General features: G+C 60.6%; 49 protein-coding genes and 3 pseudogenes (2 of these 52 only partly in view). 22 read left to right on the top strand and 30 right to left on the bottom strand.

Features of this window, described 5'->3' with window-relative positions:
* The 6 genes from NKJ18_RS17010 to nanR form a co-directional block, all read right to left on the bottom strand.
* Window positions 1–226, bottom strand: partial view of a carbohydrate ABC transporter permease gene (locus NKJ18_RS17010; RefSeq protein WP_023669455.1) — the 5' end (the start) only. Its footprint begins 716 nt before the window's first position; only the first 226 of its 942 coding nucleotides appear in the window; the start codon lies at window positions 224–226; the stop codon falls past the left edge of the window.
* An 84-nt stretch (window positions 227–310) separates the two neighbouring features.
* Window positions 311–1,966 carry an extracellular solute-binding protein gene (locus NKJ18_RS17005; protein WP_352650121.1) on the bottom strand — a complete coding sequence of 552 codons (1,656 nt, stop codon included), beginning with the start codon at window positions 1,964–1,966 and terminating at the stop codon, window positions 311–313.
* A gap of 121 nt (window positions 1,967–2,087) precedes the next feature.
* The gene (locus NKJ18_RS17000; protein WP_352758943.1) at window positions 2,088–3,140 is read right to left on the bottom strand and encodes an NAD(P)-dependent oxidoreductase; all 1,053 of its coding nucleotides are present in this window, start codon (window positions 3,138–3,140) and stop codon (window positions 2,088–2,090) included.
* Window positions 3,141–3,154: 14 nt separating this feature from the next.
* The gene (locus NKJ18_RS16995) at window positions 3,155–3,931 is read right to left on the bottom strand and encodes an HpcH/HpaI aldolase family protein (RefSeq protein WP_023726880.1); all 777 of its coding nucleotides are present in this window, start codon (window positions 3,929–3,931) and stop codon (window positions 3,155–3,157) included.
* 47 nt (window positions 3,932–3,978) lie between these two features.
* A complete protein-coding gene (locus tag NKJ18_RS16990; protein WP_023669450.1) occupies window positions 3,979–4,284 on the bottom strand; it encodes a putative quinol monooxygenase in 306 nt (101 codons plus the stop codon).
* Window positions 4,284–4,991, bottom strand: coding sequence for a transcriptional regulator NanR (gene nanR / locus NKJ18_RS16985; protein ID WP_023689446.1), 708 nt, complete (start codon window positions 4,989–4,991; stop codon window positions 4,284–4,286). The genes NKJ18_RS16990 and nanR overlap by 1 nt, the downstream gene beginning before the upstream one ends.
* A 1,111-nt stretch (window positions 4,992–6,102) precedes the next feature.
* Between nanR and NKJ18_RS16980 the strand changes: the two genes are divergently transcribed.
* From NKJ18_RS16980 to NKJ18_RS16950, 7 genes are read left to right on the top strand one after another with little or no spacing between them, the layout of a single operon-like run.
* Window positions 6,103–7,740, top strand: a complete 1,638-nt coding sequence (locus NKJ18_RS16980) for a methyl-accepting chemotaxis protein (RefSeq protein WP_023689447.1) — start codon at window positions 6,103–6,105, stop codon at window positions 7,738–7,740.
* A gap of 23 nt (window positions 7,741–7,763) precedes the next feature.
* Window positions 7,764–8,231 carry a chemotaxis protein CheW gene (locus NKJ18_RS16975; protein WP_023700505.1) on the top strand — a complete coding sequence of 156 codons (468 nt, stop codon included), beginning with the start codon at window positions 7,764–7,766 and terminating at the stop codon, window positions 8,229–8,231.
* Window positions 8,228–9,469, top strand: a complete 1,242-nt coding sequence (locus tag NKJ18_RS16970; protein WP_023715426.1) for a CheR family methyltransferase — start codon at window positions 8,228–8,230, stop codon at window positions 9,467–9,469. The genes NKJ18_RS16975 and NKJ18_RS16970 overlap by 4 nt, the downstream gene beginning before the upstream one ends.
* A complete protein-coding gene (locus NKJ18_RS16965; RefSeq protein ID WP_081725531.1) occupies window positions 9,469–10,173 on the top strand; it encodes a chemotaxis protein CheW in 705 nt (234 codons plus the stop codon). Before NKJ18_RS16970 ends, NKJ18_RS16965 begins: the two co-directional genes overlap by 1 nt.
* Window positions 10,170–12,443, top strand: a complete 2,274-nt coding sequence (locus NKJ18_RS16960; RefSeq protein WP_352758940.1) for a hybrid sensor histidine kinase/response regulator — start codon at window positions 10,170–10,172, stop codon at window positions 12,441–12,443. The genes NKJ18_RS16965 and NKJ18_RS16960 overlap by 4 nt, the downstream gene beginning before the upstream one ends.
* Before the next feature lie 22 nt (window positions 12,444–12,465).
* Entirely contained in the window at window positions 12,466–13,503 is a 1,038-nt protein-coding gene (locus NKJ18_RS16955) for a chemotaxis response regulator protein-glutamate methylesterase (RefSeq protein WP_352758938.1), read from the top strand.
* A gap of 47 nt (window positions 13,504–13,550) precedes the next feature.
* The gene (locus NKJ18_RS16950) at window positions 13,551–14,504 is read left to right on the top strand and encodes a response regulator (protein WP_023669440.1); all 954 of its coding nucleotides are present in this window, start codon (window positions 13,551–13,553) and stop codon (window positions 14,502–14,504) included.
* 13 nt (window positions 14,505–14,517) lie between these two features.
* On the opposite strand, the gene NKJ18_RS16945 is transcribed toward NKJ18_RS16950, so the two are convergent.
* The 5 genes from NKJ18_RS16945 to NKJ18_RS16925 form a co-directional block, all read right to left on the bottom strand.
* Complete coding sequence (locus tag NKJ18_RS16945) at window positions 14,518–15,207, bottom strand: RraA family protein (protein WP_352758936.1); 690 nt, start codon at window positions 15,205–15,207, stop codon at window positions 14,518–14,520.
* Window positions 15,200–16,372 (bottom strand): alpha-hydroxy acid oxidase, encoded by a 1,173-nt coding sequence (locus NKJ18_RS16940; RefSeq protein ID WP_352758935.1) that lies wholly within the window; start codon window positions 16,370–16,372, stop codon window positions 15,200–15,202. Before NKJ18_RS16940 ends, NKJ18_RS16945 begins: the two co-directional genes overlap by 8 nt.
* Window positions 16,373–16,440: 68 nt before the next feature.
* Window positions 16,441–17,346, bottom strand: coding sequence for an SMP-30/gluconolactonase/LRE family protein (locus NKJ18_RS16935; RefSeq protein WP_352758932.1), 906 nt, complete (start codon window positions 17,344–17,346; stop codon window positions 16,441–16,443).
* Between the two features lie 648 nt (window positions 17,347–17,994).
* Window positions 17,995–18,399: an MAPEG family protein gene (locus NKJ18_RS16930; protein ID WP_023682292.1), complete on the bottom strand. Its 405-nt coding sequence runs from the start codon at window positions 18,397–18,399 to the stop codon at window positions 17,995–17,997.
* 194 nt (window positions 18,400–18,593) lie between these two features.
* Window positions 18,594–19,526, bottom strand: coding sequence for a LysR family transcriptional regulator (locus tag NKJ18_RS16925; protein WP_023689456.1), 933 nt, complete (start codon window positions 19,524–19,526; stop codon window positions 18,594–18,596).
* Between the two features lie 92 nt (window positions 19,527–19,618).
* Here NKJ18_RS16925 and NKJ18_RS16920 point away from each other — a divergent pair, with 92 nt between their 5' ends.
* Window positions 19,619–20,632, top strand: a complete 1,014-nt coding sequence (locus tag NKJ18_RS16920; RefSeq protein WP_023705026.1) for an NADP-dependent oxidoreductase — start codon at window positions 19,619–19,621, stop codon at window positions 20,630–20,632.
* 61 nt (window positions 20,633–20,693) lie between these two features.
* Here NKJ18_RS16920 and NKJ18_RS16915 read toward each other — a convergent pair whose 3' ends face one another.
* The 5 genes from NKJ18_RS16915 to NKJ18_RS16895 form a co-directional block, all read right to left on the bottom strand.
* Window positions 20,694–21,458 (bottom strand): SGNH/GDSL hydrolase family protein, encoded by a 765-nt coding sequence (locus NKJ18_RS16915; RefSeq protein WP_352758930.1) that lies wholly within the window; start codon window positions 21,456–21,458, stop codon window positions 20,694–20,696.
* A 1-nt stretch (window position 21,459) separates the two neighbouring features.
* On the bottom strand, window positions 21,460–22,317 hold the full coding sequence (locus NKJ18_RS16910; RefSeq protein ID WP_352758967.1) for an alpha/beta fold hydrolase: 858 nt from the start codon (window positions 22,315–22,317) through the stop codon (window positions 21,460–21,462).
* The gene (locus NKJ18_RS16905; RefSeq protein WP_280939975.1) at window positions 22,298–22,429 is read right to left on the bottom strand and encodes a hypothetical protein; all 132 of its coding nucleotides are present in this window, start codon (window positions 22,427–22,429) and stop codon (window positions 22,298–22,300) included. Before NKJ18_RS16905 ends, NKJ18_RS16910 begins: the two co-directional genes overlap by 20 nt.
* A 117-nt stretch (window positions 22,430–22,546) precedes the next feature.
* Complete coding sequence (locus NKJ18_RS16900) at window positions 22,547–23,173, bottom strand: MraY family glycosyltransferase (protein WP_352758927.1); 627 nt, start codon at window positions 23,171–23,173, stop codon at window positions 22,547–22,549.
* A gap of 158 nt (window positions 23,174–23,331) precedes the next feature.
* Window positions 23,332–24,345, bottom strand: a complete 1,014-nt coding sequence (locus NKJ18_RS16895) for an NAD-dependent epimerase/dehydratase family protein (protein ID WP_352758924.1) — start codon at window positions 24,343–24,345, stop codon at window positions 23,332–23,334.
* A gap of 357 nt (window positions 24,346–24,702) precedes the next feature.
* Between NKJ18_RS16895 and NKJ18_RS16890 the strand changes: the two genes are divergently transcribed.
* The 4 genes and pseudogenes from NKJ18_RS16890 to NKJ18_RS16875 all read left to right on the top strand — a co-directional run bounded on the left by NKJ18_RS16890 (window position 24,703) and on the right by NKJ18_RS16875 (window position 28,798).
* Complete coding sequence (locus tag NKJ18_RS16890) at window positions 24,703–26,718, top strand: acyltransferase family protein (protein WP_352758921.1); 2,016 nt, start codon at window positions 24,703–24,705, stop codon at window positions 26,716–26,718.
* Between the two features lie 5 nt (window positions 26,719–26,723).
* A pseudogene (locus tag NKJ18_RS16885) lies at window positions 26,724–27,095 on the top strand (acyltransferase family protein); the annotation flags it as partial.
* Window positions 27,096–27,238: 143 nt separating this feature from the next.
* Window positions 27,239–27,835: pseudogene (locus NKJ18_RS16880) on the top strand (acyltransferase family protein); the annotation flags it as partial.
* A gap of 3 nt (window positions 27,836–27,838) precedes the next feature.
* Window positions 27,839–28,798 (top strand): SGNH hydrolase domain-containing protein, encoded by a 960-nt coding sequence (locus NKJ18_RS16875; protein ID WP_352758965.1) that lies wholly within the window; start codon window positions 27,839–27,841, stop codon window positions 28,796–28,798.
* Here the strand turns inward: NKJ18_RS16875 and NKJ18_RS16870 are convergent.
* The 3 genes from NKJ18_RS16870 to NKJ18_RS16860 all read right to left on the bottom strand — a co-directional run bounded on the left by NKJ18_RS16870 (window position 28,728) and on the right by NKJ18_RS16860 (window position 33,041).
* A complete protein-coding gene (locus tag NKJ18_RS16870; protein WP_352758919.1) occupies window positions 28,728–30,752 on the bottom strand; it encodes a hypothetical protein in 2,025 nt (674 codons plus the stop codon). The genes NKJ18_RS16875 and NKJ18_RS16870 overlap by 71 nt on opposite strands.
* Complete coding sequence (locus tag NKJ18_RS16865) at window positions 30,753–32,015, bottom strand: glycosyltransferase (protein WP_352758917.1); 1,263 nt, start codon at window positions 32,013–32,015, stop codon at window positions 30,753–30,755. It lies immediately after the preceding gene.
* A 117-nt stretch (window positions 32,016–32,132) separates the two neighbouring features.
* The gene (locus NKJ18_RS16860; protein WP_352758914.1) at window positions 32,133–33,041 is read right to left on the bottom strand and encodes a hypothetical protein; all 909 of its coding nucleotides are present in this window, start codon (window positions 33,039–33,041) and stop codon (window positions 32,133–32,135) included.
* A gap of 141 nt (window positions 33,042–33,182) precedes the next feature.
* Between NKJ18_RS16860 and NKJ18_RS16855 the strand changes: the two genes are divergently transcribed.
* The gene (locus NKJ18_RS16855; protein WP_352758911.1) at window positions 33,183–34,991 is read left to right on the top strand and encodes an ABC transporter ATP-binding protein; all 1,809 of its coding nucleotides are present in this window, start codon (window positions 33,183–33,185) and stop codon (window positions 34,989–34,991) included.
* A gap of 71 nt (window positions 34,992–35,062) precedes the next feature.
* On the opposite strand, the gene NKJ18_RS16850 is transcribed toward NKJ18_RS16855, so the two are convergent.
* Window positions 35,063–35,902: a class I SAM-dependent methyltransferase gene (locus NKJ18_RS16850; RefSeq protein WP_023713500.1), complete on the bottom strand. Its 840-nt coding sequence runs from the start codon at window positions 35,900–35,902 to the stop codon at window positions 35,063–35,065.
* Window positions 35,899–37,029 (bottom strand): glycosyltransferase family 4 protein, encoded by a 1,131-nt coding sequence (locus tag NKJ18_RS16845; protein WP_023693306.1) that lies wholly within the window; start codon window positions 37,027–37,029, stop codon window positions 35,899–35,901. Before NKJ18_RS16845 ends, NKJ18_RS16850 begins: the two co-directional genes overlap by 4 nt.
* A gap of 262 nt (window positions 37,030–37,291) precedes the next feature.
* Here NKJ18_RS16845 and NKJ18_RS16840 point away from each other — a divergent pair, with 262 nt between their 5' ends.
* From NKJ18_RS16840 to NKJ18_RS16820, 5 genes and pseudogenes are all read left to right on the top strand, one after another.
* A complete protein-coding gene (locus NKJ18_RS16840) occupies window positions 37,292–37,951 on the top strand; it encodes an NAD-dependent epimerase/dehydratase family protein (RefSeq protein WP_352758909.1) in 660 nt (219 codons plus the stop codon).
* A 46-nt stretch (window positions 37,952–37,997) separates the two neighbouring features.
* Window positions 37,998–38,792, top strand: coding sequence for a class I SAM-dependent methyltransferase (locus NKJ18_RS16835; protein WP_352758907.1), 795 nt, complete (start codon window positions 37,998–38,000; stop codon window positions 38,790–38,792).
* Window positions 38,793–38,862: 70 nt separating this feature from the next.
* Window positions 38,863–40,833, top strand: coding sequence for an asparagine synthase (glutamine-hydrolyzing) (gene asnB / locus NKJ18_RS16830; RefSeq protein ID WP_352758904.1), 1,971 nt, complete (start codon window positions 38,863–38,865; stop codon window positions 40,831–40,833).
* Window positions 40,834–41,120: 287 nt separating this feature from the next.
* Window positions 41,121–42,341 (top strand): O-antigen ligase family protein, encoded by a 1,221-nt coding sequence (locus NKJ18_RS16825; RefSeq protein ID WP_245260010.1) that lies wholly within the window; start codon window positions 41,121–41,123, stop codon window positions 42,339–42,341.
* A 222-nt stretch (window positions 42,342–42,563) separates the two neighbouring features.
* Window positions 42,564–42,791: pseudogene (locus tag NKJ18_RS16820) on the top strand (DUF892 family protein); the annotation flags it as partial.
* A 677-nt stretch (window positions 42,792–43,468) separates the two neighbouring features.
* On the opposite strand, the gene rbsK reads toward NKJ18_RS16820, so the two are convergent.
* Genes rbsK through NKJ18_RS16805 form a run of 3 tightly spaced genes read right to left on the bottom strand, consistent with a single transcriptional unit; the run spans window position 43,469 to window position 45,953 of the window.
* On the bottom strand, window positions 43,469–44,398 hold the full coding sequence (gene rbsK, locus NKJ18_RS16815; RefSeq protein ID WP_023700517.1) for a ribokinase: 930 nt from the start codon (window positions 44,396–44,398) through the stop codon (window positions 43,469–43,471).
* Window positions 44,399–44,402: 4 nt separating this feature from the next.
* Window positions 44,403–44,855: an RbsD/FucU family protein gene (locus NKJ18_RS16810; RefSeq protein ID WP_023669431.1), complete on the bottom strand. Its 453-nt coding sequence runs from the start codon at window positions 44,853–44,855 to the stop codon at window positions 44,403–44,405.
* A gap of 42 nt (window positions 44,856–44,897) precedes the next feature.
* Window positions 44,898–45,953, bottom strand: a complete 1,056-nt coding sequence (locus tag NKJ18_RS16805) for an ABC transporter ATP-binding protein (RefSeq protein WP_023697414.1) — start codon at window positions 45,951–45,953, stop codon at window positions 44,898–44,900.
* Window positions 45,954–46,225: 272 nt separating this feature from the next.
* On the opposite strand from NKJ18_RS16805, the gene NKJ18_RS16800 reads away from it, so the two are divergent.
* The 3 genes from NKJ18_RS16800 to NKJ18_RS16790 all read left to right on the top strand — a co-directional run bounded on the left by NKJ18_RS16800 (window position 46,226) and on the right by NKJ18_RS16790 (window position 50,031).
* The gene (locus tag NKJ18_RS16800) at window positions 46,226–47,890 is read left to right on the top strand and encodes an ABC transporter substrate-binding protein (RefSeq protein ID WP_023669429.1); all 1,665 of its coding nucleotides are present in this window, start codon (window positions 46,226–46,228) and stop codon (window positions 47,888–47,890) included.
* 98 nt (window positions 47,891–47,988) lie between these two features.
* Entirely contained in the window at window positions 47,989–49,104 is a 1,116-nt protein-coding gene (locus NKJ18_RS16795) for a carbohydrate ABC transporter permease (RefSeq protein WP_023689462.1), read from the top strand.
* A gap of 9 nt (window positions 49,105–49,113) precedes the next feature.
* Window positions 49,114–50,031: a carbohydrate ABC transporter permease gene (locus NKJ18_RS16790; protein WP_023669427.1), complete on the top strand. Its 918-nt coding sequence runs from the start codon at window positions 49,114–49,116 to the stop codon at window positions 50,029–50,031.
* Between the two features lie 233 nt (window positions 50,032–50,264).
* On the opposite strand, the gene NKJ18_RS16785 is transcribed toward NKJ18_RS16790, so the two are convergent.
* On the bottom strand, window positions 50,265–51,008 hold the full coding sequence (locus NKJ18_RS16785; RefSeq protein ID WP_023689463.1) for a creatininase family protein: 744 nt from the start codon (window positions 51,006–51,008) through the stop codon (window positions 50,265–50,267).
* A 3-nt stretch (window positions 51,009–51,011) separates the two neighbouring features.
* On the bottom strand, window positions 51,012–51,578 hold the full coding sequence (locus NKJ18_RS16780) for an SIS domain-containing protein (protein ID WP_023689464.1): 567 nt from the start codon (window positions 51,576–51,578) through the stop codon (window positions 51,012–51,014).
* A gap of 184 nt (window positions 51,579–51,762) precedes the next feature.
* On the opposite strand from NKJ18_RS16780, the gene NKJ18_RS16775 reads away from it, so the two are divergent.
* Window positions 51,763–52,785, top strand: a complete 1,023-nt coding sequence (locus NKJ18_RS16775) for an aldo/keto reductase (protein ID WP_023669424.1) — start codon at window positions 51,763–51,765, stop codon at window positions 52,783–52,785.
* Window positions 52,786–52,875: 90 nt separating this feature from the next.
* Here NKJ18_RS16775 and NKJ18_RS16770 read toward each other — a convergent pair whose 3' ends face one another.
* The 4 genes from NKJ18_RS16770 to clpP form a co-directional block, all read right to left on the bottom strand.
* On the bottom strand, window positions 52,876–53,148 hold the full coding sequence (locus tag NKJ18_RS16770; RefSeq protein WP_023669423.1) for an HU family DNA-binding protein: 273 nt from the start codon (window positions 53,146–53,148) through the stop codon (window positions 52,876–52,878).
* A 196-nt stretch (window positions 53,149–53,344) separates the two neighbouring features.
* A complete protein-coding gene (gene lon, locus NKJ18_RS16765; protein ID WP_023682304.1) occupies window positions 53,345–55,756 on the bottom strand; it encodes an endopeptidase La in 2,412 nt (803 codons plus the stop codon).
* A 273-nt stretch (window positions 55,757–56,029) separates the two neighbouring features.
* On the bottom strand, window positions 56,030–57,304 hold the full coding sequence (clpX, locus tag NKJ18_RS16760) for an ATP-dependent Clp protease ATP-binding subunit ClpX (protein WP_023682305.1): 1,275 nt from the start codon (window positions 57,302–57,304) through the stop codon (window positions 56,030–56,032).
* Between the two features lie 295 nt (window positions 57,305–57,599).
* Window positions 57,600–57,671, bottom strand: partial view of an ATP-dependent Clp endopeptidase proteolytic subunit ClpP gene (gene clpP / locus NKJ18_RS16755; protein WP_023682306.1) — the final stretch only. It continues 558 nt past the right edge of the window; 72 of the gene's 630 nt are visible here — the last part of the coding sequence; the start codon falls outside the window, past its right edge — the gene reads right to left on this strand; the stop codon is at window positions 57,600–57,602.

Below are 57,671 nucleotides of genomic sequence, written 5' to 3'. Positions count from 1 at the left end.
AGTTTTTCAATCCGACAAAGGCGTGGCCCGGCACCTGGAAGTCGTAGTTGATGAAGGATACCACCAGCGAGAACAGAAGCGGATAGATCGACAGTGCCAATATCAGCAGCACAGCGGGGGCGACCAGCAGCCACTTGAAATGACGGTCTGCCCATTGGGCAAAGGCAGACAGCCGGGGCGGTGCGCCGGCGGCCTTCAAATGACGGATCGTGGCGGTGGGCTGCATAGGCGTATCCTATCGCCGCTTAGCGGGGAGGTGTTGCGAGCCAAGCGCCCGCAACACCAATTGCTCCAGAGAGTCCGCCTCCCTTCAGAGGGTGACCGCCATGCCAAGTTTTTCCACCGTGTTGTCGGCGGTGGCGCCAGGCAGTTTCAAGAACTCGGTGTAGAAGCCCTTCTGCGAATCCACACCCAGTCGGTCGGTCGTCTCGTTCCACTCGGCGGCCGCCGTTTCAAGCGACGCCTTCGGATCCGCACCAGCCCACACCGCCGTGCACATGCGATCGATGCTCAAGAAGTAGTCCTGCGCGCCTGGCATGATCGGGTCGAGCAGACCGACGTTTGCCGAGTTGTTGAGGTTGGCAAGGTACTCCTTGGCACTCGGGAAGAGCGCGCCGTAGAGCTCGGACTTGAAGTGCGAGATGCGGTACGGGTCGCGTAGCGCGTAGGGCAGCATGCAACGTGCCAGCGAGACGGGTGGCGAGCATACCCACTGCATGAACAGATACGCCGCCTCAGGGTTGGGCGAGTCGGCCGACAGTGCCTTGTTGTAGCCGGTGGCATGTTCCGGATTTCCCGGAACCACGGCATAGCCGACCTTGCCGGCGATTTGGGACTGCGGAATGAAGTTGATTGCCGTGGCCGACTGCGAATAGTTCGCTGCCATACGGCCGCTAGGAGGCCAGGAATAGATCATCGCGACTTTGCCGGTCAGGAAAGCCGCCCACAAGGAGACGGCGTCGAGCTCGTTGTTGCCGGGGATCGAGGCCTTGTTTGCGGCGAGCATGTTTGTGAGCGTCTTGACGCCGGCATCCGAAACCAAACCTGCCTTCATGTCGTCGCCGAAGAGTTTTCCGCCGTTGGCCCGGTACTGCTGCAGAAAATCGAACTGATTGCCGGGGCTGCCCGCCTTGCGGAAATGTCCCGCGCCATAGACCTTTGGCGCCATCTGGTCGGTGATGAACTGGGCGATCTGGGCATATTCTTCCCATGTCTTGGGCGGTCCAAGCTTGGCGTTGAACTTCGCCTGGTAAGCCTCCACCATTTTCGGATCCTCGAAGATGTCCTTGCGGTAGTAGAGAGCGAACATGTCGCCGTCGTCGAAGAACCCCCAGATCTTGCCCTTGTAGGTCGGCAGCGCCTTGTACAGGGGATGATAGTCCTCGAGGTCTGCCGGGTTCATGTATTTGGCGATGTAGTCGTCTAGCGGGGCGATGACGCCGCCATCGGCAAGCGACGGCGTCCAGGCCGGCGAGATGTCGAGGACGTCATAGGCACCCGAGCCGGCGATGTGCTCGGCGACTGCCTTGGAGTACTGGTCCGGGTTCGACAGCTCGACGACATTCGACTTCATCCCGGTAAGCTGCTCCCACATCGGCCCGCTGAAATTGCGCGGGTCGAGTGCCTGCAGGCCAGCCTCGTAGGTCATGTTGAGGGTGACGCCCGAATGCGCCTTGGCCGCCTCCGCCGCGCGAAAGGCGGAACCGTCCGCAGGCCCTTCCTTCGATGCTTTCAGGGCTGCCGCCTGCGCCTGGCCGAGCGGCGACGTGGCGTCCGCCAATTCCAATGTTTGCTGCGCCAGCGCCCAATCGGTCATCATCCCCAGCAGCGGGCCGGACACGGCCAGCATGCCGGTCATCTGACCGAAGCGGGTGATGAAAGTTCGGCGGGTGGTTTCGCCGCGCATGAAGGCGTCGACCTCTGCTTCGAGACCTGCCTGAAAGTCACGTTTTTCACGATCGTTCATAGTGCTTGGTCCTCCCATTTTCCTTTTGCTTCACTCGTCCGCCGGCGCAGCGGTCAAGCATTTCCTCCCGTAAAGGTCGCCGCAAACAGGCCGCGGCGGCGCGCCTAAAATCAGTGTCCTCCTAGGTTCCAAAGCGGGCGGCGAGCCCAGACAGCCTGGTCTTCCACAGCTCGCTCGAAAGCACCTCGCGATTGACCACGCCGCGCGGCTCGCGACCGCGCTGCACCTCCATTACCGCTTTGACGTCCGCGGCACCGTTGCCGGCAAAGCACTGGTCGGTCCAGCAAAGCGCGTGCGGCGCCAGGATGACATTGTCGAGTTTGAGGATCGCATCGTCTGCGTCGGGAGGCTCTTGTTCCAGCACGTCGAGACCGGCGCCGGCGATGCGGCGCTCCTGCAGTGCTTGCGTCAGCGCTTTCTGGTCGACGATCGGGCCGCGCGCGGTGTTGATCAGGTAAGCTGTCGGCTTCATCAGGGCGATCCGCTCGGCATTGACGATGTGGTGGGTCTGGGGCGACAGGGGGCAACTCACCGACAGCACGTCGGCGCGGCGAAACAGATCCTCCAGCCCTACCAGCTCGACGCCCAGGTCGGCAGCGACCCCCTTGTCGGCAAACGGGTCATGGGCGATGAATTGCATGTCAAAGGGCTTCGCCAAGCGGAAGACCTCGGCACCGATGTTGCCGATGCCCAGCGACCCAAGCGTACGCCCGACGAGGCCGACCCCCATATGTTCGGAGCGCTTCTCAAAACCAACAGACCCTTTGCGGGTGAGCGCGTCCTTTGTCAGCAGCTTGCCGGTCAGCGCCAGCATGAAGGTGATGACGGATACGGCGACGGGCCGTCGCACGCCATCGGGCGTGATGACCAAGGCAATACCGGCTGCGGTGCATGCCTCAACGTCGACAGTGTCGTAGCCGACCCCGAAGCGGGCAACGACGGCCAGGCGGCCGCTCCTGGGGACACTCGTGGCATCGAAACGATGGGCGAGGAGGATCAGCGCATCGAAATCCTCAACTTGGTCGGCGCGAAGCGGACTGTTTGACTCCAGGAACACCATCTCGACACCTGTCGCATTGCGCAGCGGCTCCAGATCGAAATCTGGGTAGGTCGGCGAGCCGTCCGGCCTGCGGAAATCACCGGAAAGCGCCACCCTGAATTTCACGCTGTCCATCGTCTCCTCCGCTCCTATTGGCACCCGGCCCGGATCTTGGAAACCGCGTCGGCGATCGCGTCGTGCAGGACCCAAACGTCGCCTGAATAACAAATGAAATCGAAGCCCTGTGCGTAGAACTCGTGTCCCTGGGCGACGTTGGGCACCAAGCGTCCAAGCGATTTGTTGTGCTTCTTGGCGGCGGCAACGATTTTGGCCATTGCAGCAGTGAAAGTGGGGTGGGCGAAGTCGCCAGGAATGCCGAGCGAGACGGACAGATCGAAATGTCCGACCCACAGACAATCGACCCCGTCCAGTCCCGCGATGCCGTCAATGTTCTTGACGCCGTCGGCAGTCTCGATCAGGCAGATGAACGTCGAGCGCTTGTTGGCGGCCTCGAATTTGTCAGCGACCGAGCCCGGACGGTAACGGTCATGAGCGATCTGCAGCGCCACGCCGCGGGCGCCGGCAGGGTGGTATTTCATGGAGTTGATGATGTGCTGCGCCTGTTCGACGCTGCTCACCATCGGCGCGATCAGGCCTTCGGCGCCCATGTCCATGGCGCGGGCGAGGAAATGGTAGTCCTGCGACGGCACACGCACCATGACCGGCAGATCGGCCGCCTCGAAATAACGGATCGCACTCTTCAGCGTTTCCAAGCTAAATCCCGAATGCTCCATGTCGAAAAAGACGAAATCGCAGCCAGCGGACTTCAGGATGTGACCGATTCCCGGCGTGGCGAACTCGGCGACGAGCGTACCGAGCTTGACCCGCCTGTGAGAAGCTAACGCCCTGAGACTTGGCTCCGACATGCACTTCCTCCCGTTCGCCCCAATGGGCCAATCCGCCTATGTTCGCTTCAATGCGTGGCTTCAAGAACGAGGTCGCAGGTCGTCACCAACTTGGTCACGACGAGCGGCGCGCTCTGCGTATTGAATTCGTCGAAATGAGCGGTGCGGCAGTGGTCCTCGAATGCGGCCTCGCTATCGTAAATCTCATAGAGCAGGACCCGATCCAGTTCGCCGCGCGCCTCCGTCACGTCAAAGCGGCGACAGCCGGCCTCGGTGCGCATCGAGGCGGTCGCATTGGCGTCGACAAGTTCTCGGAATCTGTCCCGGGCACCAGGCCTCAGGCGGAAATCGACCCAGACGACAAATCCGGTCATCACTTGGGCCTCGCAAGTTGCAGATACCGCTTGGCCACATATTCGAGATGGCTGCGCATGGCCGTCTCTGACGCGTCTGGATCGCGCGCGGCGACGGCCTCGAAGATTTCGCGATGAGCCTGGTAAGCCTTGCGGTCTTCACCCTTGGCCAATGTGGTGCGACGCTGTTCGAGCAACCATTCAGCCAAGGCCGCGTGAATAGCTGTAAAGATCCGATTGCGGGTGATTACCGCCAGCACGTAATGGAAGTCTACGTCCGTGCGCTCGAAGCGCGCCAGATCGCCGATCGACTGCCGGTTGAGTTCGAGCGCCTCCTTGAGGCTCTCAATGTCTTCCGGGGTAGCATGCACAGCGGCGTTGCGGGCAAGACCGACCTCGAAAAACAAGCGCGCGCTCTGGAAGTCGTGAACCCCTCCCGGCGCCGAAATCATGTGCCGAGCCGGCCCTGAAAGGGCGTCAATCACGAATTGAGGAGTGGGTCGAGTGACGCGGGCACGCTCCCCCGATTTTACCTCGACAAGGCCCATTTTGCTCAGATGCAGCAGCGCCTCACGGATGGAAGGCCGCCCTACCCCGAACTGCCGCATGAGTTCCCGTTCAGATGGGAGACGGTCGGCTTCGGCCAACTCTCCCTCTCGGATCATCCGTTCGAGGTGCGCTGCCACCTCGTCCGAAAGCTTCCGCTGCTTGATCAGAACTCCGATCATGTGGCATACCTGTTATACCAGTCAGGTACGTTATGATCCCATAGCACCCTTGTCAACAATGTCTAAGCATCCGGTAGCCGAGCCGTTTAATCACTCCGCCGATGTCGAGGCGTCCTTTGCACACGCCTTCAACGTCTTCACCAAGGATATCGGTGACTTGAGGAGCGCGAGCACACTCTGCTCGGTGTTCCGATCGGGGACCGTCTTCGAACCCTGGGTCGGGTGGTCAGTTTCAACTGCGGTGTGGACCGCAGTGAGTGCCACCGGGCCGTGTGCTGGCCGAGACCTACCCAACCGCCTGCTTATGAGCCGCAACATGAGCCCTCGATGGCAAAGTAGACCTCGACCTGAGCAAGACCAGCGAATGGAAGTGGGGTTCACAGCCGAGGCGGAAAACGCGAACTCTCGCTGGTGGACCCATTTGGCAATACGCCTGCTCCATCTCGTAATCTTTTTGCGCCGCCGCAATGCCGCAAAGGAAGGTGGTGTCGGGTCAGTTCTCTCTAGGCTCCAGAGCGCTCGTCACATTGTGCCCATCCTCGTGCGGTGGGCGGCCGCCGCTTGAGGATGCGCATTTGAAACTGGTTTTCTCAAGATCTTTTAGTCCTGAGGGCCTCAGGCGGGGGCGCTTGCCATTTAGTTATCGTCACCTGCAAATGCCGAACCCGCACTCGACGCCAATCTACGCGTTGGCCAGTTTGCGACATCTGGTTTCGGCGATTCCGCTTTCAGTAGCGACGATCATGCTGGACGGCTGATATGAGGCGCGTTCCCGCCTGGCAGCTTAGGGGCAGCAAGCAGGACGTCGGCTTTCTTGCCTCGACCTGGCCTAAGCAGTCATTCAATTCGTGGCCTCAAGCAGCTCATCCACGCTCCTCCTGACGCGGCGTGCCATCCAGCCGATCTCGGGCTGATGTGCGTGGACGGCAGTCGTCCTTTGACCACCGCTTCTGGTGGCGCCGATTGGCGAGCCGCCTCGCCATCATTAGCTATGGAACGGAAAAGAAACCATTCAGCATCAGACTACCGCTTTTCGACGCACCTTTTCGAATATGTCGGAACGAGCGCTTGTCGCGCAGCCCACGATGCCCCCCATTGGTGAACCGGTTCCATGAAGAGTCTGACAATACGCCACCGCATCCTCGTCAGTTTCGCAGCCGTTCTGGTGGTCATGTCCGTGATAGCCCTCATCGCGTACGCCTGGTTTCTTCAGGCGGGGGAGGAGGCGACTGAGGTCGAGAAGGGCATCCTTCCGGACCTTTATCACAGTACCGAGATCATGACGGGCCAGATGGCGGCCCATAGTCTGCTTCAGGAATATGCCCTTCAGGACAACCCGTCAGACAGAAGCACGGTTGAAAACGCGATCACGACCAATCGCAACCAGGTGCAGCGGTCGATGGACGACTATGAGGCAACGATCGTCTCCGATATCGACAAGCAGAATTATGCAGCCGTCAAACAACTCGCCAACCAATTCCGTCTGGCTGAAACTGCTGTGCTGGAAACAAGCCGGGCTGCCTTGTCGAAAGGTGAAACTCCCAATGAAAGCCCAGCTATCAAGAACGAAGTAGAGCCGATCTTTGTAAAATTGCAGTCCGCTCTGCAGGCCATGGTTGAGGATCACAGAGGCGAGGCAAACAGCGCGACGCAGCGGATCAGCTCGATCGTCAGAACGGCCGAAGTCGGTTTGAGCGTTGGCTTGTTGATAGCCCTCGGGCTAGCCCTTCTTTTGGGTTACCAGCTGTTTCGCGCCATTACAGGTCCGCTCACCCGTTTGGTCGACGCGGTTCAATTGATGCGGCAAGGCGACTTCAGCGAACGGCTCGATCTGAGGCGCCGAGACGAATTCAGCGTGCTTGCCGACGGCTTCAACGCAATGGCGGACGATCTCACAACCCTCATTGGTCAGGTTCAAAGGTCCAGCATACAGGTCGGCACGTCGATAACTGAGATCGCCGCCACCTCCAAGCAACAGCAGGCAACTGCGACTGAAATCGCAGCGACCACAACAGAAATCCGAGCGACAGCCAAGGAAATCTCCGCCACATCAAACGAACTGGTCCGCACGATGAACGAGGTCTCCACAGTTGCCGAACAAACCGCTGCCGTGGCTGGCGGGGGGCAAGCGGGGCTGACCCGTATGGAAGAAACCATGCAGCAGGTCATGGAAGCGGCTGGCGCGATCAATTCCAAACTGGCGATCCTGAGCGAGAAAGCCGGCAGCATCAATCAGGTGGTGACGACCATCACCAAAGTGGCCGATCAGACGAACCTGTTGTCGCTCAACGCTTCCATTGAGGCGGAGAAGGCAGGCCAATATGGCCGGGGTTTTGCAGTGGTGGCGACGGAAATCCGAAGGCTCGCGGACCAGACAGCTGTCTCCACCTACGATATCGAGCAAATGGTCAAGGACATCCAGTCGGCAGTCGCGGCCGGGGTGATGGGCATGGACAAGTTTTCCGAGCAGGTCCGTCGGGGTATGCAGGACATCCAGCAGGTCGGCGGGCAACTCTTCGAGATCATTCAGCAGGTTCAGGGGCTGGTGCCACGTTTCGAAGTCGCCAATGAAGGCATGCAAGCACAGGCGACCGGCGCGGGGCAGATCAGCGACACGCTAACCCAGCTAAGCGAGGCAGCTCAGCAAACAGTCGAGTCCCTTCAGCAATCGACGCTCGCGATCGACGAGCTCAATCAAGTCTCAGGCGGCATGCGAAGTAGCATATCGAGGTTCAAGCTACGAGCATAGCGAGCCGGCAGTAGGAGGTGACAATGCTATTCCTCGCCTTCAGCATGGGTCCGGATCGCTACTTGATCGATGTCCACAAAATTGAAGAGGTGCTGCCCTATATCGACGTGAAAGTTCTTCCGGGTGCGCCAACTGGTGTGGTGGGTTTGGTCAGCTATAACGGAATACCCATCCCCCTGATCGATGTCACCCTTCTTGCGCTTGGCCGACCATCGGAGCGCCTGTTGAGCACCCGGATCGTTGTGACGCGCTATCCGGCGGATGATGGCGAGCGACGCCTGCTGGGGCTGATCGCGGAACGGGTGACGGATACGATCGAGCGAGACCCGGCCGATTTCGCGCCGTTCGGACTGGAACCAGGAACCCCGCCCTATCTTGGGCCGGTGGCTTCCGATGGTTTGGAGATCATTCAGTGGGTCAAAGTGGAAGCGCTGCTTTCGGAAGAGATTCGTACCGCTTTGCTCCGCCAGGCGGCAATAGGTGATCAATGACCGGAGCAATAGAAAAGCTCCTGACGGAAACCATTGGACTGGACAGTGCCAGCGTTGGTCCGACAGTGGTTCGTCAGGCGGTCAGAGAACGGATGGAAGCATGCCGGATAACCAACCCTCAGGCCTATAGGCAACACTTGGCCGGTTCCTCGCAGGAGCTGCAGGAGCTGATCAATGCGGTGGTGATCCCAGAGACCTGGTTCTTTCGCGACCGAGAAGCGTTCACGATGCTGGCGCGGCATGCGCGCGCGCACAAGCCTGCTCAGCCGATAAGAATCCTGAGCCTGCCATGTTCAACCGGCGAAGAGGCTTACTCGGTCGCCATGGCCATGTTCGATGCCGGCTTTGAGGCGCATGAGTTCAAGATCGATGGCGTGGACGTCAGCAGCCGCAATATCGCGACGGCTGAACACGCCATCTATGGCCGCAATTCGTTTCGCGGCAGCCATTTAGAATTCAAGGATCGCTATTTCGAAGCGGCCGAGGGCGGGTTGCGGCCTGTTGCTGGGGTGCTGAAACAGGTTCGGTTCATGGTAGGAAACCTGTTCGGTTCTCACGCGCCTTTCGGGCAAGAGGTCTATGACATCCTGCTTTGCCGCAATTTGCTGATCTATTTCAATCGAGAGCTGCAGGATCGCGCATTGATCTGCCTGAAGGACCTGCTGGCCAAAGACGGACTTCTTCTGGTCGGTCCGGCGGAAGCAGCTCTTCCAAGGGTGCATGGCTTTCTTTCCGCTGAATGGCCATTGGCCTTCGCCTTTCTGAAATCGGAGCCCGTCAAGACCACGGCGCCGAAGGTTTCGGCCGCCGTCCCGGTGCGGACGCCAAGCCCTAAGGTCAACAAGAGCGAGCCTCTTCGTCCGTTCCGACCGACAATTGGCAATGAAGGCCGCGGGCAGGCTCCGGCCAAGCCGCTTGCACACGCCTCGGAAAGCCTCATCGCGGTTGAACGGATCGCCAATGCAGGACGCGTAAAGGAGGCACAGGAGGTCGCCCTGGCGCATCTCAGGGAGTTCGGTCCTTCCGCAGAAATCTTCTACCTGCTAGGCCTCGTCCAGGATGCGGATGGTTCTGCACCCGAAGCCGCGCAAAGTTATCGCAAGGCGCTCTATCTCGCGCCAAATCATCGAGAAGCTCTTGTCCATCTGGCCTTGCTGCTTAGCAAGCAAGGCGACCATAACGGCGCCGAGGCGCTGGCCGGCCGGCTGGGTCGGGTCCAGAAAAGGAGCGGCAGTTGATGGCGGCTTCGACAAGGATCGCTCAGCCGGTGGAGCAGATCGAAATCAACGACTGCTGGCGGCAAATAGGCGTACGGGGTGACAAGTCATGTCCGCTACTAGAGCAGCATCTCCACTGCCGGAATTGCCCGACCTACAAGAAGATCGCACGACGCCTCCTCGACCGTGCAGCTCCCTCGGCATCTCGCGACGAATGGCCTGACAACGCTGGTCGTGCAGGGATCGATTCGGCAGACAACGACGCGCTGCAGACGGCCGTTCTCTTCCGTTTGGGGGAGGAATGGCTGGCACTTCCAGTCGGCATTTTTCATGAAGTGGCTGAATCTCGTCGCGTTCATTCACTTCCACATCGCAGGAACAGTGCACTGCTCGGCATTGCGAATGTCCGTGGTGAATTGCTCATTTGCCTGTCCCTGGCCGAATTGCTCGGGATAGACGAGCGCAAGGAAGGGGAACAAGGCACACGAACCAAGGTATTTCGCCGCCTTGTCGTGGTAGGCGAGCGCGACAAGCGGGTTGCTTTTATGGTTGATGAGATCCACGGCTTACATCGGTACCAGGAACGCGACACTCTCGCTGTTCCGGCCATGATTGGCAAGGCACTGTCGGCCGCTACGGTTGCCGTGCTGCCATGGCAAGGACGAGCCGTTGGCTGTCTCGATCCACGACAACTGCTCACGATGCTGGATCGGAGCATCGCATGACAGATGAAGACTTCAGCCAGGTTTCGATGCTCAGCCTCTTCCAGGCCGAACTGGAGACGCAGTCACGGGCTCTAACCTCTGGACTTCTGGCACTCGAACGCGATCCTATCGCCGCCGACGCCCTGGAAGCATGCATGCGTGCCGCGCATTCTCTGAAAGGAGCTGCCCGCATCATCGACCTGATGCCCGCAGTCAAAGTTGCAAATGCGATGGAAGACTGCCTGGTCGCAGCGCAACGCGGGCATCTGAGGGTGCGACGGGAGCATATAGATGCGCTTCTGCAAGGTTCTGACCTTTTGAAATTGATCGCATCGGGATCATCGAGCGAGAGCGCCAACTCAGAAGTCGAAACCTTTCTCGCGAAGTTCGAGGGGTTGTCCCTCCCCCAGGCAAAGCCCGGGCCCCAAGATTCTGCAGCTGATTTCGCAACTCCAGATCATGCCCAGGAGCAACTGGCGACGACCTCTTCAGCGAACCTCCTCGTTGGGGCGGTACCGCAAGCCCACGGCAGCATCGGCTCTGATAGAATGGTTCGGGTGACGGCAGACAGCCTGAACCGATTGCTCGGGCTGGCTGGCGAGTCGCTGATGGAAGCTCGGCGGCTCAGGCCATTCGCTGACGGGCTGCTACGGCTGAAGCGACTTCAATCGGACCTCGCAAGTGCGTTCGACAATCTTCATGCAGTGCTGCCGCCGGTTTCAAACGATGCGGCGGTGGTGGAGGCGCTGGCTGAAGCGCAGCGAAAGCTTCGGTTGAGCCAAGCGTTCCTGGCGGAGCGTTTCGATGAGTTGGATTCAGTGGATCGGAAAGCGACCGATCTTGCCAACAGATTGTACGACGAAACGTTGGCGAGCCGGATGCGGCCTTTTGAGGACGGCGTGCGACACTATGCGAGAATGATCCGCGACCTCGGTCGTACCCTTGGCAAGCGGGTGCGACTGGAGATCGTAGGCGGCTCGACCGGCATCGACCGCGATATCCTCGAGCAGCTCGATGCCCCTTTGGGGCACCTTCTGCGCAACGCTGTAGACCATGGGCTTGAACCGCCTGAGGAGCGCCTCGCGATGGGCAAACCCGAAGAGGGGCTCATCAGGCTCGAAGCGAGGCACAATGCCGGGCTGCTGCAGATAGCCGTGGTGGACGACGGCAGGGGGATAGAGCTCTCGAAGCTGCGCGAGACCGTCGTCGCCCGGCAACTTGCAACCAGGGAAAGTGCTGAAACACTCAGCGAAAGCGAATTGCTCGCGTTTCTGTTTCTGCCAGGCTTTTCCATGAAAGCGGGCCTTACCGACGTCTCAGGTCGCGGTGTGGGGCTCGATGCAGTGCAAGCCATGACGAAGGAAGTCCGGGGAGTCGCAAGCGTCTCCTCAGAATTTGGCCACGGAACCCGATTTCAACTGCAATTGCCGCTGACACTGTCGGTCCTGCGCACGCTGCTCGTCGATGTCGATGGAGAGCCCTATGCTTTTCCACTCGCTGCCATTTCCAAGACTTTGAAACTGCAGCGGACGGAGATCAACGTCCTGCAGGGCCGGCCGCATTTTCGATTGAACGATCGACAGATCGGGCTGGTCACCGCTCGCGAGGTGCTCGATCGAGGTGAGCCCGGATCGGAACCGAACGAACTATCGGTCGTCGTCGTAGATGCGGGTCGGGGCGATGCGTACGGCCTGATCGTTGACCGTTTTCTCGGGGAACGCGAGTTAGTGATCAGACCTCTCGATCCACGGTTTGCCAAGATCAAGGACATCAGCGCAGCGGCCCTGATGGAAGATGGTTCGCCCGTTCTGATCTTCGATGTCGACGATCTGATCCGATCGGTGGAAAAGCTTGCATCGTCCAGCGGATTTCGAGCTCTTCGGCGCGCCGCGGGCGGTCCCGAAGCGAAGAGGCGCAAGCGCGTGCTCGTGATTGACGATTCACTGACGGTTCGCGAACTCCAGCGCAAGATGCTCGGCAATTACGGTTATGAGGTCGAAGTGGCGGTAGACGGCATGGACGGGTGGAATGCCGTCCGGTCTGGTCCTTTCGATCTCGTCGTCACCGACATCGACATGCCTCGCATGGATGGCATCGAGCTGGTGAGTTTGATCAGAAAGGACGCTGATCTCAAGAACACACCCATTATGATCGTTTCATACAAGGATCGGGAAGAAGATCGCGCGCGCGGGCTCGACGCAGGTGCGGACTATTATCTGACCAAGAGTAGTTTTCAGGACGAGGCGCTGATCCATGCCGTCGTGGACATGATTGGCGAGGCGGCTGAATGAGATCGAGATTGGAAGCCAGCGAATGAGAATCGGCGTAGTCAACGACATGCCGATGGCGGTTGAACTTCTGCGTCGACTGGTCCTGTCGACCGGCGAACATCAGGTCGCGTGGATCGCGACTAATGGGCGTGAGGCGGTCGAGGTCTGCAGACGTGATCTGCCGGATCTGATACTCATGGATCTAGCGATGCCAGAGATGGACGGCGTGGAAGCGACCCGCAGAATCATGGCGGAAACCCCGTGCTCAATCTTGCTGGTGACCGCCAGTATCGAAGCCAACCTCGCCGGCGTCTACGAAGCAATGGGTCATGGCGCGCTTGACGCAGTCGATATTCCGTCGGTTGGCATCGAAGGCAACGCGTCCTCGCAATCCGCCCGGCTTTTGACGAACAAGATACGAACGATAGGCAAGTTGATCGGTGATGCGCCTACCCAGGCAAAAAGGCGGATGTCACGTGCGGCTGAGCCGTCAACTCGACACGTGATAGCAATCGGCGCCTCTGCGGGCGGGCCGGCTGCCGTTGCCGCAGTCCTGAGCGCGTTTCCCGTTGATTTTCGCGGCGCGATTGTGCTCGTCCAGCATCTCGATGCTCAGTTCGTTCCAGGCCTTGTTGATTGGCTAGGGCAGCATACGCGTCTCCCGATCCGTCCGGCGGGGGAAAGGGATAGTCCTCAAGCGGGCACCGTTCTCGTTGCCAGTTCTGCGGATCATCTGGTTTTCAAGTCAGCTCAGCAACTTGGCTATACGCCCAGTCCCAAGGACAATGTTTATCGGCCGTCCGTAGATGTGTTCTTCGAAAGTGCGGCGCAATGGTGGCCTGGCTCGGTGATTGGTGTTCTGCTCACAGGCATGGGCAGGGATGGTGCGCGCGGGCTGAGACAGCTCCGTGACAAGGGGCATCTCACAATCGCGCAGGATAGAGCAACCAGTGCCGTCTATGGCATGCCGAAGGCCGCCGCCGACATCGGCGCGGCTGTTGATATTCTTCCTTTGGGTGCGATCGGCTCACGTATAATCGAAGCCTGCGAGCGCCCCCACGTGAAAGGCCCCTTCCGATGACGCAAGAACCAGAGTTGGTCCCGCCACTCGCAGATAACTATTCATCCATGGTTCTGCTCATCGATGATCAGATCATGGTTTGCGAGGCGGTCAGGCGCGCTCTAGCCAACGAGCCCGATATATCCTTACACTTCTGCACCGACCCGTTGAGAGCGATGACGGTCGCGGATGAGGTAAAGCCAACCGTTATCCTGCAGGATCTCGTCATGCCCGGGGTGGATGGGCTACATCTGGTGCGAGAATACAGGAAGCATGCGTCGACACGCGCGGTTCCAGTCATTGTGCTGTCGAGCAAGGAAGATCCAGCCACCAAGGGCGAAGCCTTCGCCGCGGGCGCGAACGACTATCTCGTCAAACTGCCGGATCGTATCGAGTTGATTGCACGCATTCGATATCACACGCGGGCCTATCTGGATCACGTCCAGCGAGACTCGGCACACCGAGCGCTGAGGGAAAGCCAGCGACAGCTGATCAGTGCAAATCTAGAGCTTGAACGTCTGACGCGGATCGATGGCCTGACGGGTCTCGGTAACAGGCGCTATTTTGACGAATATCTGGCGGCTGAATGGAAACGCGCTTTTCGCGCACAGTCCCCACTGTCGCTGTTGATGATCGATGCCGACAACTTCAAACGATACAACGATACCTATGGCCATATGGCCGGCGACGATGTGCTCAAGCAAATCGCCCGCGTAATCCAGAGCGGTTCCGGCCGTTCCACCGATCTCGCTGCGCGGTACGGAGGCGAAGAGTTCGTCATCGTGCTGGTCGACACTATACTGGAACAATCCAGTGCGATCGCCGAGCGGCTCGTCCAGAGCGTGCGAGAGTTGAACATACCCCACGGCCCGGATCGCGTGACCATCAGCGTCGGCGTCGCAACAGCGGTGCCCACCGAGAACGAGACGCCAAACGATTTCGTCAATGCCGCCGATTTGGCTCTGTTTCGTGCCAAATCGGAAGGACGAAATCGTGTTGCGCTTCATATGTCCCGCAGCTAGAGAAGCTCACATCTCAGTCAACGAAGCGCGCCCTGTTCGATTTGAGGACGACCTTGGCGAAGTCGGGCATCTCGAGACCTTGCCGCACTAGGCCATCAAGAGTTTTCTCAGCCGCCCTGATGGCGGAGAGCCGGGCCAGCACCGTCTCAGCCTCCAGGCGAGGCACCACGGCGAGACCGTCGCGGTCGCCGACCAGTATGTCTCCCGGCGAGATAGTCACTCCTCCCACCACCACCGGGAATCCGACCGTGCCTGGACCATTGCGCGCAGGCGAGTTCGCAATGATCCCGGCACAGTAAACCGGCAACCCGACCGCCTCGATCCCGACAACGTCGCGCACGAGGCCGTCAGTGATGAAGCCGGCGACCCCCTTGTTGCGCGCTATGCCGAGCACGAGATCGCCAGTTACCGCCGTACCGGCAAAGCTGTCGGTGGCCGCGACGATGACATCGCCACTTGCTGCGGCATCCAGTGCTCCAAACAGGGCGAGGTTGTCGGCGGGACCGCAGTGACAGGTCACGGCGACGCCGACCATCGTCGCAGTAGCTGGCGACAGTGGCTTGATCGCATAATGCAAGGCGCCGCGTCCCCCCATCGCGTCTACGACCTGGCTAACCGGCACGCCCGCAAAAGCACTGATGATTTCTGCTGCGGGCCGTTCGAAACGGCGCTTGATGGTGAGCAGTGGTGGGTCTTCAATCATATAGCGGCCCCATTCCCTGAACGAACGAAATACAGTCCGGCCCGAGGTCGCGCAGGCTCCGCGCGCCCATCAGTCCCATGACGCGGTCGATTTCCTTGCGGTAAAGTTCGAGCACGTGGCGTACCCCCTCCTCGCCGGCGACCGCGAGCCCCCACAACTGCGGCCGCCCGATCAGACAGCACGAGGCGCCGAGCGCCAGGGCCTTGACGACGTCAGAGCCTCGCCTGATGCCGCCGTCGATAAGCACTGGTACGCGGCCGGCGACAGCCGCGACAACTGCCGTCAACGCGTCCAGGGATGCGGCGGCGCCGTCAAGCTGACGTCCCCCATGATTGGATACGATGATGCCGTCGATTCCTCGGGCTACAGCCTCGGCGGCTTCGCTGGGATGCAGGACGCCTTTCAGCAACAACGGTCCGGACCAGACAGTGCGCAGCCAGTCGACATCGGCCCAGGAGAGTCCGGGATCGAGCATTGCGGCCATCCGGCCCGCCAATGCACCGACCGTCGCCGCATCTCCGGGGCGCGCGTAGTTGCCGAAGGTCAGTTTCGGGAGTCGGGTGCGCATACGAAGAAGCCACGCCGCCTTGGTGGCGGCCGCGAGGGTTCCGGCCACACCGAAGCGCGGCGGGATGGCAAAACCGTTGCGGATGTCGCGTTCACGGTTGCCAAGCATCTGGTTATCAATGGTGAGCACCAGCGCGTCGTAGCTTGAGGCACGCGCCCGATCCACCATTTCTCGGGTGAAGCCGCGATCGGTATAGACGAACACCTGCATCCACCGTGGGCTACTTCCGGTGGCTGCTATATCCTCCAGCGTGCAGACCGATCCGTGGCTGGCGCAGTAGAATGTCCCTGCGGCCGCTGCGGCTCGGGCGGCTGCGCGCTCGCCGTCGGGCCAGAACAGCCCAGCCAGGCCGGTTGGCGCGATGCCCAGCGGGATGGCAAGTTTCGCGCCGAAGAGGTCAAGGGAAAGGTCTCGCGTCGTTGCACCGTTGAGTGGTCGCGGCAGAATGGCAACCTCGTTAAAAGCTTGCTCGTTCCGGCGCAGCGTTCGCTCATCCTCGGCACCGCCATCGGCGAAGTCGAACACCGGGCGTGGCAAAGTCCGCCGCGCGGCGACGCGGACCGCGGCCACGCTGTACAGGCACTTCAACGCCGCCATCGAAGCAGACGATGCCGCACCGCCGGCACCGCGGTCATCGCCTGTGTTTGAGGCGGACGAGGAGCTACTCACGGTTGCTTTCCGCCGATGCGACCATGATGCGTCGGTCCACCGCCTCCCGGAACACGCACGCAGGAGAGTGTTCCCTCAAAGGAGGGATCGCTGCCGGTCGCCAGCACGCCGGCATTTGTCACCCAAAGCATCTCGCCCGAGAAGACGCAGTTGGTCGTTGCCTTGCCACAGACGAAGAAACCCTCCGCTGTGCCGTTGGGCTTCAGAACGTGAATGCCGTTGGCGGCAATATCCGTGACATAAAGGCGGCCATCGGCTCCGACCTTCAGCCCGTCCGGGATCGGACTGGCCCCAGGCAAGCGGCCCAGGTCTTCGACGGAACCATCCGGACGCTGCCGCTTGACGCGCCCCGTATAGGACTCCCCCCAAATGATCGAGCCGTCGGCTTCGATCGCCACACCATTGGGGAAGGTCGGCTTGTCGAAACCGAGAGCAAGGTAAGCACTGCCATCGGGGTTGACGGCAAAAATGTAGCTTGGGTCCGGATTCCCCGGGTTGTATGTGCCGGGATCGCTGAAGATGAGCCGGCCGTCAGCAGCAAATACAAGATCGTTTGGCCCATTGAGCCGAATGCCCGCGACTTCGCTCAGCAGGATTTCCGGCTTTCCGCCTTCGGCAACCCGCTGGATCGATGGCGTCGTTATCTCCGCGGCCCGCCAAGGTCCGGTCGTGCCGCCGTTCTGGCAGACATAGAGCAGGTCATCCGATCCGAGAACGCAGGCGTTGGGCGCTCCGGCAACATACGCGAACTGGCGAGCACTTCCGTCGCGATCTATGGCCGTCAGCTGGCTGCGATAGCTTTCGACGATGACAATTCGGCCATCGGGCAGCACCGTCGGGCCCTCGGGCCAGCCAAGGCCGGTCGCGACAACCTCGACGGCCAGCTTTTCAACCTCGTTCATCGTGCGACCCCCAGAACGGCAGCCTAACAAGATTTGTCGGGTATAATCCAGCCTGGCGGTCTCCGGACCCGGCGACTCGAAAGATAGCCAGGCTGACGTGCGCGTTGCTGGGCCCCCCTAGGCCGCCCCCCCACCCCGGCGCCGGTGAACCCCGACGGGCGGAGGCCTATGGCTACAGCGCGAGCCGATCGGTGTCTACATAGCTCGGTAGCACTGGCTTGCTCCTCCAGGTTGGGTGGCAGGATTAGGTGCTGCTGAGGCCAGCGTGCAAGGAACAAGTGCAGGTGGAGAAGGTTGAATCTCAGTTCCTCTCCCTCTAACACTCACAAAGTCCAACAATTCTCTGCTCCGCTGCCAGGCGCTCTTGAGCCCGAGCGTTTGCAGGGCGTGCGTGTGGCCAAAAGCTGGGGAGCGCCGCAGCGCCCAGGCGTGCAAATTGCTCTCTGAACGCCGATCCTTCTCCGAAGCTGGGGAGTAGCCCCAAAATCCAACAGCAATATCATGCCTCAACGGCGGTTTTGCCACTGCCAGTTTTGCGGTTCGCTCGCCTGTCAAAAGGGACAGTCTTTCGGGTCACGATCCGGAGTGGGTTTGCCAAGGCTCCCGGAATCGAGGTGGCCCACTTTTGCGTCGGGGCTCCGCCACTCTTCAGATCAACAGCAACCAGCACCAATACGCACCAATCACCATTTGCACAGCGAACGCGGTGAACCTGAGACTGACCGCGAGTTGGCTGGTTGAGACGAGGTGGATCACCGACTGCACTATACGTGCGCCTAACATCGTGGAGGCCAAGGGATCCGTGACATCTGTCTTTGAAATGATGATCGCGACTCCGAGCAGACCTCCGAAGATTGGAAGCCCTTCAATGCAGTTGGCGTGGGCACGGGCTAACCTCCGCATAAACGGGGAGAGGGCTCCGTTATCTGGCGTAAAGCCGTTTGCCGGGACTTGCCCAGAGATCACCAGGTAGCTCCGGATAACTTCCATCACGATCAGCAGGGCCAGCGCCCACGAGATGAAGCCAGTCAATGCGTAAGCGCTCGCCGACATGTGCCCTCCCCGTTGCTAGCACTCTAGGTCGTTGTAGCCGATCAACTAGTCTAATGCTATTCGACGAGGAGGGGCGGCCTGTAGTGGGGCCGAAACGGAATAGCAGCTTTTGGACGTTGTGCCGGAATAGCTGCCGTTCAGCCAATCAGCAGTGATTGACCGCTTTCGCCCTTTAGCGACCCTTCCGCGCCAGATCAGTCGATGCTTGAAGCTGCCATTCGCAGAGTGAAAGCGGCGTCGAGCATGGTCAGAAAGGCGCGCACGGCGGGGTTGGCGCGTCGGCTTGCCGGCCAGAGCACGGTGACATTGTTTCGCTCGACCGCGAACGTGGACAGCACTGGGACCAGTTCGCCGCGCTTCACATAGGGAGCCGCCATGAAGGAGGCGCCTATGCCTATCCCACCGCCGGCTGCCAGCATGATGAGCACGGCATCGCTGGCATCGGCGACCACACCGGAATTGGGCACGATCTCGATTTCACGGTCGCCAATCCGGAAGGGCCAGCGAAAGGCCTGGCCTGTGCTCTGATATCGAAGGTTGACGGTGTCGTGCCCTTCCAGGTGATCGGGATGGGTCGGTGTGCCGCGTTCCTCGAGATAGGCTGGCGAGGCGAAGCAGCAAAGCCGATGGGGTGCGAGCTTGCGTGATAGTAGCCGGGTGTCAGCCAGATCACCGATGCGTATGGCGACATCGATCCCTTCCTCGATCATGTCCACCATCTGGTCACCCAGCCTGAGATCGACGATCAGGTTCGGATGGAGCCGACGGAAAGCCGGTAAAGCCGGAGCGATCAGATGCAGTCCGATCGGCAGCGACGCGGCCACGCGCAACGTGCCCGATGGTTCGGAGCGCGCGGTCATTGCCGCCTGCTCTATTTCCTCCGCCTCGCGTAGCAGACGCAGCGCGCGCTCATGCAGGTCGCGCCCTTCGGGCGTGAAGGTGAGCGAGCGCGTTGTACGGGTAAACAGCGACACTCCTAAATGCCGCTCGAGCCGCTGGACGCTCTTGCTGACCGCCGACGGGGAAATCGACAGCGCGCGCGCCGCTGCCGTGTAGCTGCCCAGCGATCCCGCACGCGCGAAGGCGATGATGCCAGTGAGCCGATCCAAAGTGATATGTTCCGCCATGGCATTACTTAACCGCCATCGGCACCGATTATCAACCGGCGGTCATGCCGCTAGATTCGCTCCAATGACATGGATGAGCGGAGATTTCACTAATGAGCGATAAGATGAAGGCAGTCCGTCTGCACGCATTCGGTGGTCCCGAGATGCTGGTGTACGAAGACGCGCCTAGGCCGGGTGTGAAGCCCGGCGAGGTGCTTGTCCGAGTCCAGGCGGCCGGGCTTAATCCGCCCGACTGGTATCTGCGGGATGGCTATCGCGCACTGCCGCCAGAATGGCGACCCAACGCGTCCTTCCCACTGATTCTCGGCACGGACGTGTCGGGCGTCATTGAAGCGGTTGGCGCTGACGCCGCTGAGTTCAGCATCGGTGACGAGGTCTACGCAATGGTTCGCTTCCCCGATAACTTGATGACGGGTAGCAATGCCTACGCGCATTATGTCAGTGTGCCGGCATCGCATGTTGCGTTGAAACCAGCCGGCATCGACCATATTCATGCGGCTGGTGCGCCGATGTCGCTTCTGACGGCATGGCAGTTCTTGATCGAACTTGGCCACGACGAGCCGAATCCGTTCCAGCCCTTACCGCATGAGCCGGTGCCCCTCGACGGCAAGACGGTGCTCATCAATGGTGCCGGAGGCGGTGTCGGGCATCTGGCCGTCCAGTTGGCGAAATGGCGGGGCGCGCGCGTCATCGCGGTGACATCGGCCAAGAACGAGGCGCTGATGCGCGATCTCGGCGTGGATCAATTCATCGACTACAAGACAACCGCGGCGGAAGATGTCGTTCGAGACGTCGACCTTGTCCTCGACGCGGTGGGCGGCGCGGACATGGAGCGCTTCTTCCATGTTCTGAAGCCGGGCGGCGCGCTGTTCCTGGTCAACCCACTGGGCTTCGCTGGTCACGAAGAGACAGAGAGGCTGGGGATCACGGTCTCATCCACACAGGTTCGATCCAATGGCGCGCAGTTGGCAAAAGCCGCCCGCCTGCTCGACGACGGCCTTGTGCGTGTCGTCATCGACAGCACATTCCCGCTGGCCGAGGCATCGCGCGCACATGAGCGCGCCGCCGACGGCAGTATTCAAGGCAAGATCGTGCTGGCCGTCTGAATTGTTGCTTTCAGTCCGAACGACCATCGGGAGTGCAGACGATCGGGCGCGATTACGCCGTTTAGCCGACGAAGACCACCGACCGACGTCCGGCTGAATCGTGCTCGACTACAAGTGCCGCGATGGCTGCCGCGATCTTCGCGCCGCCTTGCACTGACGGTTCGATAGGATTGGCGAAGTCCGCGTCCTCATTCGATACCAAGCGCAGGTCGACGAGCGGCAAACCGCGCGAGAACGCCGCCCGGGTGATGACGTCGTTGAGGACCGTCAGGGCAGTTGCGGCAAGTCTACGACGCTGTGGGTCGGGAAAGCGCGCCTCGTAGATCGTGCAGACAGCGGTGGGTAGGTTTTGGCCCAGCGCCCCCTCGAGCATCGTACAGTAGTCGTGCTCGAATGCCTCCCGGATATCGCTGATCCTGTCCAGAACCTCGGCCACCGAACAGGCCCCCTGCTCCAGAATCCCTGCATGACGAAGAGCATCATTGCCACCGACGCTGACGACAAGATGGCTAGCATCCTGGGGGAGCCGTTCAAGCTGCCGCTCGACGCCGCTTGTGACGGCGCCGTCGACGGCGTTTACCGTTGCACGCCACCCCTCCGGCAACCGCTCCCGCAGCTGCCGCACTACGTCGGGCCCGTGCGCGACATAGGCAGCGTTGTCAAAGATCGAATCCCCGAGAAGGACGACGTGTGGCATCGGATGCTCCGTTGAGGCCTCTGCCAATGCTGCATCAGCAGAGGAGGTAAGGTGGTGGGTTGTGACCGCGGCAGCGAGCACGGTCAGGAGATCACGGCGAGTCAGGCCACCTGCAGAACGGAACGGCATCTCAGCCGTCCAGGAACGCCAGAAGCGCGGCATTCACCGCGCTGGCCTCTTCGCGCTGTTCCCAATGCGTCGCCTTCTCGAACGTCTGCAGGCCCCGATCGTTGCAAAGGGCCAGACTGCGCTCGGCCAGGCCATATTCCAGAGCTTGGTCCTGCATCCCCCACAGTACAAGGGTCGGCGTCGTGATCCGCTCATTCAGGCTTGGGCGGAAGCGCAGCGCCCGATACCAGTTGAGCATGCCTGTCAGCGCCCCCGGCCGTTCCCAGGCCTGCCGATACTCTGCGATTTCCTCCGCCGTGAAGGCATCTGTTCGGCTGGATTTGATGAGCGCCCGTGCCAGCAGAGCCGAGCGCCCCGCCCCCAGAAAAGCCTCCGGCAGCAAGGGGAACTGGAAGAAGGCCGCATAGCTGCTCCGCAGGAACTGGGTCGGAGATCGCAAGGAATGGGCAAGCAGCACCTCGGGATGGGGCGCGTTCAGGATGACGAGCCTTTCCAGGCCGTGCGGCAGCTTTGCGCCTGCGGCCCAGGCGACGATACCGCCCCAGTCATGACCGACGAGGTGAAACCTTCCGATGCCGAGCGCGTCGGCGATGGCAACGACATCGCCGACGAGCTTGGGGAGCGTGTATTCACGGATGGCTTTCGGCTTGTCACTGGTGTTGTAGCCCCTCTGGTCGGGAACGATGACCCGGAATCCGGCGGTAGCGAGCGCATCGATCTGCCGTCTCCAGCCGATCCAGAAGTCGGGAAAGCCGTGCAGGAGCATGACCGGCCTGCCTTCGGCAGGCCCAACCTGGACGACGTGAAGCCCAATGCTCCCGGTGTTGACAAACCGATGTTCAGGCGCGTGTGAGACCATCGCCGGCAACGCGGTTGTCGCCAAAGCGATCCAGCGCACATATTTTTAAATCAACGCGCGCTACCCCGACAAGATAAAGCTCTGCCGTTGCATCTTCCGCCAGATGGGTCATAGCAACCCAAGAACAAGTTGGGGCCGCGAGCGGACTGTCAGCTTTTAGGCTGAAGTCACGGCAAGCCGACACGCCGCTGGCGTGTGTCCGAAGCTTCGACCCAACGCCTTCAAGTGCCTATGTGTTTGCCCAGACCGAGAACATAAGCCCGATCGTCAGTGCCGTCGCTGCATATAGGGCGGGCAAAACCCTGCGGTTCACGCCCAGGCGGAGCAAGGTGTGACCGAGATGATCTGTGCCGCCGATCCAAGGTTTTCGCCCCTGCAGCAAGCGGCGAGTGATTACGAAGACGGCGTCAATCAGCGGCACGGCAATCCACGCCAGGGAAGCGTCAAACCCTCTTTGCGACGCGAGTAGCACGATTGCCGCTCCGAGGAGAAGGCTGCCGCTATCGCCCATGAAAACGCGTGCCGGCGGATAGTTGAAGAATAGAAATCCCAGGCATGCTCCGACGCCCGCCATACCGAGAGCGCCGCCCAGCCCGAGGAAGGCGGCCGCGATTGCGCTCGCGGCAAGACCATCGGCATGGTCAAGCATATTGACGGCGTTGCAAGCGATCCAAATGATGATCGGAACCCACCACAGATGCGTAATGATACCGGCCAAAACAGCTGCGGCGGCCAACGCTGCTGCCTTGGCACCGGCAGAAAGAGATCGGAGGTCATCGAGCGCCCCTATCAAACAGAAGGCTGATAGCAGGAGAGTATGTTCAACGGGGAGCCATGGTGACATCGCGATCAGCATGGCGGGCCCCGCGAGCCGGGGAACCTCGCCTGATGTGTGCCATCGATCTTTCGTGACCTTGGAGACGGCTCCGATACGCCGCGCAAGACGCGCAAACAGCCAGACGCCGGGAACCGCGATGAGCAGGGCCCCGATGAACGGGACCAAGGAGCCAGACGTCAAGCAACCACTCGTTCGGTACGCATGTGCTCTATGCAGTCGAGGACCATCTGCCTCGTGCTTCGCACGGGTCGCCATCCGGTCATGGTTGTTAACAGGCTGGTGTCAGGTACTCGGTCGTATGTTACGGCGAACCGATCACCAAACACCGTGCTGGATGGTTTCATGATAATGGGCGCGGTCGTCGCGGTGGCCTCAACCACCATTCTTGCAAGATTTCCAATCTGAATCGCTTCGCTTCCGCCCAAGTTGACTGGCCGGCCACGCAATGACGGGCACTGCATTGCCAGCAGCAGACCTTCGGCGGCGTCGGCAACGTGCAGGAACGCCCGCCTTTGCTCTCCATCGTCATGGACTACGAGTGGTTCACCACGCAGCGCTGCATCGACGAACACCGGCAGGACGAGGCCGGTCGCCGAGCGCTGGCGCGGTCCGGCCATGTTGAATGGTCGAACGATCCAGGTCGGGATTCCGAATTCAAAATACAGTCCGGCCACTAAATGTTCGATCGCGGCCTTGGCAGCTGCGTAGCCCCATCTCGGTCGCAGGTCCGTCGTCACCGGATCGGATTCCGTGATTGGCCTGTCCCGGCCGGAGCCGTAGACTTCTGAACTCGACGTGTAAAGCAGCGGACGTCGGTGTACTCTGCACGCCTCCACGATCGCACAGCCTGATTCGAGAATGCGGCTGGTGACGGCAAAACGCTCCATGTGGGCAAGCTGAACGCCGATCGGACTCGCCAGGTGGAAGACTGCATCGGCCAACCCGACCTCATTGTGGACCGCCGCGCCGTATGCCGGATCGCCAACCCTGAAAGTGCGGATCGTCAGCCGGGAATTGCCGGTGGGCAGATTGGGCAGCAGCCCGTTCGAGAGATCGTCGATGACGGTTACGGTGCAATGGCGGGCGAGCAAAAGATCGACAAGCGCCGACCCTACGAAGCCTGCTCCGCCAGTAACCAGCACATGTGAGTGCTGGCCAAACTCGACCAAGTCCGCGCTATGGTTGTCCAAGGTTGCCACGTCCTCCCACGGGAGCGTCATCTATACAGTCGAGGATGGGGCAAACAACCACTTTCATATCAAGGCTGGCGAGTTTTCGTCGCCCTCGATATCATCAGCGAACAAACACCCACCCGAAATCCTGCCAGTTCTCCGTCCTTTGGTCACCAGACGATAGCTGATTCTGGCACATCCCCACCAATGTGGAGATTTCCGTCGTTCTGGCCGAAACAAATTGTGGGGGTATCTCCACGTTTCTCGCAATGCAACTTGAACCTCCAACAGCGAGTGCCGCCACTGCATAACTCAGGCCATCGACTCATATCGCGCAATTAGGCTAAGAGGCCAAGGGACTGTTCGGGGGGAGCTTTGAAGTCCGACTATCGCCCAGATATTGACGGGTTGCGCGCTATCGCAGTGGTCGCAGTGGTTTTTTTCCATTTTGACGTGCCCGGTTTTCGGGGCGGCTTTGCTGGCGTTGATGTCTTCCTTGTTATCTCCGGTTACCTGATCACGCGCCTTTTAATGGCTGAAGGCGGCGGACTGTCCCTTGTGGAATTCTACGGCAGACGCATGCGTCGAATATTGCCGGCGATGCTGGTGATGATCTGCTTCTCACTCGTTGCCGGCTGGTTTCTGTTGCTGCCGGGCGACTATGAAGGTCTGGGACGCAGTGCGGCATATTCCACGTTCGGATTGGGAAACTATTATTTCCTTTGGAATACCGGCTATTTCGATCGCGAGGCGGCGCTGCTGCCGCTGCTTCATCTCTGGTCGCTCGGCGTCGAAGAGCAGTTCTATCTCGTATGGCCGCTGTTGCTTCTGGTTGCCAACCGGCTGTCACGCGGCCGCCAGCTCCCCGTCGTCGCGCTGATCTGCATTGTTGCGCTGGTCAGCTTCTCGATCGCCCTCAATCTGGTGGAGGCCGATCCGAAGCAGGCATTCTATGTTCCCTTCAGCCGAGCCTGGGAGTTGACTATCGGCGGCCTGCTCGTCTTTGCGCCACCGAAAGGCCGCGGGCGTACGTCCAAATGGTTTGAGCTGAGCGGCCTTGGTCTTGTAGTCGCAAGCATCCTTTTTCTCTCGCCGAGCCAACCGTTTCCAGGCGTTTTCGCGCTCGGTCCTGTGATCGGGGCTGCTCTGGTCGTCTGGCCGCGGTCGCAGTCGACGATTTCGGCCGTGCTTGCGAGCGCGCCGTTGCGATCGACGGGCAGAATCTCCTACAGCCTGTATCTCTGGCATTGGCCGATCCTCGTGTTCTTCCGCCATTATATTGGCACCGCAATGCCCTCGGCGGTTGAATCGTGCGTGCTTTTAGCGGTTGCCTGGCTGGTGGCGTATCTGTCCTGGCGGTTCATCGAGGAACCCGTTCGCCGCCTGCGGGCGCCGCCATCCAGCGTGCTTCTCGCTGGTGCCGCCGCGGTGGCAATGGTTTGCCTGAGTGCCAATGCCGTGTTCGAAGCCCGTGGTTTCACCAGCAGGATCTCGAAGCAAGTCGAGGCAATGCGCAGCCTCGATGTGATGTGGGACTGGTCATGCCCGCAGATGGTCAGCATCGCTGAGTTGGGCAGTACCTTTTGCGCGTTCGGTGCGCCTTGGGACAAAGCGGCGCGCCACGCCGTGCTCTGGGGCGACAGCCATGCCGAGCATCTTGCGCCGCTGTTAGACAGCGCAGGTAAAAGAGAAAACACGGCTTTCTTTCTTTACCGCGCCTGTCCGGCCGCCTTTGGAGAAGGTGTCCACCGCGACTTTCCGGATTTGGCCGGATATCGGGAAAGCTGCTCATCGTCGCGAAAGGCCGCGGTCGCCATGCTGAAACAACGCAATGACATCTACCTCGTGGTGCTCTCCGCAGCCTGGACAAGCCTTGCCGACACCAATGTCCTTGCTGACAATGGTGAGAGGCAGACCAGCAAAGTCCTGTTGTTGCGCGATGGCCTGCGTAGCCTCATCCAGGAAGTCGAAAGGGCGGATCGGCGCGTCGCAATCATTGGCCAAGTGCCTGGTCCCGGCCTGGACCTGACTTCATGCGCAGCGATGCTCGAAAGCGGTATGCTAAGGCGTTGTTCGACCGAGATGAATAGCGAGCAAGTCTTCCGGATCTGGTCGCCTATGGTGTCCGCGCTCGCATCGCTCGTTCATGACAATAACGTCGTCTTCGTCGATCCGCTCAAAGGGATGTGTCCAGACAGACACTGCGCAACCTACGTCAATGGCGAGTTCATCTACCGAGATGGTTCGCATATACGCAGAAACCTGAAGCCCGAGACAGACGAAGCCGTCGCGCGAATGATGGGTCTCTATCCGGCCCTGAAAGGCCAGGAGCAAAACCGGTTGTCGGCTGCCAACACCACGCCGTCTCAAACGGCTGGCAAGAGCAATTGAACGGGATGCGAAGCGGCCAGGCTCCGCTCTCGACCACGGCTGGAATGGCCTGTTCGGAAGACAGCCGCGCGTTGCGGGTTGGAGAACAGTTCGGCAGCCCGTCATGTGCGGCAGCGGCTGGGGACGGTCACCGCACGGACATAGACGGGCTTAGAGCGGTCGCGGTGCTGGCTGTTTTGTTTTTCCACCTGAGATTCGCAGGTTTCTCCGGCGGCTTTGTCGGCGTCGATGTGTTTTTCGTAATCAGCGGCTTTTTGATCACCCGCATTGTGGCCACCGATGTGGAGGCAGGGCGTTTCAGTTTGGCGCATTTCTATTCGCGCCGGGCTCGCCGCCTGCTGCCGGCATTTTTCGCGACATTCTCCCTGTCATGCATCGCCGCGTTTCTTCTGCTTACGCCTCAACATCTGGAGACCTTCGCGAAATCGCTGATGGCATCGAGTTACGGCGTTTCGAACATCTTTTTCTGGCGCGAGTCCGGCTACTTTGATCTCGCCGCGCGGATGAACCGCTCCTTCATACATGGTCACTCAGTGTGGAGTGGCAGTTTTATCTCGTCTGGCCGATGCTGCTTTCAGTTTTGCTTGCCGCATTCCCAGGACGAATGGTTTGGTCGATCATCACGATTGCCATTCTCAGTTTCTGGCTCATTGTCGCATTCCAGGACGGATCGTTTTGGCCGTTTGCAGGGACCCCGGCGGCGGACTGGATCGCCGACGGCCGTGCCACCGTGTTTTACAACACGCCATTTCGCGTGTTCGAGTTCGCCTGTGGCGCGGCGCTGGTCTGGCTTCCCAAGCCGCGACCTGTCCTTGTCCACGAGCTGCTCGCCTGGCTGGGCTTGGCCCTCATAGCGTTTGCAGTGTTCTCTTTCGACAGCCGTTCGGGCGCGCCCGCCTGGAACGTGCTTGCCCCTGCCACCGGCGCCGCGATGGTGTTGTCTGCGAACCGTTCGCGATTGGGAGGTTTCGCCTTGCGCAATCGCGCAGTCGGCTATCTTGGTCGCATCAGCTACTCGCTCTACCTCGTTCATTGGCCCCTGATCGTGTTTTGCGAATACGGTTTGCTTCGCCCCCTGCTTCCGACCGAAGCGCTCTTCGTCGGGCTTCTGGCCCTCGTCATGGCCATGTCGATGTTTCATTTCGTCGAGCAGCCTTTTCGCGCTGGCCATGGCTTCCTCCCCTCTTTTGGACTTGCCTTGACTGGCCTGCTCTCATGTTCCGTGGTCAGTTACGCGATGTCGGGCGGAATGCCGTGGCGTCTTCATTCCGTCGCGGGGAACGAACTTGCCAACAGCGCAGCCCTGAAGGCGATCACCGGCTCGTTGGCCTGCTTGGATTTCTGCGAGTTCGGCAACCTTCAAAGTCCAAAGAAGATACTCGTGGTCGGCGATTCGCACATCGACCAATACACGCGGGCGCTTCAAGAACTCGGCGGTCAAGAATTCCATTTCCTGCTGGCCGATGCCGGCAATTGCTATTTCGGAGCAGAGTTCCAGACCAGAACAAACGGCGCGGTCACGCGGCACTGCCGGAATGCTACCGACCAGGCGGCTCGCTGGTTGAAGTCCGGTGACATTCTCGCCATTGTCCACGCGCAGCGCTGGCCCGGATATCGCACTCTTCTCGAACGGAAAGTGGATGGTGCGCCTGTCGAGATGCCCGACCTGGCAAAACTGTATGCGACCATGCTTGGGGACTTAGCGAAACTCTATGCCGCTTTTCGCGGTCCGGTGATCCTGATCGGGCACACGCCGGACGCCAATGTGGTCTGCCATTTGAGACCGACTTACCTTTCCTTGCCCTGCCCGGTTCCCACCCGGGTGGAGAACGTCGCCTTCGACCAGGCATTCATGGTTTTCGCCAGCCATTCCAGCTTTCACCTGCTTGATCCCGGCGAAACCATCTGTTCGGCAAATGGCTGTGATGTGACGGACGGCGCAGGGCATAGCCTCTACCTGGATGAGAACCACTTCTCCATCTACGGGGCACGCCTTGTTGTTCCGAAAGTCATAGAGAGGCTTCGCGACGACTTATCCGTGGCGTCAAGGCAGACGTCGACACAATCGACCAAGCGATGATTGTGCCCAGGAGAGCAAGGCACAGCGCGCTGACTGAGAGCGGAACGGCGACTGCGTAGGTTCGTCCGTTTTGGCGAGGGTCGCTCGAATCCGTGGCCGAAAACAGCACCGCGTCCCGCCGGCGAAAAGTATATTCGCCCGGGCCAACAGCCGGCCATGCGTTCGGCGCCCATTCAACTTGGTGGAGCGGGGTCCCTTCTTCACGCAGGTCTGAAGCCTTCAACAGGGGATCGAGGACAAGGTTGTCAAATTGGAAAAGGCCAGGAAATTGCGAGCGTGGTAGCAGCGTCTCGTACCCGCCTCTTGCGGTAAACATGGTCTCGTTCTGCAGCCGTCCGGTAACAAGCGACGGTGTGATGAGCAATATCGCAATGCAGCCAGCCGCAAAGGCCATCACGCCTGCATTAGCTCCAAAAGCAAAGCTGCGATGCTCGCCTTTTTTTGCTGAGGAATGTGTTTCAGTAAATCCCCGCCGCTCGGCAAGCATCCCACCAATTCCCAGCGCGACCGGAAGAAAGAGAGAGGGCGTCAGCAAGAGGTCATGCGATGTCAGCATGACCCCCACGAGTGCGACACCAAGGGCCAGATCGCCGGCGCTGCGGACATACCAGAAAGCGGAAGCGACCAGGCCGATCGGGATCAACCAGCCGATGTGCCCAAAAGCAATTGCGAAAAGGACAAGGGTGTTGTGAGGCGCGAGAGCCTGCGCCACCTCAAGGCCGCGACCGAAGAAGCCGCCTTCTCTGTACGCGAGCAGGCCTCGCTCCAGAAAGAGTGCTCTTGCCGAGATCGAATTTCTCTTGCCCTCGTCCACGAGACGTTCGCCTAGCGCCTGGATCTTGGCAGCGTTTGTGGATTGGCCTGTCGCGGACGAAGGCAGGCCGCTGAACGGAGGCGCAGATGAGGCAGTGGCTCGCGCAGGATCGGCTTGCGGAGGGTCTGATCTGATCGAAGGTTCTGCCGTCGGCTGGTCAATCGTCGCAGCCGAACTTGATTCAGCCAGAGCTTGTTGAGACGACGGCGCAACCGGGTCTAAGGCGGACGACGCAACCTCATCATGTGACGAATCGACAGCATCCGCCGCCTCATCGAGCGCCTTTCCAACCGAGATCATCCCGGCGAAGGAGTTGCCGACGGAAACGCGAAAATAAACATTTGTGGCGAGCGCGACACCGATTGTCCCCAGCAGTATTAATGCGACGGCGAGCGGGCGACCCCAGCCCCTTGGATCGAGCCTTAAACGACGGTGACCCCGAAATTGCTGCCAAATATCAACGGCAAACGGCACCGCCACGGTGCCACAGGCTGCAAGAATGTTCGAGCGGGAAAGCGTGACGAGCAGAGCGGCGCTTACGAGAACAAGGAAAGTGGCACGCCATTTTGGCGCGACGGCGCGATAGCTCGCCGCGGCGCCAAGAAGCAGGCCGGCGGCTGCCACATTCGGATTGATCGCCAGGCCGGCGGCTCTGCCAAGCGTACTGGTGAAGCCGTTGGCAAAAAGAAGGTCGAGGAAGCAGACCACCGCATTGAGCGCCGTCACCGACGCACATAGACGCAGCACCATTGCGGGCGATGAGGCGAGCATGAGGACAATCGCCCCGCCGCCAAGGAAAAGGGTAATAAGGTAACACTTTGCGACGATGCCAAGTGGATGAAGCGCAACCGGGGCAACCGCCATCGCCCCGGCGATCGCGAGCAGGAGGATCGCGCCACGCACGTCCCGACGGATTGCAAGAACGGCAATCGAAACAATCAACACGCTGCCGTAGAGGGCATGGAAAACCAGTCTGGCGAACTCGTCCCGGCCCGTAAAGAACGGCAGAAAATAGGGCATGAACCACGACTGATAGATGACTATGGAAAATGCACACAGCCCGGCGGCGACACATGGCAGGATGCTGCGCGGCGTAGGCGCCGAATTCACCGGGCCTTGGAAGTGAGCAATCCCGCTCATTCACTTGCCCGCGAGATAGAGGGTTTCATAAGCGTCCACCATAGCCCTTATGGAGTAGCGTTCGCGCATCGCCCGCTGACGAAATTTTCGGTCCACTGTCTGCTCGGGCAACCGCTCGAGAACGGCAAGCAGTCCGCGGGCCAGATCGGCAGGGTCACGAGGCTTCACCAGCACACAACCCGGCATGCCCGAAACTGCCTCCGGATTTCCACCGACATTGGTGGCCACCACTGGGAGGCCTGCGGTGAGTTTTTCCATCAGGGCGTTGCAAAAGCCTTCCTCGTGGGAGGCGATCACGCCGATGTCCATGCTGGCAAGCAGGCCTGGTACGTCGTCCTGAGCCCCGAGCAGCCGAACTGTCGATCCGACGCCAAGCCGCTGGGCTTGCTCCATCAGCGCCTGCCCAATGCCTCGATCTTGTCCGGCGATGAACAACCTCAGCTCCGGCCGACTTTGGCTTGCGCTTGCGAAAGCGTCGATAAGATCTTTGTGTCCCTTATAGGGAATAAGATTGGCGACGATGACGACCCCGACATCGTCAGGTTCAAGACCAAGGCTGCGCCTGATCTCATCACGGCGATGGCTGATACCATCGAAACGGCTCAGATCGAGACCATTGGCAATCACGCGCACGCGGGCGAGATCATAGCCATCCCGGGCCGCCATGTCGGCCGCGACCGCATGCGAGTTAGCGACCACCACATGTGAAAACCGATTGGCGATTCGATCCATGCGCTTCAGCCGCGGCCATCGCTCCTGGTGGTTGCCGAGACCGCGCCTGGAGGTGATGACGAGTGGGGCCAGCGCAAACCGACCTGCCAACGCGCCCAGAAAGTTGGTCAATGGCAAAAAGGCGTGAACCACGCGTGGCCGGGTCAAAATGATGCGACCAACGAGCAAAGTGATCGCGGCGCCGAGCACCAGCATTGCCTTGACGCTCGGCCGCGTCTTGGGGGCAACGCTCGATTTTTCTTCCGCCCCCGCCGCTGTCAGTGATGCGGGCAAGGGATTGGGGCGATGAAGCCCGTAGGATATTCGGATACCGGCACGATTCAGCGTTTCCGCAAGAACACCGCCCGACGAGAGGGCAAAGACCTCGACCTGCCAGCCCCGCGCCTTCAACTCCTTGGCAAGCAGCACCAGTTGGCTTTCCGTGCCTCCGAGATCGAGCGTCCCGATAATGAAGAGCACGTTGCGACGGGTCCTTCTCAGGCGCGCGGTGGAAGGCGCGGCAACGCGCTGTCGGCTTTCAGCATTAGTCAACGCAAGGTCTTCTCGCAGCGTCGCTCACCCCTCCGCCTGTTCTCGCCCGTTCCCGCTTCCACATAGCGTCCAGAGCCGGCAAGAAGAAGTCGTATTGCGCATACAATCCACAAAAGGTCACGAGCCGGCAAGATCAGCTCCAGCCTGCCGCGCAGCAGACGGGCTGCGTCCTTCACGATGCCGCAGCATCATCCCGAACGTGGCAAGCACCATTCCGGTTGCCAGGAGGGCGAGTGGCGGTGCCCATTTGAGCCGCTCGAACTTTGCCTCGTATGCACGCACGCCGTCGAAGTCCTCCATGGTGCCAGCCGGTTGCCAAGCCCCACCATAAGCCGTCTTCAGCAGGGGCAACATCGGCGCGAATTGCGCGTAGTAGGTGTCGATGATTGACGGCTCCCTCTGCACGTCCTCAAGCGAGCGAGGAACAAAGACGCCGTAGTCGGAATCCAGAATATTGCCGTTCGACACTACCACGGTGTGTTGGGGGACACTGTAGATCGTCGCCTCGATGCCTTGATCGGCAAGGATGGAATAGACGATTTTGGACACCTGGGAACAGAACCCATACCCCCGGGCAAGCCCTTTGCGGGGCGTTACAAACTCATAATTTTGCAGCGTTTCGCGATATTGCGGCCGGAAGCTGAGCATCCAGAGCAGGTAGTTGTCAAAAACGCTGATGCGCGTGTAGGACGTGTCGGTCGCAGCCCAGCTGTCGCCTTCCGTCCAATAATGCACCATTCCACCCGCGACAGCCTTTGTCAGGCGCTCGAGATAGGCCTGCATGGGTTCGTCCGTAGCGCGGTAGAGGTCATCGACATCCACCACCTTCTGCTGGAATCCCAGCGGCCCTTCGGTTGCCTCGGCAGGTGGTGCCGGGTAAGCGCTGATCAATCCGAGCGGATAGGCCGAGACAAACAGCAGGAAAGCCGCCCCAACCCCTGCCGAGAAGAAGCCGAATGAGCACAGCAATGCAGCAGTTAAGCTTGGCCGCAACTTTTGATACCGAATCTCAAAGGCATCATTCATGGTCGAAGACTATCACCTCGTCGCGGCCGTGGCTTCTAGTCCACTGCGAGGAAATTTGTGGACGGACCACCTTCGGCGCTTCTGTGATAAATTGCCAATCGACGTCGGTTGTGGCTTGTCGTGGCCCGCTGGACGTGTGCATTGGGCCCTCTGAATACGGACATCGATTTGGCGTTGAGCGGAAACCGAGACTCGGGCAGCACTTTCGACACAATGCGGCGCTTGTGGCGGCAGGTATCGCAGCGGCGGCAAAGGCAGTTTTTCGGCCTCCTTGTCCTGATGGTGTTCGGTGCTCTGGCGGAAGCGGCCACGCTTGGTGCCTTGCTGCCGTTTCTTGCGCGCATCGCCAATCCTGAGACGGTTGGCGGACAGTCGTTTCTGGCGCGTCAGCTTGCAGGCTTTCGGCTGACCGGCTCTTCTGACAGCCTGCTCGGGCTCACGGTTTTGTTTTCCGTAGTGGCCATCGTGGCCGGTGCCGTGCGTATACTCCTCACCTGGGCCACGAATTCATACGTCTTCTCGCTGGGACATGAGGTGGGCGTGACCGTCTATGACCGAGTGCTGCGCCAGCCCTACAACTACCACGTTTCGCGCAACTCCAGTTCGGTGTTGGCGGCGCTACGACAGGTACAAGCAATCACCGCTGGCGTGATGCTGCCACTGTTGCAATCAATCAGCGGCATAATCATCGGTGTCTTCGTCGTCGCAGCGCTTTTCATACTAAGTTCGATCATCACCTTCGTTATCTTCGCGGGCTTTGGTGCGGTGTATCTCGCCATGTCGCTTGTGATCCGAAAACACCTCAAGCAGAATGCGCGGATCATCGCTAGCGCGCAGGCCGAAGGCATTCGTTCTGTACAGGAGGGGCTGGGCGGTATCCGCGATGTCATTATCAATGACACACAGCCATATTTTCTTTCCCGCTACAGCGAACTCGACCTGCGCCTGCAACGCGCCAACGCAACGAACGCGCTTGCAGCCAGCGCTCCGCGTTTCGCGATTGAAGCCGCGGGTATGGTGATCATCGCGGCCCTCGCCTATTTCCTCATCATCCGATCCAACAATGCCGGCGAGGTACTGCCAATACTTGGAACATTCGTGCTGGGAGCCCAGCGTCTGCTGCCATCAATGCAGCTTGTATACGGCAATTGGGCGTTGATACTCAGCAATCTTGCCGGCGCCGAAGTTGTGCTCCAGGCGCTGGAAGCACCACTTGGCCCCGAATGGAACGAGCCTCCAGCCAGGCGCCTGCCATTCGAACAAGCGATCATACTCAAGGACGTGTCGTTTCGTTACGCCTCCGACCAGCCGCCGATACTCGAAGGCTTCAATCTCAAAATCCCGAAGGGGACCAAGGTCGGCTTCGTAGGCAAGACCGGCAGCGGCAAGAGCACGACGGTCGATCTGATCATGGGTTTGCTGGAACCGACCAGCGGAGCGATCGAGATCGACGGGCAGACGTTGGACGGCGCTACGCGACGTGCCTGGCAAAGACAGATCGCACATGTGCCACAAAGCATATTCCTGGCGGATGCGTCCATCGCAGACAATATCGCCTTCGGCATCGACCCTGCCGGGACTGACCACGAGCGCGTCCGCAGCGCGGCGCAGCAGGCCGCGTTGGCGGACTTCATAGAAAGCTTGCCGCAGGGCTACGAGACGCGTGTTGGCGAGCGCGGCGTCCGCCTGTCGGGAGGTCAACGCCAGCGAATAGGCATCGCGAGGGCTTTGTACAAACAGGCATCTGTGCTCGTCTTCGACGAGGCGACGAGCGCTCTCGACATGGAGACCGAGGCGGCAGTCATGGAGGCGATCCGAGAACTGCCCACCGATCTGACAATATTGATCATCGCACACCGTCTCACGACAGTTGAAAGTTGCGACGAGATCGTAACCCTTGAACACCGCCAGCCGCATATCTCGACGACAACCGGTGGACAGATCGCTTGAATGCATCGCGTGGACGGGTTCGGCAACGTGCCTGATCGGGCTGGCGCCGCCGGTGCAACAAGGCCGCCACGTCAGTTCGGTTTGGATTGCACCTTGCCAGGGTTCTGGAAGAGAAATTCCGTGCAGGCTTCACCGGTGGATATCCTGACGATTTCGAAATCGAACCGTTGCTTCAAGAAGTCGATCACGGCCTGGTCGTCGGCGAACTCCATCGGCCACCCTCCCAGCCAGTCGCGGACGTCGGTCATGTAACTCATGCCGCGACCTTTTTTCTTCTCGCGAATCTGCTTCAGGAGCATTGGCAGCCGAAGTGGATTTCTGCCAAGGCCGAAACGCCAGATGTACCAGCATTCGATCCATCGCCTTTGACGAGGGTTGGCGGCATTGTACCGACGTTTCACATTGAGCCAGAATTGCGCGGAAGGCGTTACGACATTCGACGAATAGAGAGCGATGAAGAAAAGGCCGCCAGGCCCTACCCTTCGTGCAGCATTCTCAATTGCTTGCCACATGGCGCCAGTGTGATGGAGCACGCCCCATGAATAGACCAAGCTCCAAGTGCCCAGCGCCTCAAGATAGTCGGCATCGAGAACGTCACCTCGTTCGACGGCCCAGTTCGGCGGGTCCCCGGCCAATTTGCGAAGCCTGCCGGTGGTACTTACCGAAAGCGGATCAAAGTCGAAGGAATGTATCCGATCCGCCTTTGCGTCGAAGGCGGCAAGCGAGTGTAGCCCGCTGCCGCTGCCGATATCGAGAAAATCCATTCCTTCCAGGCTCTGCTTGCCGAGGAAGGACAGAAGCTTGTCGGCCGCCACCTGCCGACGTTCAGTCGAGTAGTGTTTGTCGACGAACGACGCCCAATTGGCTCCGAACTCGTACCGATTCGACGATGGGTTGCCTGTGAATGTCATCCTGCGGCTCGGTCTCCCCCTTCGATGATGCCCATCATGTCAGCTGTAACTTTCTGAATATCATAGCGCTGTTCGGCAATCGATCGGCTGTTCTTGCCCATGGATACGGCTTCGTCGGGGTTGTCTATCAAGCGGATCATGGCTTCAGCCAACGATGTGGTGGCACCAACCGGAACCAGCAGCCCGTTGACCCCGGGCACGATTGGCGCCCGGCAACCCGGCGCATCCGTTGTGATCACCGGGCGCCCCATCGCCATGGCCTCCAGAACCGATCGCGACGTCCCCTCGCGATACGACGGAAGCACGAAGATACGCGTATCCGCGATGATGTGACGGACGTCCTCGACCGGTCCGTGATAACGGATGGCTCCGCCGGCGACTGCCTCCTCAACCTCCGATAATGGAAACCCCGAGGGGTTTGGATCCATATCTCCGACGAGGTGGAAACGGGCGTCAGGTCTGACAGCCCTAACCAGCGTCGCCGCACCCAGATATTCGGCAAGGCCTTTGTCACGCAGCAGGCGTGCAATCATCAGAAATCGCGGCTGATCGGGTAGTGGCGCGACTTTGAATCGGTCTAGATCGACTCCCGAGCCGTTGACGACATTAGCTTGGGTCCGCCCGAGCAGCCCAAGGCGACGGAAGTCGTTGCGGTCATCGTCGTTCTGGAAGGTGACCGTGGTGGCAACCCGAAGGCTTGCGGCATAGAGGAGCCGAGCCACTGCGTTTACCATCCTCCAGCGTGGTGACTTGTGCCGGTCCGTGAAGGCGTAGCCGAGGCCGGTGACAAGTGCGTGCCGTCGCTGGATCCCGGCAAGCAACGCAGCCGGCATGCCGTAGACGATCGGCTTGATTGCACAGGTCAACACCACCTGAGGCTTGAGTTTTCTTAGCCGGTTGTGGAGACGAAAAGCCAACACCGTATCGCCGAACGGAGCAATCCCGGCTCGTTCCATTGGCAATGGATGAAAGTGGACGCCGTTCTCGGCCAGCCAACGAATGGTCATGGCGTCGACCGGCGCCATGGCATGAACTTCGTACCCGGAATCGCGCAGCGCAAGAAGCAAGTGTCCCCTGGTGCTTGCGAGGGACGTTGGTTCGCTGACGATGACGACGATTCGTTTCATGCAGTCATTTCTTGGGGTGATTGCTCGCGACCCATTCGACCCTTGTAGATTTTTGACACGCAAAACCCAATCATGGCGCATGTTATCCACAACATCGAGCAGATGCTTCGCCAAAAGTGTCTCAGAGTTGCTTTCGAGCGGAGACTTGCCCCTTGGCAACAGCGTGTCGTTGAATTGACGTAACGCCTACCATACAAGGACGTCGACTCACTACCTGAGGAAAGCTGCCTATGTCCGAACGCATTGCTGTTATCGGCCTGGGATGGCACGCCTCGGTGAACCATCTTGTCTATGCGTCATCGAGCTCGATCTACGGCCCCAGCACGCGCATGCCGTTTGCGTGCCCGATTCGGCTGACCATTCGCTCAGCCTCTACGCCGCCATCAAGAAGGCAAACGAGCTGATGGCCCATACATACAGCCATCTGTTTGCACTGCCCACGACAGGATTACGCTTCTCCACCGTCTATGGTCCGTGGGGACGGCCAGACATGGCCCTGCTCATCTTCGCTGAGGCCATCGTCGCTGGCGAGCCGATCGACTTCTTCAACCATGGCAACATGCAGCGCGATTTCACTTATGTCGGCGATATTGTCCAAGGCATCGTCCGCGCCATGCGTCAGCCCGCGACACCCAACCCGCAGTGGGAAAGCGTCGCCGGATCCGGCGATCAGCAACGCGCCGTTCAGAATCCACAATATCGACGGCAGTTCGCCAGTTCAGCTGAACGGCTGATCGCGGTGCTGGAGAACGCGCTCCGACTAAAGGCGAACCGCAATCCCATGCCGCTGCAGCCGGGTGACGTGCCGGCAACTTTCGTCGATGTCAGTTCGCTCGAGGAGGCGACGGGATCCAGGCCGGATTCCAATAGAGGTCGGAGTTCTCCGCTTTGCGAATGGTATCGGGAGTACTATCGGGTATGATCCGCAGAGGCGGTGCCACGCAAAAAGGACGACAGGTGGGCGACAAATGAACGCGCGCTATGATTTCGGCCGCAACTGGTCCGAGCTTGCCGCGCGTTTCGAGGCCGAACATCTGGACCGGGCGTGTGAGGATCTTGGTCGACTGGCGGGTGACCTCAACGGCATGACTTTTCTGGACATCGGCTGCGGCTCGGGGCTGCATTCAGCGGCCGCACTCCGGCTCGGCGCAGCGAAAGTCACAGCACTCGATTATGACGCGGATTGCGTGGAGACGACCAGGGCCGTCCTGTCCCGGTTTGCACCCGATGCCGATTGGACCGTTGGGCGGGCCGATATCCTTGACAGATCCTCGCTGCCCACCGGCACGTTCGATGTCGTCTATTCATGGGGGGTCCTCCACCATACCGGAGATATGTGGACAGCGATCGCCAATGCGGCTGGCTTGGTCGCCCGCTCTGGGCGACTGGGTATTGCGATCTATCTTAAGACGCCGCTGTGCGGACTATGGACGCTCGAAAAGAGGTTCTACGCCTCGCATCGATGGGTACGGCCGCCGATCAAGGCGGTCTTTGTCTCGGCTTATATGGTCGCAAGGACCCTGCGCCACCGGGACCCGATATCGTTTGTAAGGAACTACCGCGCGCGCCGAGGCATGGAATTTCTGGCGGATGTCGACGACTGGCTTGGCGGCTATCCTTATCAATCCGCGTTAGCCAGCGAGTTGGAGCGGACTGTGGAAAATCTTGGGTTTCGCACGGATCGGCGTTTCAATGTGCTGCCGGGAGTTGGCCTTTTCGGCACCGGCTGTGGTGAATGGTGTTTCGAGCGGATAGATTTATAGCCACGGGCTTCTTCCCAGTCTGGTGACGCGCGGATAACTTGGGCAAGCCGATATGGAGCTGTAACGGCGGATGTGCGGTATCGTCGGCATTGTGGGTGGAGCGGCTGCGACGAGCGGCGGCGGCCATACTGTGCGTCGGATGGCCGACCACATCCGACATCGTGGACCCGACGGCGACGGGGTCTGGAGCGACGCCGAGGCGGGCGTTGCGCTCAGCCAGCGCCGCCTTGCCATCATCGACCTGTCCTCGGCTGGCGCCCAGCCAATGATCTCTCACAGAGGCCGCTATGTCATTGTCTTCAATGGCGAGATCTACAATCACGGCGAGATGCGGGCGCACCTTGACCAGCAATTTGGTGTACACGCGTGGCGTGGACATTCCGATACCGAGGTCCTCCTGGTCGCCATCGAAGAGCTAGGGACCAAAAAAGCACTCGAACTGGCCGCCGGTATGTTTGCTTTTGGCGTCTGGGACCGGCGTGAAAGAACTCTGGTTCTCGGTCGCGATCGCGTGGGTGAAAAGCCGCTCTACTACGGCCGTGTCGGCAAGGCCTTCGCGTTTGCCTCGGAACTCAGCGCCTTTCAACCTCTGCCGGACTGGCGCCCGGAGATAGACCGCAATGCGTTGGCGCTGATGATGCGCCACAACTACATCCCCGCGCCCTACAGCATCTATCAGAGCATACGGAAACTGAGACCCGGCCACTTACTCGTCCTCTCCGATCCTATGAATGAGCCGCGCGTCGAAAATTACTGGCGCGCCAGCGACGTCGCAGCGCAAGGCCGGCGCGAGCCTTTCCTGGGCAGCTCTGAAGAGGTGGTCGACGAGGTCGAGCGTCATCTGCGCCGCTCACTTGAAGGGCAGATGATCGCCGACGTGCCGCTTGGCGCCTTCCTATCTGGCGGCATCGATTCTTCCGCGGTCGTGGCAGTCATGCAGTCGATCAGTGCGCGGCCGGTGCGCACCTTCACAATCGGCTTCGAGGAGGTCGGCTACAACGAGGCGCACCATGCCAAGCAAGTGGCGCGCCATCTCGGCACCGATCATACAGAGCTCTATCTCAACCAGCGCGACGCGCTCGACGTGGTGCCGCAACTGTCGGGCATCTATAGCGAGCCTTTCTCCGACTCCTCGCAAATCCCGACTTTCCTCGTCTCGAAACTGGCACGTGGCAGCGTTACCGTGGCGTTGTCGGGTGACGGCGGCGACGAGTTGTTCTCAGGCTACAACCGCTACGCGCTCGCCGATGCGTTCTGGAACAAGTTGTCCCGAATTCCGGTCGGTCTGCGCCGCGCGTCTGCTAGCCTGGCGACATTGCCGTCGGCCGGCCTCTACAACAACCTCGCGGGCGGGATCATGCCGCTCCTCCCGCAACGCCTGCGCCGCGAACGCGTCGGCGACATGATCCACAAAGCCGCGTCTGTGCTTTCGCTGCGGACCATGGACGATGTCTACCGTCGCCTGTGCTCGCACTGGGACCCGACCGAGATCATCTCGGATGCGGTCGAGCCGCCAACAATGCTGACCGGCCTGGAACCGTTGCCGGATTTGCCCGGTAGCGTCGAGCGGATGATGTACATCGATCTTATGAGCTATCTACCCGACGACATACTGGTGAAGGTCGATCGCGCCGCCATGGCCGTCAGTCTTGAAACACGTGTACCGTTTCTCGACCATCGACTCATAAGCTTCGTGCTGTCGCTACCGCTCTCAATTCTGCGCGCCGGCGGCCAGACCAAGTGGCCTCTGCGACAGCTGCTTTACAGGCATCTTCCAAAAGAGCTTGTCGAACGCCCCAAGATGGGCTTCGGCGTGCCCATTGATTCCTGGTTGCGCGGCGCTTTGCGCGAATGGGCCGAGGAGTTGCTCGACGAGCGCCGGCTGCGCGAAGACGGATTCTTCCGGCCTGAAGCGATCCGGCGTGCCTGGTTCGAACACCTCTCCGGGCACCAAAACAACCAATATCTACTCTGGGACGTGTTGATGTTCCAGTCCTGGCGGGGAGCGACCAAGGGATTTTCAAACGCGATCGCAGCGTGATGGGTGGTGAGCCCGGGCGGTTTAGTCTTTGCGGTGCCCGCTCATGCCGTCGGAAGGGACGAGACGTTCGGCACTATCAGACGCGAAAGCGAGCAGCTATACGGGAGGGAGAGGGCGAACCGACGTGCGCCAGGGTCGTTCGAACCGACCCTCAGGCGACCTGGAAGCCAACGAAGCAAAGGCATTGAACCCTGTTTAAATCGCTCCGTCGCCATTTCACGACTGACCAGGTCAACCAGTATTTCTCGATCGCCTGCTTCTTTTCGCCGCCGGTATTCGGTTCGGTGGTGAGCTTCGTCTTCCATGGCGGCGCGCTCTGGTCATTGGCGCTGCTGGCGGCCGGCCGGCGGCGCCTTAACATTGATCGGCCTATGCTTGCCATGACCACTGCCATCTATGCCTATTGCGCCGCCCAGATCCTGGCGTCGATCGTAAACGGGACGCTGCGGGCCGATGCCACTCATTTCTTGCCCCTGATGACCTTGCTGTTGTTCCCGATTTCCTATTCGACGTGGAGCATCATGGACAAGGAGAGCCTCGCACGCACTGCCGTTCGTGCCAGCGCCGCAGCATGTGTCGGGGCACTGGTGCTGGCCATCGTCCAATACCACTGGATTGGGATGCTGAGACCCGAAGGTGGGGCCGGAAACCCCATCGTGTTTGCCACGGTCACCTGCCTGGCCGTGATGATGTGTCTTACAGGTGCTCTGTCTGGGGTCGAGAAAGCGTGGAAGCCGCTCACGGCCGCCGCGCTTGCCGGTGTGGTGGCGACACTCTACTCGGGCTCGCGCATGGTCTGGGTGGCCTTGCTCATCGCGCTGGTAGCGGTGCTTGTGACCCATCGCGAAAGGGTCTTCCGATCAGACATGAAGCAGTTGCTGGTGATTGCCGGCGCATCGACATTGATCATCACGGCAATTACGTCTCCGATTGTCGCCGATCGCACACATGTCCTGTTCGAGGACTGGAATGCCCTCGCCGTCAACGGCGATTATACCACGCCGCTCGGGTTGCGGGTCGGGTTGTGGGACGTCGGGCTCGATGCCTTTCGCCAAGCGCCCGTTTTTGGTCACGGAATGGCCGCCGGCCGGATGCTTTCAAGGCAGGGGTTCAAACAGCGCTTTGGCGCCACCGAAGGCTTCAACCACTTTCACAACGGCTTCCTTACGGCTTTGGTGCAGGCCGGACTCGCAGGTGCGCTGACATTGGCTGCAATATTCGTCGTGACGATCCGGAATGCGACAAGAGTCCTGCGCATCAGTGCTGATCCGCTGGAACGTTTTGGCGCCACCATAATGGTGGTCACCGTCATAATATACGTTGCTGGAGGGATGACAGGCATCCTTGTCGGCCATGATATTCTCGACTCGACGCTGATGGTCTTGTTGGTTTCCGGAACATACTTGGCTTGCGGACAGACAATTTCGCCCAAGGGTCAGTCAACGAATCAAGCGTCTGCTTTTAGGGGGCGCGAAAAGGGAGCGAATCTCCCGCCCCACCATTTTTGATCGACGGAGAAAAAAGGTGCATCACGCCCAAGACCGAAATATCTCGTGCCTGCGAGTGGTGAGAGCAGAAGCGCTCTCCCGCTAAGGATCTGCAATTTGGGCGAGCAATGGGCGACGGTGGCACCAGACGCGTGACCGCGATTTCGGGGCGTATCGAATGCTGAACGGCAGCTAAATAGGCCCCAGAGGTTCTCGAAGAGATCGGCAAGAAGCCACAGGCAAAGACCTGCGCGGCTATCGTCGGCATCACGGATGGGCGCCGAGATCATGGAAGGATACAAGGGCGCGCCTGCACTAGATGCCGGCCTTCTAGCTGTTGCCCAAGCCCTCGAGCATTACGAGATTTCGCGCTTTTGCACGATGAACACATGGGCTTCCGAACTTGGCCGCGAGGAAGCTGTGTCGCTCCTCAATCTGGCACTTGGAAAAAGGCCACCGACGAGACTCTGACGCCGAGTCCACCGTTCTCTCAGGAGCCCTGGCGATCAATGCCGGGCTCCTTGCCCCAAGCTCTCGCTGCATTGGTGCGAAACCTTGCGCGGAGACGATATGGGAGTTCTCGAAAACACTTTTCGGGCTTGGTGAGAAAGAAGCCTGACGCGGCGCAGCGGCGACATGACGGAGGCGACCGGCGCCCGCCCGGCTATTGCCGTGCATTACAAAACGCCCAGACGTCCGGCCCTAAGGGGCTTAATCAAACGCTAGCGAAAAATAATGATCCGAGGCAGTAACATGCCCGGCGGTTGTGTAGCTTCAGCGTCGCGGCTTGCTACAAATACGCGCGCGCAGTGCCCGTCGTCGTCAGAAGGATCGTGCACCCCCCGGACGCGTCGTCGATAAGCTGAGGATCGGAAGTTAATGACTCGCGGATTACGACGAGGAGTTCTGATAAGCATGTTTCAATTTCGCGCTTTTTCCCGCAAATTCGAGAGCGTGAGGAATTGAAACCATTCGTTGATTAATCAGGCGTTTTCGCCGGCCTGTCACGCCGGAGGTCGCGGGTTCGAGCCCCGTCACTCGCGCCATTTCTCCTCAGGAGAAATGTGGCATAATCGTCTAGAATCATGATCTTGCATGAGGCAATTCAGATCCGGTCGGATCTGAATTCGATCTCTCCCGCAACGACGTCACCCCTTGGCCAGCAGCGCCTCGACCTCATGCAGCGTCGGCATGGATGGCGCCGTACCCGGCCGCGTCACCGAAATGCCGGCGACGGCGCAGGCGAAGCGGACGGCTTGCAGCGGCTCCACGCCTTTGGCGAGTGCGGCGGCCAGGCCGCCATTGAAGGCATCGCCCGCACCGGTGGTTTCGACCACCGGGCCGGCATTGACCACCGGGACATGGTCGGACCGAGCGGCCGTGTGCAGCAGCGCGCCTTTTTCGCCGAGCGTGATGATGACCGAGCCGACGCCTTTTTTGAGCAGGCTGTCGGCGGCGCGGCGAGCGTCGTCGATCGAAGAAACCTTGATGCCGGTCAGTTCCTCGGCCTCGGTTTCGTTGGGGGTCACATAGTCGCACAGCGTGTAGATGCGGTCCGGCAGCTTGGCCGCGGGCGCCGGATTGAGAATGGTGGTCACCCCTGCCCCGCGCGCGATCTCGAGTGCGCGCAGTGCCGCGTCGATCGGCTGTTCGAGCTGGGTGACGAAGACGCCGGCTCCACGGATCAGGCCGGCATTGGCCTCGATGTCTTCAGACGAGATCAGCATCGCCGCACCCGGGCTGACGATGATGGCGTTGTTGCCGGTCGTCTCCTCGATGAAGATATAGGCCGCGCCGGTATAGCTTTGCGGCGTGTCGATGACGGCGGATTTCACGCCCGCCTCTGCCCAGGTCGCCTTGGCCATGTCGGCGAAAGCATCGACGCCAAGCCGGGTCAGGAAAGTGATGTCGGCGCCGAGCTTGCCTGCCGCCACCGCCTGGTTCGAGCCCTTGCCGCCAGGTCCCAGCTTGAAGGAATTACCAAGAATGGTTTCACCCATGCGCGGCTGTCGATTGGCCCGGTAAGCGGTGTCGGCGACGAAAACGCCCAGAATGACGACAGGTTTGCCCGACGCCATGGCCCTACTCGGCGTCCGGCGGCACGACGCCCTTGCGAAAGGCGAAGCAGCCATAGAAGCGGCGCTCGCCGGTCTGGATGACGCAATAGGCTTTCTTGGCGCGCTCGTAGAAGGCGTAGCGCTCGACCGAGATCATCGGCCAGGCCTTGCCCTCGGCCTTGTCGATCTCCTTTTGCACCTCTTTTTGCACCGGCGGGATCTCGTCCGGCTTGCCGACGATCTCCATGCGCGCGGCCGCATCGTCGACGAAAGTGTCCAGCGGATAGAGCGACAGCACCGCCTTGACCACATCGGCCGCCGAGGCGTCGATGTGCAGCAGCTTGCCGAGCACGGTCTGCTTTGCCACCGAATCGGCGGGGAAATTGGTGTCGGCGATGATCAGATCGTCGCCGTGTCCCATTGCCCTGAGCGCCTGGAGCACATCGGCATTGAGCAATGGGTTGATCCCTTTGAGCATGGCAGTCCTCGTCAAACAGGTTTGGTCAAAGTCGATTGGAAATCAGAGCCGGTTGCCGGTCTCGGCGTCGAAGAGATGGACCTGGTCGAGGCGCGGCTTGAGATTGAGCGTGTCGCCGGGCTTGAAGTCGTGGCGCTCGCGAAACAGCGCCACCATCTCGCCGCTGTCGCCGAAGCGCACGAAGACCAGCGTTTCGGAACCCGTGGGTTCGACCACCGAGATCTTTGCCGGCACGCCGTCGGGATGGATTTCGAGATGCTCGGGCCGCACGCCATAGACCACGGCCTGGCCCTCCTTGGCGGCGCTGCCGGCAGCAATCGGGAACAGCGTGCCTGCTATCTCGACCTTGTCGCCCTTGCGCACCACGCCTTTGAGCAGGTTCATCGACGGCGAGCCGATGAAGCCGGCGACAAACAGATTGGCCGGCCGGTCGAACAATTCCAATGGCGCGCCGACCTGCTCGATACGGCCATCGCGCATGACGACGATCTTGTCGGCCATGGTCATGGCCTCGATCTGGTCGTGGGTGACGTAGATGGTGGTGGTCTTCAGCCGCTGGTGCAGTTCCTTGATCTCGGTGCGCATCTGCACGCGCAGCTTGGCGTCGAGATTGGAGAGCGGCTCGTCGAACAGGAAGACCTGCGGATTGCGCACGATGGCGCGGCCCATGGCGACGCGCTGGCGCTGGCCACCGGAGAGCTGGCGCGGATAACGTTTCAGGTACGGATTGAGGTCGAGAATGTCGGCGGCGCGCTTGACCCGCTCGGCGACCACGGCCGGATCGGTCTTGCGCAGCTTCAGCGCAAACGCCATGTTCTGCTCCACCGTCTTGTGCGGATAGAGCGCGTAGTTCTGGAACACCATGGCGATGTCGCGCTTGGCCGGCGGCAGATTGTTGACGATGCGCTCGCCAATGGCGATCGTGCCGCCGGAGACGGTCTCCAGCCCGGCCACCATCCTGAGCAGCGTGGACTTGCCGCAGCCCGACGGGCCTACCAACACCACGAACTGGCCATCGGCGATATCGACGCTGACCTCGTGCAGGACCTTGACGGTTCCGAACGCCTTGGCCACATTGCTGATCGCGACTTGAGCCATCGTCCCCCCTTTTCTCGCGGTGAAGCTAGCCATTGCCAACGGCAAGGGCAAGTCGGTATGTTATCGATAAAAAGCCATTCGTGTTGACAAGGTAATCGATTACGCAAATATTAGCTGTTGCCAATCCGGCAGTCGGATTTTTATCCGAAAATCGGAGCTCCAGGCGACGCAGGGTGGGGTCCCACGTCCCCGTATGATAAAGGAGAACCGCCGACGTTTCGGCGTCGGAGGGATTGGCATTTAATTCACGACTGTTGTTCTGGGAGGAATAGATGAGAGTCGGTCTGTACGAAAAACTCGTCCGCGCGGGTGCCACCCGGCGTGACATACTCAAAGGCGCGGCCTCGATGGCCGCGATCGCCGCCGCATCGGGCGCTGGGCTCGGCGCTTTCACCCGCCCGGCTGAAGCCGCCAGCGAGCTACGCTCCAAAATTCTGCAGATCCCCGGCGTCGGCAAGGGTCAGCCGACGGATGCCGATTTCCAGAAGGTCGGCGAACTCTGCCTGGAAGCCACCAAGGCCAACGTCAAGGAAGGCGAATTCGCCGGCGTCGAGCTCACCTTCATGGGCCTCAACAACCAGAACCTGCACAATGTGCTGTTCCGCGGCTTCCTGAAGCCGTGGGAGGCCTATACCGGCGCCAAGATCAGCTGGATCGACCTGGCGCAGGCCGACTACAATGCCCGCCTGCAGCAGTCGATCGCCACCGGCACCGTCGACTTCGACATCATCGAGATGGGCGCGCCCTTCGAAGGCGATGTCTGCGGCAAGGGCCTGACGTCCGAGATGCCCGACTGGGTCAAAGAGCAGATCGACATGAAGGATGTCGTGGCCTATCTGCAGCCGCCGGTCGGCACCTGGGACGGCAAGCAGTACCGGATCACCGTCGATGGCGATGCGCACAACTTCAATTACCGCACCGACGTTTTTGCCGATGCCGACCTCGCCAAGGCGTGGAAGGACGGCGGCGCGGCCACCGAATGGGGTGTGCCGAAGACCTGGCAGGAAGTCCAGGCCGTCACAAAATTCCTCAAGGGCAAGAAGTTCAAGGATCAGGACGTCTTCGGCTATCTCGATGCGCCCAAGGCCTGGGGCGGTTTCGGCTTCTACTTCCTCGGCAGCCGCGCCACCGCCTATGCCAAGCATCCCGACGACAAGGCCTGGCTGTTCGATGCCGACACGATGAAGCCGCGCATCAACAATCCGGCCTGGGTGCGCGCCATCCAGGACGTCATCGACGCGCTGCCGTCGGAGCCCGCCGACCAGATCAACGCCGACCCGAACACGACAGCCTTCCAGCAGTTCCTGGCCGGCACCGGTTCGATGGTCACCTGGTGGGGCGACGTCGGCTCCAACGTCAAGACCAATGATAGCTCGGTCATCGGCGACGTCACCGGCTTCTCGATCCTGCCGGGGTCCGACGACGTCTACAATGCCAAGACCGGCGCTTGGGACAAACTCGCCAGCGGCCCGAACTATGCGCCGAACTGCGCCTATCTCGGCTGGGGCGTCTACGTCATGGCCCGCGTCGATACTGACGAAAAGAAGAAAAAAGCGGCATGGTCGGCCGCCGCTCATCTCGGCGGCAAGGACCTGTCAATCTGGACGGCGATGTATCCGTCCGGCTTCCAGCCCTACCGCAACTCGCATTTCGACATTCCCGAATGGGTGGCGGCAGGCTACGACGAGGCGTTCATCACCTCGTATCTGAAGTCGGAAGCCGACAGCTACAACCATCCGAACGCGGCGATCGAGCCGCGCATCCCCGGCATCTTCCAGTATTATTCGGCTGCCGAGGACATTCTGGCCAACACATTCGCCGGCAAGATGAAGGCGCAGGAAGGCGCCGACGCCATTGCCGCGGCCTGGGAGAAGCTGACCGACCAGATCGGCCGCGAAAACCAGATCAAGCTCTACAAGGCCTCGCTCGGCGTGTAGGCTGATCCTATCGTGACAACAGGTCCGGCGGTGCAAGCCGCCGGACCTGACCGGCTCGGGCCGGTCGCAGGCTTGATTTTTTAAACGGACGGGGACGCGTGGCAGACCAGACCACCAATGCATGGCCGGCCAACGCCGGCCCAGCCGATCTGATCTCGCCGGCCCGCAAGCGGGCGGGTTTTGCCCTGATGGCGGCCGCCACGCTTGGCCTGCTGGCGGTGATCGCGTTTGAGATCCTCTACAAGAACGAGATCACCACGCTCGGCTTCGAGACCTGGCGTCCGATCGTCTACGCCTATGTTCTGTGGGGCGTGGCGCTCGGCATCGGCCAGGTGCTGACGCGCGGCGAGGACGGCCAGCGCGCGCTGTTCCTGCTGCCGGCGCTGCTGTTCACCATCGCCATGGTGATCTTCCCGACGCTGTTCGGCTTCTATATCGCGCTGACCGACTGGAACCTGTCGTCCTTTTCCGGCCGCAAGTTCAACGGGCTCGACAATTTCTGGCAGATGCTGGCCGATCCCTACTACCGCAACGCGCTGTTCAACATGGTGCTTTATGTGCTCGCCGTGCTGGTTGAGTATGTGATTGCCTTCGGCCTGGCGCTGCTGCTCAACGCGCAGATCCGGGCGCGCAAATTCTTCCGAGTCGTCTTCCTGATGCCGCTGATGCTGTCGCCGGTCGCGGTATCCTGGATGATCGGCAAATCGCTGATGGAGTACCGTTTCGGGCCGGCGGCGACGCTGGCGCGCCATCTCGGCTGGGAGAACCCCGCCTTCTTCTCCAACCCGATCACCGCCCGCATCTCGATCATGGTGCTCGACGCCTGGACCTTCATCCCGTTCATGATGATCATGCTGCTTGCCGGCCTGCAGGCGATGTCGCGCGACGTGCTGGAAGCGGCGCGCGTCGATGGCGCCACGCCCTGGCAGACTTTCTGGCAGGTCACCTTCCCGCTGATGCTGCCGGTGTCGGTCACGGCGGTGATCCTGCGCATCATCTTCAAGTTGAAGCTCGCCGACATCATCATCACCGTGACCTCCGGCGGGCCTGGCGGCGCCACCGATTCGGTGTCGAGCTTCATCTACCGCGAATACCGCGACCGCTCGAATGTCGGCTACGGCACCATGCTGGCGATGGCCTATCTCGTCATCATCGTCGTGTTCGTGACCTGGCTGTTGAAATTCGCCAATCGCTTCGTGCGCAACGTGAACTGACGAGGCACAATGAGCGTCCAGACCACCGACTATGCTGCCTCGGAAATCCGCTCACCGCTGGGTTTTCTGGCCAATCGCATCTTCATCTATGGCGCGCTGGCGTTCTGGGCCTTCATCTGCCTGTTCCCGATCTACTGGACCATCACCACCTCGTTCAAGACCGCGGTCGACGTCACGCAAGGACACCTCATCCCGTTCGTCGACTTCCAGCCGGACTGGAAGGGCTGGCGCTCGCTCGGCCTGTCGCCGGATTCGATCTTCCAGACCTCGACGGTGCGCGAGGAGTTTTTCAAGCGCTTCATGAATTCGGTCATCACCTCGGTCGGCGCGTCGAGCCTCGCCATCGTCATCGGCAGCCTCGCCGCCTATGGGCTGACCCGCTACCGCTATCAGTTCGCCTGGTTCAAGAACGAGGACATCTCCTTCTTCTTCCTGTCGCAGCTGATCCTGCCGCCGGTGGTGCTGGCCCTGCCCTTCCTGGTGCTCTACCGGGAAGTCGGTCTGCTCGACACACGCATCGGCCTGATCCTGCTCTACACGCTGATGGTGCTGCCAATCGTCATCTGGATCATGCGCGACCAGTTCAACTCGATCCCGGTCGAGCTCGAGGAGGCAGCGCTGGTCGACGGCCTCTCGATCTGGGGCGCTTTTTTCCGCATCGTCATGCCGATTGCGCTGCCGGGCATGGTCGCCGCTTTCATCCTGGCGATGGTGCTGTGCTGGAACGAGTATTTTTTCGCCGCGCTGCTGACCTCGACCGACGCCAAGACCATCCCGGTCATGGTGGCGAGCCAGACCGGCTCGCAAGGCATCAACTGGTGGTCGATGGCGGCGCTTGCCACCGCCGCGATCGCACCGCTGGCGGTCATCGGGATTGCGCTTGAGCGGTATCTGATCATGGGCATGACGGCGGGCGCGGTGAAGTAGGGCGAGAGGCGGCGTGCCCCTCTACTGTTGACCTCGGCGGGACAGCACCCCCCCTCTGGCCTGCCGGCCATCTCCCCCGCAAGGAGGGAGATCGGCAGCTTTGGCTGCATCGCTTTTCTTGCGACGTAGGTGATTGGCGAAAGCGGAAATGACATCTGATCTCCCCCCTTGCGGGGGAGATGTCCGGCAGGACAGAGGGGGTGTGAAGGATCGCTACAGAGCGACTTTGTCTGCTAGCGCCCCAATATCGCCCTCAGGTGATCCATGATCATCGCGACGCCCTTCTGCCCTAGCTCCGCCGAGGCCTCCGGCGCACTGGCCGTATACCACGCGGTATTCTCGCCAAAACGCCCGGCATCGACCGCTTCCGGACACAGTGCCAGCATCAATGATGTCTCGCCAACACCGGCGTGATCGAACGGATACTTCCCGTTCATGGCAGCCGACATTAGCGGGTGCACCTGCACCCAGTTGAAGAAATTCTCGCCGGCGGCGTGCCCGGCATAATAATCGGCCATCTCGTCTGAGCCCCACCAGCCCTCGCCGCGCTGCTTCTCGAGGAAGCGGAAAATCGCCTGGCGGCCGGCGGCCTTGAAGGCGAGATCGGTCGGCATGCCGGCGGCAAAGTTCTCGGTCTGGTGGTGGATGATGGCGTTGATGTTACGAAAGCCGATGCGCAGCAGGCTGTAGAACAATTCTTCGGCGAACGGCGCCAGCTGGTTGCCGCCGACCTGCACCGAGCCGTTGCCTTCAGGTGCTGCCACCACATAGCTCGCCGCACCGTAGTAGAAAGCCGGCAGGATGACGATGTCGGCCTCCTTCTCGTAGAGCTCCAGCGTCTTGACGACGGCCAGCGTGTCCATGCCGACGGCCATGTGCTCGCCGTGATATTCGAGCACGCCGAGCGGGAGAGCGACCGGCCAGTTCTCGGCGATCGCCTTGCGGATCTGGTGCGGCAACATCAGTTCGTAGCGCATGATCTATTCCATGTTGGTGTGGCGGGTGCGCATGGCCTCGGACGACTGGCCGGTCAGCGCCTTGAGCTTCAGCACCATCACCTCGAACAGCAGGAACAGCGCCCCTTCGAAGACCGAGCCCATCGGCAGCAGCGATGTCTTTTGTGGCCCCTGGTCACGCGCCATGGTCTGCGCCGGGATCAGCAAGGTGAAGTCGGCAAGCGCGACCGCACTACTGCCTGCCTCGGCGGTGAGCAAAAGCACGGTGGCGCCGGCCTGGCGGGCGACTTGCATCAAGGTAAGCACCGTCGTCGTCTCGCCCGGGCCGGAACTGACCAGGAAGACATCGGCTGGGCGAAGCGGTGGCGTGTTCATGTCGCCGACCACCGACACCTCAAGGCCAAGGTGATAGAGGCGCATGGCGAAACCCTTGAGCTGCAACGCCTCGCGGCCGCAGCCATAGACGACGATCTTTTGCGCGCGGGCCAGGGTTTCGCAGGCGGTGTCGATGCCGGCTTCGTCGACGCGCGCCAGTACGGCGCCCAGCTCTTGCAGGGCGGTCGAAAACATATCCGAGCCGGCATTCGTCATGAGAGTCCCATCTGTCCGGCTGGGTTTGTGGCCGGTGATTTCGGGTTGCGCGCTTTCGGAAAAAGGCTTGTTTTTGTTCATGCTATCACCGCGAAAATGCCTGTCCAACGGCCATGGCGGCTTTTGCTGAGCCAGCGGCGTGATAGTGTCATGTCAGACAATCAATCCAGGAAATCAGCACGACATGAAGACACGGCATTTCGACCGCATCGGCAATGGCGGCCTCGACTTCACCGAGCTTGGCTTCGGCAGCGCGCCGCTCGGCAACCTTTACCGCGCCGTCCCCGACGCGGATGCCAACGCCACGCTGGAGGCGGCGTGGGCGACCGGCTGCCGTTACTACGACACCGCGCCGCTCTATGGCCTGGGCCTTGCCGAAACACGGCTCAATGCCTTCCTGCGCGGCAGGAAGCGCGACGATTATGTGCTGTCGAGCAAGGTCGGTCGCCTGTTGCGCGCCTGCCCGCCGGAGGAACGAACCGGCATCGGCAAGTTCTTCGACACACCGACGCGCAAGGAGGTCTACGACTACAGCTACGACGGCGTCATGCGCTCGTTCGAGGCGTCGCTGGAACGGCTTGGCGTCGACCGCATCGACATCCTTTTCGTCCATGACCTCGACATCTTCACCCATGGCAGCAAGGAGGCGTCAGACCAGCGCATCGAGGAATTCATGGCCTCGGGCTACAACGGACTGGTTGCGCTGCGCGACCAGGGCGTGATCAAGGCCTTCGGCGGCGGCATCAACGAATGGGAGGTTTGCCAGACGCTGGCGGAGCGTGGCGACTTCGACCTGTTCCTGCTGGCCGGGCGCTACACGCTGCTGGAACAGGAAGCGCTTGCCACCTTCCTGCCGCTCTGTGAGCAACGCGGCATCGGCATCGTTCTCGGCGGTCCTTACAATTCCGGCATCCTGGCGACCGGGCCGAAGCCAGGCGCCTATTACAATTACTCCGAGGCGCCAAGGGACATCATGGATCGCGTCGGGCGCATCGAGGCCGTCTGCCAGCGCCATGGCGTCAGGCTGATCGAGGCGGCGCTGCAGTTTCCGCTGCTGCACCCTTCCGTGGTGTCGGTCATCCCCGGCGGCCAGCGGCCGAGTGAAGTCGAAAGCAACCGCGCCCTGCTCGATGCCAAGCTGCCTGCGGCGCTGTGGGCGGACCTCAAGCAGGAAGGCCTGATGCGCGCGGATGCGCCGGTGGGCTGAAGGCTCGCCTCAGCGGGCTGACGGCCTGCCGCCATCGAGGCAAAAGAAAAGCCGGGCGAACCCGGCTTTTCAACATTCTCTGAAAAATTTTTAGTTGACCGCGTCCTTGAGGCCTTTGCCGGCCGAGAACTTCGGCACGGTACGCGCCGGAATCTTCACTTCCGCGCCAGTCTGCGGGTTGCGGCCAGTCGATGCCGCACGCTTGGAGACGGTGAAATTTCCGAAGCCGACGAGCCGTACATCGCCGCCCTTCTTCAGTTCGCCAGTGATGACGGAGAACACCGCCTCAACCGCCGACTGTGCGTCACCCTTCGAAATGCTCGCGGATTCAGCGACAGCGGAAACCAGTTCGTTCTTGTTCATAAAAATTCCCTTCCATGAGAAAACCGGAACTTTCGACTCATCCGGCAGGAGAGGGACTTTAGAAAGAAGCGCTCGCAAACCCAAGTCAAAAAGCCGGAAAAAAGTTGAAAAAAGCCCGGAAATGGTGGGTTTTTCACATGAAAAAGCCGGGCTCAAGGCCCGGCTCTCTCTTTGTGCACTGCAACTTTAGTAGTTTCTAATGTGCAAGCGACTTTCCAGCATCGTCAACGGTATCGGTGGAAGCCGGCGGATTGACTGGCTCGACCCACTCGATTGGCTCCGGCATGCGCACCAGCGCGTGCCTCAGAACCTCGCCGACACGTGAGACCGGAATGATCTCCATACCGTTCTTCACATTGTCCGGTATCTCCGCCAGATCCTTGGCGTTGTCTTCCGGGATCAGCACCTTCTTGATGCCGCCGCGCAGTGCGGCGAGCAGTTTCTCCTTGAGGCCGCCGATCGGCAAGATGCGGCCGCGAAGCGTTATCTCGCCAGTCATCGCCACATCGGCCCGGACCGGAATACCAGTCATGACAGATACGATGGCCGTCGCCATGGCAGCACCTGCAGACGGACCGTCCTTCGGCGTGGCGCCTTCGGGCAAGTGGACGTGGATGTCACGCTTGTCGAACAGCGGCGGCTCGATGCCGAAATCGATGGCCCGCGAGCGGACATAAGAGGCCGCCGCCGAGATCGATTCCTTCATCACGTCGCGCAGATTGCCGGTCACCGTCATGCGGCCCTTGCCGGGCATCATGACGCCTTCGACCGTCAGCAGCTCGCCGCCGACTTCCGTCCAGGCAAGACCGGTGACGACACCGACCTGATCGTCAGCCTCGACCTGGCCGAAGCGGAAGCGCGGAACACCGAGGTAATCGGCGAGGTTCGCCGCCGTGATGCTCACCGTCTTCTTCTTCGTCTTCAGGATCTCGGTCACCGCCTTGCGCCCGAGCTTCATCAGCTCGCGCTCCAGGCTTCTGACGCCCGCTTCACGGGTGTAGGTCTGGATGATGCCGCGGATCGCGTCCTCGCCGACGGAGAATTCCTTCGGCTGCAGGGCATGATCGCGGATCACCTTGGGCATCAGGTGACGCTTGGCGATCTCGATCTTCTCGTCCTCGGTGTAGCCGGCGATACGGATGATCTCCATGCGGTCCATCAGGGGCGCAGGGATGTTCAGTGTGTTCGCCGTCGTCACGAACATCACGCTCGATAGGTCGTATTCGACCTCGAGGTAATGGTCCATGAACGTCGAGTTCTGCTCGGGATCGAGCACCTCGAGCAAAGCCGATGACGGATCGCCACGGAAGTCCTGGCCCATCTTGTCGATCTCGTCGAGCAGGAAGAGCGGGTTGGACTTCTTGGCCTTCTTCATCGACTGGATGACCTTGCCGGGCATCGAGCCGATATAGGTGCGGCGGTGGCCACGGATCTCGGCCTCGTCACGCACGCCGCCAAGCGCCATGCGGATGAACTCGCGGCCGGTCGCCTTGGCGATCGACTTGCCGAGCGAGGTCTTGCCGACGCCGGGAGGGCCGACGAGGCACAGGATCGGCCCCTTCAGCTTCTTCTGGCGGCTTTGCACGGCGAGATACTCGACGATGCGGTCCTTGACCTTGTCGAGGCCGAAATGATCGGTGTCGAGCACGTTCTGCGCAAACGCCAGGTCCTGCTTGACCTTGGAGTTCTTGCCCCACGGGATCGACAGGATCCAGTCGAGGTAGTTGCGCACGACGGTCGATTCCGCCGACATCGGCGACATCGTCCGCAGCTTCTTCAACTCGGCTTCCGCCTTTTCGCGGGCCTCCTTGGAGAGCTTGGTCTTCTTGATGCGCGCCTCGATCTCGGCGGCCTCGTCGCGGCCGTCCTCGCCTTCGCCGAGCTCCTTCTGGATCGCCTTCATCTGCTCGTTGAGGTAATATTCGCGCTGCGTCTTCTCCATCTGGCGCTTGACGCGCGAGCGGATGCGCTTCTCCACCTGCAGGACGGAGATTTCGGCTTCCATGAAGCCCATCGCCTTTTCCAGCCGTTCCTTGACGGACAGCGTGGCCAGCATCTCCTGCTTCTCGGGGATCTTGATGGCGAGGTGCGAAGCAACCGTATCGGCGAGCTTGGAATAGTCGTCGATCTGGCTGGCGGCGCCCACCACTTCAGGCGAGATCTTCTTGTTCAGCTTGACGTAGTTTTCGAAGTCGGTGACGACCGAACGGGCGAGCGCCTCGACCTCGACCTCTTCCTCCTCCGGCTCGACCAGCGCCGTGGCGGTAGCTTCGTGGAAGTCCGGACGGTCGGTGAACGAGACGATCTTGGCACGCGACGCGCCTTCGACCAGCACCTTGACGGTGCCGTCGGGCAGCTTCAGCAATTGCAGCACATTGGCGAGCGTGCCGATGTCGAAGATCGCATCGGGCTCGGGATCGTCATCGGCGGCATTCATCTGGGTGGCAAGCAGGATCTGCTTTTCCTGACCCATAACCTCTTCCAGCGCCTTGATCGACTTTTCACGCCCGACAAAGAGCGGAACGATCATGTGCGGGAACACCACGATGTCGCGCAGTGGGAGGACTGCGAAGACGCCGTCGCTGGGAGCCTTGGATATTTTGGCCATTGTCCAACCTTTCATGTCGCGGCCGCTAATCGAGCCAACCGCGAATCTCATATTAACGACCGAGGATCGTTCCGCCTACCACCGTTTGTGACGGGAGTTTTACAGCACAGAATTCGGCACCACGGCCTTCCGATGTTAGTTGGATGCACGAGGGGCAAAGATCAAGGGTCGACACGTTCGTTCATCCACTCCGTCACAAGGATCGGTACCTCACCACAGCAAAACGGCGCCCCGCGGGCGCCGTTCCATAAAAAGGTTAGGCCAGATGCCAGATCAGGCGCTGACGTTGCCCTTCTTTTCCTTCTGCTCGGAATAGATGTAGAGCGGCCGGGCGCTGCCGGTCACCACTTCTTCCGAAATCACCACTTCGCGCACGCCTTCCAGGGCGGGCAGTTCGAACATGGTGTCGAGCAGGATCGCTTCCATGATCGAGCGGAGGCCACGGGCGCCGGTCTTGCGCTCGATGGCGCGCTTGGCGATCGCCGACAGCGCATTCTCATGGAAGGTCAGGTCGACACTTTCCATCTCGAACAGCCGCTGATACTGCTTGACCAGCGCGTTTTTCGGCTCGGTCAGGATCTGGATCAGAGCCGGCTCGTCGAGGTCTTCCAGCGTCGCCAGGACCGGCAGACGGCCGACAAACTCGGGGATGAGGCCGAACTTCAAGAGATCCTCGGGCTCGACCAGGCGGAACACGTCACCGGTGCGGCGATCCTCGGGCGAAGCGACGATGGCGCCGAAGCCGATGGAAGTCTTCCTGCCGCGATCCGAGATGATCTTGTCCAGCCCGGCGAAGGCGCCGCCGCAGATGAACAGGATGTTGGCGGTGTCGACCTGCAGGAACTCCTGCTGCGGATGCTTGCGGCCGCCCTGCGGCGGCACGGAGGCAACGGTGCCTTCCATGATCTTCAGAAGCGCCTGCTGCACGCCCTCGCCCGACACGTCGCGGGTGATCGATGGGTTGTCGGACTTGCGCGAGATCTTGTCGATTTCATCGATGTAGACGATGCCGCGCTGGGCGCGCTCGACATTGTAGTCGGCCGACTGCAGCAGCTTCAGGATGATGTTTTCGACGTCCTCGCCGACGTAACCGGCTTCGGTCAGCGTCGTCGCGTCGGCCATGGTGAAGGGCACGTCGATGATGCGGGCCAGCGTCTGGGCAAGCAGCGTCTTGCCGCAGCCGGTCGGGCCGATCAGCAGGATGTTGGACTTCGCCAATTCGACGTCGTTGTTCTTGCCGGCATGCGCGAGGCGCTTGTAGTGGTTGTGGACCGCCACCGACAGCACGCGCTTGGCGTAGGGCTGGCCGATGACATAGTCGTCAAGAACCTTCAGGATCTCCTGCGGGGTCGGCACGCCCTCGCGCGACTTCACCATCGAGGTCTTGTTCTCCTCGCGGATGATGTCCATGCACAGCTCTACGCACTCGTCGCAGATGAACACCGTTGGGCCGGCGATCAGCTTGCGCACCTCGTGCTGGCTTTTGCCGCAAAACGAGCAATAAAGCGTGTTCTTCGAATCACCGCTGTTGTTGCCGACTTTGCTCATTTTCCTGTCCTTTCATGGCCGCCCGCCGATGGTCTGGCTGAAAGGGCGCATATTCTATCTATCGCGGGAATTCGCCGCCGCCAGTGTCCCGGCTCCCGCAACGCATTCCGTACGAAACACAAATCAGAAAACGTCGCAATGATTCGCGCCAACCCTGCACAAAGCTAAGCCGTCGAAAATCAACATAGCCTTAACGTAGGCAATCCCATCCACCGAGGGAACAGCCAATTGTGGCCGAAATGCCGCAAATCCCAGCAAAAGCGCGTTATCCAGCCACGCAACTGCCATGCAGCGCTTATGCCGCAGCGCCTTCGACCGGCTCGCGCGACGAAATGACCTTGTCGATGAGGCCGAAATCCTTGGCTTC

The sequence above is a fragment of the Mesorhizobium sp. M0217 genome, from assembly GCF_040321955.1.
Lineage (GTDB): Bacteria > Pseudomonadota > Alphaproteobacteria > Rhizobiales > Rhizobiaceae > Mesorhizobium.
Note: the sequence above shows the minus strand (reverse complement) of the source record. Positions and strands in the feature narration are given on the sequence as shown.

Coding starts and splice junctions, on each gene's coding strand:
- NKJ18_RS17005 (WP_352650121.1), bottom strand. CDS start 1,966: ATGAACGATCGTGAAAAACGTGACTTTCAGGCAGGTCTCGAAGCAGAG.
- NKJ18_RS17000 (WP_352758943.1), bottom strand. CDS start 3,140: ATGGACAGCGTGAAATTCAGGGTGGCGCTTTCCGGTGATTTCCGCAGG.
- NKJ18_RS16995 (WP_023726880.1), bottom strand. CDS start 3,931: ATGTCGGAGCCAAGTCTCAGGGCGTTAGCTTCTCACAGGCGGGTCAAG.
- NKJ18_RS16990 (WP_023669450.1), bottom strand. CDS start 4,284: ATGACCGGATTTGTCGTCTGGGTCGATTTCCGCCTGAGGCCTGGTGCC.
- nanR (WP_023689446.1), bottom strand. CDS start 4,991: ATGATCGGAGTTCTGATCAAGCAGCGGAAGCTTTCGGACGAGGTGGCA.
- NKJ18_RS16980 (WP_023689447.1), top strand. CDS start 6,103: ATGAAGAGTCTGACAATACGCCACCGCATCCTCGTCAGTTTCGCAGCC.
- NKJ18_RS16975 (WP_023700505.1), top strand. CDS start 7,764: ATGCTATTCCTCGCCTTCAGCATGGGTCCGGATCGCTACTTGATCGAT.
- NKJ18_RS16970 (WP_023715426.1), top strand. CDS start 8,228: ATGACCGGAGCAATAGAAAAGCTCCTGACGGAAACCATTGGACTGGAC.
- NKJ18_RS16965 (WP_081725531.1), top strand. CDS start 9,469: ATGGCGGCTTCGACAAGGATCGCTCAGCCGGTGGAGCAGATCGAAATC.
- NKJ18_RS16960 (WP_352758940.1), top strand. CDS start 10,170: ATGACAGATGAAGACTTCAGCCAGGTTTCGATGCTCAGCCTCTTCCAG.
- NKJ18_RS16955 (WP_352758938.1), top strand. CDS start 12,466: ATGAGAATCGGCGTAGTCAACGACATGCCGATGGCGGTTGAACTTCTG.
- NKJ18_RS16950 (WP_023669440.1), top strand. CDS start 13,551: ATGGTTCTGCTCATCGATGATCAGATCATGGTTTGCGAGGCGGTCAGG.
- NKJ18_RS16945 (WP_352758936.1), bottom strand. CDS start 15,207: ATGATTGAAGACCCACCACTGCTCACCATCAAGCGCCGTTTCGAACGG.
- NKJ18_RS16940 (WP_352758935.1), bottom strand. CDS start 16,372: ATGGCGGCGTTGAAGTGCCTGTACAGCGTGGCCGCGGTCCGCGTCGCC.
- NKJ18_RS16935 (WP_352758932.1), bottom strand. CDS start 17,346: ATGAACGAGGTTGAAAAGCTGGCCGTCGAGGTTGTCGCGACCGGCCTT.
- NKJ18_RS16930 (WP_023682292.1), bottom strand. CDS start 18,399: ATGTCGGCGAGCGCTTACGCATTGACTGGCTTCATCTCGTGGGCGCTG.
- NKJ18_RS16925 (WP_023689456.1), bottom strand. CDS start 19,526: ATGGCGGAACATATCACTTTGGATCGGCTCACTGGCATCATCGCCTTC.
- NKJ18_RS16920 (WP_023705026.1), top strand. CDS start 19,619: ATGAGCGATAAGATGAAGGCAGTCCGTCTGCACGCATTCGGTGGTCCC.
- NKJ18_RS16915 (WP_352758930.1), bottom strand. CDS start 21,458: ATGCCGTTCCGTTCTGCAGGTGGCCTGACTCGCCGTGATCTCCTGACC.
- NKJ18_RS16910 (WP_352758967.1), bottom strand. CDS start 22,317: ATGGTCTCACACGCGCCTGAACATCGGTTTGTCAACACCGGGAGCATT.
- NKJ18_RS16905 (WP_280939975.1), bottom strand. CDS start 22,429: ATGACCCATCTGGCGGAAGATGCAACGGCAGAGCTTTATCTTGTCGGG.
- NKJ18_RS16900 (WP_352758927.1), bottom strand. CDS start 23,173: ATGCTGATCGCGATGTCACCATGGCTCCCCGTTGAACATACTCTCCTG.
- NKJ18_RS16875 (WP_352758965.1), top strand. CDS start 27,839: ATGGCCATGTCGATGTTTCATTTCGTCGAGCAGCCTTTTCGCGCTGGC.
- NKJ18_RS16870 (WP_352758919.1), bottom strand. CDS start 30,752: ATGAGCGGGATTGCTCACTTCCAAGGCCCGGTGAATTCGGCGCCTACG.
- NKJ18_RS16860 (WP_352758914.1), bottom strand. CDS start 33,041: ATGAATGATGCCTTTGAGATTCGGTATCAAAAGTTGCGGCCAAGCTTA.
- NKJ18_RS16850 (WP_023713500.1), bottom strand. CDS start 35,902: ATGACATTCACAGGCAACCCATCGTCGAATCGGTACGAGTTCGGAGCC.
- NKJ18_RS16845 (WP_023693306.1), bottom strand. CDS start 37,029: ATGAAACGAATCGTCGTCATCGTCAGCGAACCAACGTCCCTCGCAAGC.
- NKJ18_RS16840 (WP_352758909.1), top strand. CDS start 37,292: ATGGCACGCCTCGGTGAACCATCTTGTCTATGCGTCATCGAGCTCGAT.
- NKJ18_RS16835 (WP_352758907.1), top strand. CDS start 37,998: ATGAACGCGCGCTATGATTTCGGCCGCAACTGGTCCGAGCTTGCCGCG.
- asnB (WP_352758904.1), top strand. CDS start 38,863: ATGTGCGGTATCGTCGGCATTGTGGGTGGAGCGGCTGCGACGAGCGGC.
- rbsK (WP_023700517.1), bottom strand. CDS start 44,398: ATGGCGTCGGGCAAACCTGTCGTCATTCTGGGCGTTTTCGTCGCCGAC.
- NKJ18_RS16810 (WP_023669431.1), bottom strand. CDS start 44,855: ATGCTCAAAGGGATCAACCCATTGCTCAATGCCGATGTGCTCCAGGCG.
- NKJ18_RS16805 (WP_023697414.1), bottom strand. CDS start 45,953: ATGGCTCAAGTCGCGATCAGCAATGTGGCCAAGGCGTTCGGAACCGTC.
- NKJ18_RS16800 (WP_023669429.1), top strand. CDS start 46,226: ATGAGAGTCGGTCTGTACGAAAAACTCGTCCGCGCGGGTGCCACCCGG.
- NKJ18_RS16790 (WP_023669427.1), top strand. CDS start 49,114: ATGAGCGTCCAGACCACCGACTATGCTGCCTCGGAAATCCGCTCACCG.
- NKJ18_RS16785 (WP_023689463.1), bottom strand. CDS start 51,008: ATGCGCTACGAACTGATGTTGCCGCACCAGATCCGCAAGGCGATCGCC.
- NKJ18_RS16780 (WP_023689464.1), bottom strand. CDS start 51,578: ATGACGAATGCCGGCTCGGATATGTTTTCGACCGCCCTGCAAGAGCTG.
- NKJ18_RS16775 (WP_023669424.1), top strand. CDS start 51,763: ATGAAGACACGGCATTTCGACCGCATCGGCAATGGCGGCCTCGACTTC.
- NKJ18_RS16770 (WP_023669423.1), bottom strand. CDS start 53,148: ATGAACAAGAACGAACTGGTTTCCGCTGTCGCTGAATCCGCGAGCATT.
- lon (WP_023682304.1), bottom strand. CDS start 55,756: ATGGCCAAAATATCCAAGGCTCCCAGCGACGGCGTCTTCGCAGTCCTC.
- clpX (WP_023682305.1), bottom strand. CDS start 57,304: ATGAGCAAAGTCGGCAACAACAGCGGTGATTCGAAGAACACGCTTTAT.